Below are 57,671 nucleotides of genomic sequence, written 5' to 3' on the forward strand. Positions count from 1 at the left end.
CGGCGACAAGAGCGCACGCTTTGATGGCCGAATTGGGACTCGATCTCGATCCGAACAGCCCGGTCGGGAAGTTGAGTGCCGGTCAGATGCAAATGGTCGAAATCGCGAAGGCGATCTCGCAAAACGCGCGGGTGCTCATCATGGACGAGCCTACCTCTGCGCTCAGCGCGTTCGAGGTGGAGCATCTGTTCGGCGTGCTGAAGCGCCTCACGGGGGACGGCGTCGCCATCATCTACGTTTCGCACCGCATGGACGAAATCTATCGCGTCGCCGAGCATGTGACGATTCTTCGCGATGGACGCAACGTCGCGACCGCCTCTCTGAAGCAGATGCAGATTCAGGATCTTGTCGAGCACATGATCGGCAAGCGCGTCGGGGCATTCGACTGGCGTCCACGGACCGTCGATCGTTCCCGACCGCCGGTCCTCGAGCTGCGCAACGTTTCCGGGGCGGAAAAGCCGATAGACGTCTCGTTCAAGCTGCACGCGGGAGAGGTGCTCGGTATCGCTGGCTTGCTCGGATCCGGACGGAGCGAACTTGCGCGCGTCATGTTCGGTATCGACCGGAAAGTCTCCGGCGACATCAGGGTCAAGGGGAGGCAGATCGAGATCGATCGGCCGCGCGCCGCAATGGACGCAGGGATCGCGTTGATACCGGAAAGCCGATCGCGCGAGGGGTTGATCGTTGCCCATAGCGTGCGAGCCAACCTCGCTCTCCCGAGGATCGACGATCTCGCTCGGGGGCCTTTGATCGACAATGCCGTGGAAACGGCATCGACTGAAAGTATCGTTCAGAAACTGAGAATCAAGGCTGAAACGGACGCTATCCCGGTGCGGACTCTCTCCGGCGGGAACCAGCAGAAAGTCGTGCTGGGCAAATGGATGGCCACTGACCCCGATATCTTCATTCTGGACGAGCCTACAGCAGGCATAGATGTTGGCAGCAAGTCGGAAATCGTCGAACTCATTCGCGGGTTAGCCGACGAAGGGCGCGCCGTCGTCATGATCTCCTCCGAGATTGCCGAACTGCTTGCAGTAAGCGACCGGGTCCTCATCATGAGTGACGGCCGTCTCGTCAGAGAAGTAACCAGGGACGAGATATCCAGTTGGACGGAGGACCAGGATCCGTCCGGTTCGGATGGTGGAACGCGCATCGCAAAGGCCGAGCACGGCTTGCAAGTGTTGATTCAAGAAGTCCGGCTCAATGCTCCAGCGCGCTGAAGAGAATGGCACGACGATGACAACAGCGTCCATAGATCCAGCCCGGAACAGGCGGAGCTTTTCGCTCATTGCTAACTGGAGGCAGTATGTCGTCTACATCGGCTTCGCCGTAATCTTCGCAGTCTTTGCGATTGTCTTGAGCGATCGCGGATTTCTGTCGACGAACAATCTGCTGAACATCACGCGCCAGACGGCAATCATCTCCATCATGGCGATGGCCATGACGTTCGTGTTGTGCGCCGGCGAGATCGACCTGTCGGTGGGCGCAATCGCCGGCCTGGCATCCGTCATCTCCAGTATGGCACTTAGTCGCTACGGCTTGATCCCCAGCGTCCTGGCCGGTCTCGCCACGGGTTTGCTCGTGGGGGCGGTAAACGGCGGACTCACCGCCTGGATCGGTATTCCTTCCTTCCTCGTAACCCTGGGGATGATGGGATTCGCGCGCGGGCTGGGTATGTGGACGAGCGGAACCTCGCCCGTGCCGGTCATCAACGATACGTTCATCGCGATTTTCGGCTCGGGCAACATTGGTCCCGTGCCGGTATTGGTGTTTTGGGTCGCTGTACTTGGGACCGTTGCTCACATCACGCTGCGTAGGACGCCTTTCGGTAGAAAAATCCTAGCTACTGGCGGCGGCGAAACCGCAGCGCGCTACAGTGGCGTCAAGACGCGCACCGTGAAATTCCAGGCGCTTATGATTACAGCAACTGCGGCATCGATCGCCGGAATGCTCTATGCGGGGCGACTCCAATCAGGGCGTTTTCAGCTCGGGGAAGGAGACGAATTGTCCGTCATTGCAGCCGTCGTTCTGGGCGGTACCAGCCTGTTTGGCGGAGCCGGGACCGTGGTGGGATCGATCGTCGGGGCTCTGCTGATTGGTGTGATCAACAACGGCCTGATTCTGTTGGGTCTCGATTTCAGCCAACAACTTATGGCGCGGGGCGTACTGATCGTCTTAGCCGTGGCGCTGGGTCGCAACCAGCGCTCTTGATCGGTCGAGAGCTTACTAGTCGAGAAGGAAAGTGCAGATGACCTTGGTGATCGTGACCGGCGGCAGCGGAAAACTGGGCAGGGCCTGCGCCCGTGATCTACTGGACCGCGGTTACAGCGTGATCAACGCCGACGTTTCGCCCCCTGAGCAGCGCATCTGCCCCTTCGTCGAGGTTGACCTCACCAGCCTGGACCGCACGGTCGAGCTACTGTCAGGTATGGATTGGAACCACAATCGTCGCGTCGACGCGATCGTGCATCTGGCAGCTATTCCGATGCCGGGCGTCAAGCCCAGCGGCGAGGTTTTCAGAATAAACACCTTGACCACGTACAACGTTTTCGAGGCCGCGCGGCGTCTTCAGATACGGAACATCGTCTGGGCCTCGAGCGAGACTCTGCTCGGCCTCCCGTACGAGAATCCGCCCCCTTACTTGCCGGTCGATGAGGACTATCCTGCGCGACCGGAGACCGCCTACTCGCTCTCCAAGGCGGTTGGAGAAGAGTTGGCGCGCCAATTTTGCCGGTGGGATGGCGAAACCAAGATTATCTGCCTCCGCTTCTCGAACGTAATGGATCCCTCTGAATACGCCGACTTCCCCTCGTTCGATCCGGAAGTCCGCAAGTTCAATCTATTCGGTTACATCGACGCACGGGACGGGGCGCAGGCCGTTCGGCTGTCGCTCGAGTCCGACTTGAAGGGAGCGGAGGTCTTTGTGATAGCAAATCAGGATACAGTCTTTGCTACGCCGAGCGCCGAACTCGCCGCAAAGTACTTTCCCGGGGTGCCATTAAAGAGGGCGGTCAAGGGCAGCGAAACGCTCCTCTCGATCGACAAGGCGCGCCGGATGCTCGGCTATGCTCCGGCCCATAGCTGGCGTGAATCCAAATGAGTGGCACTTTTCCCGCCGGACAGCGGCTAGATCGAGGGCCGGACCATGCGCATCTGCAGGCGTTGCGCGGACCGGACTCTGAGCGGTTCACGTGTCTGTTTCCTTGAGGGCACGCACCAGCCACGACCGGAATGTCGCGATCTTCGGAACGTTCGCGCGGGATCGTCGGTAGACGAGGCTATGACACTTTATCCGCCTGCCGGATGCGCCGAACGGCATCACAAGCCGCCCATCCTCCAGTTCACGCTGCACCAGAAGTCGGCTTTCCAAACAGACACCGAGGCCGTCCACGGCGGTGCTGATTGCCATGAACGATCGATCGAAGCGGGGACCTCGTTCGAGATCCAATTCGACCTTCTTTTCTTCGGCCCAGTGTCGCCACCTATAGAGATTGACCTCAGAGTGGATGAGGACGTGCTTCTTGAGGTCGGCTGCTGTGCGAATACGCGAGGCCCCTTTCATCAATTTGGGCGAGCATAGGACGACGATCGTTTCGAGAGGGAAAGGATCGACCCCGAGATACGCGGCAGGAACGAACGTCCCATAGCGAATGTCGATGTCGACCGCATCGCCTCCAAGATCGGCTGCATCGCCCGACGCGTTGAGTCTGAGATCGATTGCGGGATTGAGAGCGCCAAACCTGGACAATCGTGGCATGAGCCATTGGCTCGCAAAGCTCGGAACGGAGTGTATCGTGAGGATATCACTTTTACCCCGACGTGTGATCGTATGTGTCGCGGCTTCAATTCGTCCCAATGCCTCGGAGATCTCGTCGGCGTATTTGCTGCCGATGTCCGTGAGCATAACGGCTCGGTTGATGCGGTGGAAAAGCTGCACGCCGAGCGCGTCCTCCAGCGACCTTATCTGGTGGCTCACCGCCGAGGGCGTGAGCGTCAACTCGTCCGCGGCACGAAGAAACGATCCGAGGCGTGCCGCAGCCTCGAAAATTTGGATGGCACGAAGTTGCGGAAGTTCAGACACGTCGAATGAGCCCCATTCATCTAACTGATGGTTTAATTCTTTTGTTGCGAATGGACAAGGGGGCTACGGTCTCGAACGAAACAGCGGATGGATAACCGCCGAACGGAGAAACGCCCAACCTGCTCGCAGTCGAGCGGATCTCCGATCATGCGTAACGGGTTCGCAGCGCGAAGGACCTTTCGGCCTTCGCTGCCTTACAACGCAACACGGGAGCGGCGATATGACAGGCCAGGGCCACAACATTTCATTGAGCGAAAGAGCCCGTCGCATCAGGTGCCACGCGCTGCGCATGGGCGAAGTGCAAGGACAGGGTTACATCGCGCAAGCGCTCGACATCGCCGACGTCCTGGCGACGGCCTATTTCCACGCCATGCGCTACAAGCCGGAAGACCCGGAATGGGACGGCCGCGATCGCTTCCTGCTCTCGAACGGCCACTATGCCATCGCCCTGTATGCGGCGCTGATCGAGGCCGGGATCGTACCTGAGAGCGAACTCGAGACGTATGGATTCGATGACAGCCGACTGCCCATGTCTGGAATGGCGAGCTACACGCCGGGAATGGAGATGTCCGGCGGTTCGTTGGGGCTCGGTCTAACCATCGCGGTTGGCAAGTGTCTGGGTCTCAAGAGACGCGGAGCCGACAGTCGCGTGTACACGCTCTTCTCCGACGGCGAGCTCGACGAGGGCTCAAAGTGGGAGGCTATGATGTCGGCAGCCCACTACAAGCTCGACAATCTCATCGCCATCGTGGACGTCAACAATCAGCAGGCCGATGGACCGTCCAAGCAGATGATGGGCTTCGAGCCGCTCGCCGACAAGGTACGGGCATTCGGTTGGTTCGTGCAACGGGTCGACGGCAACAATCTCGACGCGGTTGTCGCGGCTTTCGATGCGGCGAAGACGCACGAAGGACCGCGGCCTCGAATGATCATCGCCGACACGCTGATGGGAAAAGGGGTTCCGTTTCTGGAGGCTCGTGAACGAAACCATTTCATGCGGGTCGACGCGAACGAGTGGAAACTGGCGCTAGAGGCGCTCGGCGAAGGGAGTTCGGCATGAAGCCGAAAAAGACAAACGGCGTGACGGCACCGAGCAAGCCGCGGCTCACCACCTCCGCGATGATCGCTTCGATCGCAGCCGAGGGCCAGGCGACGAAGCCGGCTCCTTTCGGTCACGCGCTTATCGAGGTCGCCCGCCGACGTCCGGAGATCGTTGGAATGACGGCAGATCTCGGCAAGTACACCGATCTCCACGTCTTTGCCAACGAGTTTCCCGATCGCTACTATCAGATGGGCATGGCCGAGCAGCTGCTTTTCGGCAGCGCATCGGGGCTCGCGTCAGAGGGGTTCATTCCGTTTGTCACGACCTACGCCGTCTTTGCGTCGCGTCGCGCCTACGACTTCATCCATCAGACGATTGCGGAGGAGAACCGCAACGTCAAGATCGCCTGCGCGTTGCCCGGCCTGACCTCCGGCTACGGGCCCAGCCATCAGGCGACGGAAGATCTCGCGCTGCTCCGCGCGATGCCCAATATGACCGTCATCGATCCCTGCGACGCCTTGGAGATTGAGCAGGTCGTGCCGGCGATTGCCGAGCACCAGGGTCCCGTCTACATGCGGCTTCTGCGGGGGCAGGTGCCGCTCGTGCTCGACGAGTACGGGTACCAGTTTGAGCTCGGTAAAGCGAAGCAATTGCGGGACGGCGAAGACGTCCTCATCATAGCGTCGGGCCTGCTGACGATGCGCGCCCTGGAGGCCGCGAAGCTGCTCGCGACCGATCGCATCAAGGCGGCCGTGCTGCACGTTCCGACCATCAAGCCGCTCGACGCGGAAGCCATCGTCGCGGCATGCCGAAAACCGGGTCGGCCCGTGGTTATTGCCGAGAACCATTCGGTCATCGGCGGATTGGGCGAAGCCGTCGCTGCGCTTCTGATGCGCGAGCGCGTATATCCGGCGTTTCATCACATAGGACTTCCGGACGAATTCCTGGCCGCCGGCGCACTTCCGACACTTCACGATCGCTACGGCATTTCCGCCAGCGCGATCACGAACAGCATCAAGTCATGGCTTTGATTGAGGACGACATGCAACAGCAGAGCTCACCCGCTTCCGGGGCGAAGCACATCGGCTTCATCGGGCTGGGATCAATGGGCTCCCAGATGGCGCGCAATTTGTGCGCTCGCGGCTTTCGCGTGAAGGGCTTCGACGTTCGAGCAAACGCGCGCGGGGCGTTTGAAGAGAACGGAGGGACGTGGGCCGAGTCCGTGCGGGATGTGGCGGCCGGCTGCGAGTTCCTTCTGCTGATGGTGGTCAACGTCGGTCAGGCCGAACAGATTCTCTTCGAGTCCGGAGCCGTCGATGCATTGCCGGCGAGCGCGACGGTCGTCCTGATGGCCACGTGTCCCGCGGCGGAGGTTGAGCGGATCGCGGCTCAGGTTGAGGCGAAGGGACGACGCTTCGTCGACGCTCCGGTATCAGGCGGGGTCGCGGGCGCGGCATCCGCCGGACTCACGATCATGGCCGCATGCAACCCCGATACGTTCGAGCTCGCGAAGCCTGTACTGGATGCGATGGGCGACAAAGTACACCACGTCGGCGAACGCGCCGGGCAAGGCGCATTGGTCAAGACGATCAACCAGCTCCTGTGCGGAGTGCACCTTGCCGCAGCGGGCGAGGCCGTGGCGCTTGGAGCGAAGGCGGGCATAGATCCGCGCATATTGATAGATATCTTCTCGCAGTCTTCCGCCTCGAGCTGGATGCTGCGTGATCGTGGGGCGCGGATGGTGGCGAGCGAACCGAAGGTTACGAGCGCGATCGACATCTTCGTGAAGGATCTCGGAATTGTGCTGGATGCGGGTCTCCGGCTCAAGGCGCCGACTCCCCTCGCATCGGTCGCTCAGCAAATGTTCCTGGCGGTATCCGGACAGGGGGCGGGACAGATCGACGACAGCCAGGTTGTCCGCGCCTATCGTGCCATGACAGCCGATGCGGGAGCTAGCGAACCATGAGCGTTGTCACCGGACGGTTCGCCGATTTGAAGGAAGTCACCCTTCACTATCTGACGGCAGGACAGGGCGAAGCAGTGGTGCTTCTCCATGGAATTCCGCAGACTTCGTTCGAATGGCGCTTCATTCTCCCGAAGTTGGCCGAGAAATACCTCGTCATTGCTCCGGATCTAAGGGGGCTTGGTGACTCGACTCGTCCTGTCTTCGGATACGACAAGAAGACGATCGCTGAAGACGTATGGCAGCTGGTCCATGACCATCTCGGCATAAACCGCCTCCACCTCGTCGGGCACGACTGGGGTGGGCCAGTTGCGTTCTCTCTTGCCGCTCATCATCCGGAAGCCGTTTCACGCCTTGCTGTTCTGGACGTCACGATTCCCGGTGACGGAGCTGAGATGTCTCAGGGTGGCAGACGCTGGCACCATCCTTTCTACCGCACGCCGGATCTACCTGAAGCACTTTGTGCCGGGCGGGAAGAACTGATGATGGACTGGTTCTTCGAGAACTACGGTCATAGGGCGAACTGCATCACGGAGGAACACAAGCAGGAATACTACCGCACGTACAAGAAGCTCGGGGCCTTCCGAGCGATGTTCGGCTACTACCGCGAGTTCGCGAAGGACGCCTCCGATAATCGCGAAGTCCTGGAACGCAATGGCAAGCTCAAGATGCCTGTTCTCGCTCTTGGGGGAGACAAGGCATTCGGGCGTGGACTGGAGACCTTAGAATCTCTGAAGCGCGTTGCCGCGAAGGTACGAGGCGGCATCATTCCCGATTGCGGCCACTGGGTCGCGGAGGAGCAGCCTGAATTCGTCGTGCAGGCTTTGCTGAAGTTCTTTGCCGAGAAGGATTGAGTAATTCGCTGCGATGCAGCCCGCGGCGCAGGTCGGTCAACAAAGCTGCTACCAAGGAGGAGACCATGAGGAAGCTTTCGCGCCGCGGACTTATGTTGGGCGGGACGGGCCTGGCGGTGGGCTTCGCAAGTCCATCTATCTTGAGGGCCGAGCCCCAGTTCAAGATGAAGTTCGCCAACATCATGCCGACGGACCATCCACTCAACGCCCGAATGAGGGAAGCGAGCGAGAAGATACTCAAAGGTACCGATGGGCGGGTCGACATTCAGGTCTTTCCAAACAGTCAGCTTGGCACCGATGCCGACATGCTAAGCCAGCTAAGGTCCGGCGCCCTCGAGTTTTTCGGGTCGTCGGGTCTGATCGTCGCCACCTTGGTTCCGGTAGCAGCCATTACAGGCATAGGCTTCGCGTTTTCCGACTACACGCAAGTCTGGAACGCCGCGGACGGATCTCTTGGCAAGCACATCGTGGCGAGCTTTGCCAAAGCCAACATCGTTGCGTTCGACAAGATGTGGGACAACGGCTTCAGGCAGACGACATCTGCGCGCAGTCCGATCAAGACCGCGGACGACCTCAAAGGGTTCAAGATTCGCGTCCCGCCGAGTCCACTTTGGACGTCCCTTTTCAAGTCGCTGGGCGCATCACCCACCTCCATCCCATGGGGCGAAACGTATTCGGCATTGCAGACGAAGGTCGCGGACGGATTGGAGAATCCGCTGGCCGGAATCTACTTCGCGAAGATGTATGAAGTCCAAAAGTACCTATCCGAAACAAACCACATGTGGGATGGCTTTTGGTTCCTGGCCAATAGGCGAGCATTCGATGGGCTCTCCGCGGCCGACCGCGACCTAGTCGTTGGCACCGTCAATGACGCGGCCGTCAAGCAGCGGGCCGACGTCGCCGCTCTCAATAGTTCATTGCAGGGTGAACTAACGGCGAAAGGTCTCGAGTTCGTAAAGGTGGATTCCTCCTCCTTCCGCGCCAGGCTACAACAGTCCGGATTCTATGGAGAATGGAAGAGCAAGTATGGAGAGGAGGCCTGGTCTTTGTTGGAGGCCGCAAGTGGCAAGCTGAGCTGAGGAGCGCACGATGTCGACAACCGGCGAGCGGCATGCGGTGATGGACGTAGGAGTTCAATCGGCGCCAGTATCGCGCCTGGTCATGCCATTAGTAACCGTCACCGAATTTCTCGCCGGCCTCGTTGTGGCCGTCGAAGTCGGCATACTTTCGGTAGGTGTCGTGGCGCGGTATGTCTTTCACAATCCGATCGTTTGGACGGACGAGCTGGCCCAGATCCTGTTTGTCTGGCTTTCTATGTTGGGTACGGCGATCGCCCTGCACCGAGGCCAGCACATGCGGATGACTGCGCTGGTCGATCGCTTTCCAAGAGCGGCTCGCGCGAATTGCGAACTACTGGCATTGCTTGTCTGCGTAGCGATGATGCTGCTCGTTTTCATTCCATCGTTCGACTACGCACACGAAGAATCGTTTGTCATCACTCCCGCGCTAGAAATCTCGGGCTCGGCTAGGGCCGCTGCGCTGCCCGTCGGCTTTGCCTTGATGATCATCTTCGCTCTGGCTCGGCTCAGTTCGATCTCCGGCTTCCGACGCGTGGCGACGACGGCCTGTCTGCTTGCCTTCGTGGTGGCCAGCGCTTGGTATCTACGCGGCGTTTTCCACACATTAGGAAATCTCAACCTCGTCATATTCTTCGTCGGACTTGTCGGCGTGGCGGTCTTCCTTGGTGTGCCGATTGCATTCGCCTTCGCGATCGCCGCGCTCGGCTATATAGGTCTATCGACCAATGCACCATTGCTCACCGTTGCTGGTCGGCTCGACGAAGGCATGTCGCATCTGATCCTCCTTGCCGTGCCCTTGTTCGTGTTCCTTGGAATGCTCATGGAACTGACCGGTATGGCGAAGGCCATGGTCGACTTCCTCGCTGCGCTGCTGGGGCACGTCAAGGGCGGATTGAGCTACGTCCTGATCGGCGCGATGTATCTGGTGTCCGGCATCTCCGGATCCAAGACCGCCGACATGGCAGCGGTGGCGCCGTCGCTGTTTCCAGAAATGAGGAAACGCGGGCAACGCGGCGGCGAACTCGTGGCCCTATTGGCTGCGACGGGAGCCCAGACCGAAACGATTCCTCCCAGCCTCGTATTGATCACGATCGGATCGGTGACGACCGTGTCGATCGCAGCACTCTTCACAGGCGGTCTGGTTCCGGCCGTCGCTGTGGGGGCATGCCTTGCGGCCTTAGTCTGGTGGCGCAACCGCAAGGCGGACCTTTCCGACGTGACGAGACCGAGCCGCAAGGAGGTTCTCAAGTCCTTCGTCTTCGCGATGCCGGCCCTGGCCCTACCCTTCATAATAAGGCTGGCGGTCGTCGAAGGTGTTGCCACTGCCACGGAAGTCTCCACCATCGGTATCGCCTATTCGATTCTCGCCGGCCTTCTGATCTACCGGCGTTGCGATTGGTCCAAATTCCCGAAGATGCTCGTCGACACGGCCGCCTTGTCGGGTGCGATCCTTTTCATCATAGGAGCGGCGACCACCGTCGCCTGGTGCCTCACCCAGTCCGGCTTCTCGCGTGATCTTGCCAAGATGATGTCGTCGCTTCCAGGGGGCGCGCCGACCTTCATGGCAGTATCCATTGCCATGTTTGTGATCCTCGGAAGCGTGCTTGAAGGCATTCCCGCGCTCGTGCTGTTCGCGCCTCTGATGTTTCCGATCGCGAAGAGCGTCGGCCTTCACGAGGTGCACTATGCCATCGTGGTCATTCTCGCGATGGGAATCGGGCTGTTCTTGCCGCCATTCGGCGTCGGCTATTACGCCGCGTGCGCGATAGGCCGCGTGGATCCAGCGGAAGGCATCCGGCCCCTCTTGGGCTACGTGGCCGCCCTTCTGATCGGCCTCGTGATCGTGGCTTGCATTCCCTGGCTTTCCACCGGTTTCCTCTAAGCCGCGCGGTCCCCGCAATTGCAGACGAGCGACCACACCAGATGAAGCGAGAGTAGACCTATGAACGTCGTTGTTCAAACACAAGTGCCTTCCGACGCAACTCTCAACAAGAAGATGGCGGACGCCATCAGGATACTGTCGCTGGACGCGATCGAACGCGCCGGCGACGGCCATCCGGGGGCTCCGCTCGGCTGCGCGGAAATCGCTACGGTTCTGTTCACCCGGCACCTGAAGCTAAATCCGGCCGATCCAAACTGGTTCGATCGCGACAGGTTCGTCCTCTCGAACGGTCACGGTTCGATGTTGCTCTATTCGCTGCTTCACCTCAGTGGCTACGAGGCGGTCACGATGGAACAGATCAAGTCGTTCCGAAAATTAGGCTCGATCTGCCACGGCCATCCGGAATACGCGACGGAGCACGGCATCGAGGTGACAACCGGGCCACTCGGCCAGGGGTTCGCGAACGGCGTGGGAATGGCCGTCGCGGAAGAACATTTGCGTAGCGTGATCGGACCAGGCGTTGTCGACCATTTCACGTATGTTCTCGCCGGCGACGGTTGTCTAATGGAAGGGGTCGCTCAGGAGGCCCTTTCGCTCGCTGGGCATCTGAGATTGGGAAAGCTGATCGTGCTGTGGGACGACAACTCGATCACGGACGACGGTAGCACTTCGATCTCGATCAGCGAGGATATCCGGACCCGCTTCAGGGCTGCGGGTTGGCAGGTTCTCGATGCGGACGGACACGATATGGAGGCGATCGACAGTGCGATCGCCCACGCCAAATCCGATTCCAGGCCCAGTCTGATCGCGTGCGCCACGATCATCGGCCGCGGGTTCGTTCGGCTGGAAGGGCAGAGGGGCGCCCACGGCAGCCGCGTCTTCAAGGAGGATACCGAGGCTGCGCGCGAGCGCTTGGGCTGGACGTCCCCACCGTTTGTCGTTCCGGAAAGCGTTTTGGCGGGTTGGCGGAGCATGATCGAGGCGCGCAACGGCGGAGAGTATCGCGCCTGGCAGGGGCGGCTCGCCGAGCTGCCAGAGGGCCAACGCGCCCTTGCGGAACGCCTGGCCCGGCGGGAGCTGCCGACGGGCTGGGAGGAATCCCTGCGGCGTTACAAGCGATCGGCGATCGATCTGCCCGCCCAACCGTCTATTCAATCCTCCGGAGAGGCGGTCGCGAGCGTATTTGCCGCGATCCCCGAGTTGGTGAGCGGCGCTCCGGATCTGGAAGGACCGACGGGGCACAAGCGCGAACTGCGCGCCTTCACCGCCAGCGACAGAGGAGGGCGCTTCGTCCACTACGGAATACGCGAGCACGCAATGGGATCGATGATGAACGGCATGGCCGCTCACGGCGGTATCGTCCCGATCGGGGCGACCTATCTGGCCTTCTCCGATTACTTGCGTCCCGCGATCAGAATGGCCGCGCTCATGGGGGTGCCCAGCGTATTCGTCTACAGCCACGATTCGATCGGAATTGGGCAGAATGGACCTACCCATCAGCCCGTCGAAATATTGGCCTCACTCAGGGCGATCCCGAACATGCTGGTCATGAGACCGGCCGATGCGGTCGAGGTCGCCGAATGCTGGGAGATGGCGCTGGCGAGGCGCGATGGTCCCTCGTCCTTGATCCTCTCTCGCCAGGCTTTGCCGCCAGTTCGCCGGGGCCATACAGACGAGAATCTCTGCGCGCGGGGAGCGTACGTGCTCGCGGAGGCGGTCGGCGGTCCCAGACAGGTCAGCCTGATCGCTACCGGTTCCGAGGTCTCGATCGCGCTTGAAGCCAGGGAGCTATTGGAAAAAGAAGGGATATCGACGGCGGTGATCTCGATGCCGAGCTGGGAGGCATTCGAGCGGCAAGACGAAAGCTATCGGCGCAGCACTCTTAGGAGGCGGGGACATACTCAAGGTGGGAATCGAGGCCGCCGTGCGTCAGGGCTGGGAGCGTTATCTCGGAGAGACCGGTATATTCATCGGGATGACAGGCTTCGGAGCGTCGGGGCCCGGAGAGGAACTCTTCCGCCGCTTCGGCATAACGGCCGAAAATGTCGTCGGCGCAGTGACGCGTCGCTTCTAGATCCGCCTTGACGGATGAAGTGCCCCACGCGCATAATGTATGCATTAACGAATTCGTCGGCTGCCGCAAGGCGGGAATTCACCCGCTCTCGCCTTCGCCGCCGCCAAGGTCGCAAGCAAGATGAAAAATTCGATCAAGGACGTCAAAGCCATCGTGTTCGACACCTTCGGAACGGTGGTCGACTGGCGGGGCAGCATCATCCGCGATCTAACCGCCTGGGGAAACAACCAGGGCATCCAGGCCGACTGGACGGCGCTGGCGGATCGCTGGCGGGACGAGTACGAGCCGGAGAAGAACCGGGTGCGAAACGGAGAGATCGGCTGGACCAATCTCGACGAACTTCACGCGCATGCGCTCGAAAAAGTGGCAGCGCAACTCGGCATCAAGGACCTATCTCCGTCTCAGATGCAGCACGTTAACTGCGTCTGGCACAGGCTGGACGCATGGCCCGATGCGGTCGAGGGCCTCACGCGCCTGAAGCGGAAGTTCGTGATTGGCCCGCTCTCGAACGGAAACGTCGCGCTGCTCGTCAACATGGCGAAGCACGCGGGGCTCCCCTGGGACAACGTTTTTTCATGCGAGCTTTTCCGTCACTTCAAGCCGCATCCGGAGACCTATCTTGGAGTTTGCCGGCTGATGTACCTCGAGCCTGGCGAGGTGATGATGTGCGCCGCCCACAACTACGATCTCGCGGCGGCTCGCAGCGTCGGGCTGAAGACCGCATTCATCCCGCGTCCGACCGAGTATGGACCCGGGCAAAAGACGGACTTGGCCCCAGCGGGAGACTGGGACGTCGTCGCAACTGACATCATCGATTTCGCGCGGCAGTTGGGGACCTGAGCCACCGGGGAACGCAGTCGCGGAAATCGTAAAAACCAAACGGTGAGAGCATGCAATCCTACAAGATGTTTATCGGCGGCCGGTGGGTCGATGCAGCCGGTGGCGAGCGGTTCGAAAGTCAGAACCCCTTCACCGGTAAGTCCTGGGCGACGATCCCGCGGGGAAGCCAAGTGGACGTCGATCAAGCCGTCGCAGCCGCCAAATCGGCGTTCGCGGCCGGGCCTTGGCCGAAGCTGACACCAAGCGAAAGGGGCCATCTGTTACGTGGTCTGGGCGATCTCATTGCCGAGAACGCCGAAATGCTCGCGCGTGTCGAGGTGACGGACAACGGAAAGCTCATCAACGAGATGGCGTTCCAACTGCGCTATATTCCACAGTGGTACTACTATTTCGGCGGGCTCGCCGACAAAGTCCAAGGCGCCGTCATTCCTATCGACAAGCCCCAGACGTTCAATTTCACGCGACAGGAGCCCCTGGGCGTGTGCGTGGGCATCACCGCGTGGAATTCGCCTCTGCTTCTTTTGGCATATAAGCTCGCACCAGCACTCGCCGCAGGCAATACCTTCGTCGCCAAGCCGTCCGAGTTCACATCAGCCTCGACGCTCGAATTCGCCAAGCTGGTCGAGAAAGCGGGATTTCCGGCGGGAGTCTTCAACGTCATCACCGGCTTCGGAAGCGAAATCGGAGATGCTCTGACGTCCCATCCGGATGTGGCCAAGATCGCGTTCACAGGCAGCGAAAACACCGGTCGGCATATCGGTCAGGTTGCGGCCCGCACGTTCAAGAAGGTCACGCTCGAGCTCGGTGGAAAGTCTCCTCACATCGTCTTCGACGACGCGGAGATCGACAATGCGGTCAAGGGCGTGATCTCCGGAATCTTTGCTGCGACTGGTCAGACGTGCATCGCGGGTTCGCGCCTGCTGGTCCAGCGAAGCATTCACGATCGTTTTGTCGAGCGGATTGTCGAGTTCGCCAAGCGTGCCAAGAAAGGTGATCCGCTGCTGACGAGCACACAGGTCGGCCCGGTCACCACGCCTCCGCAATACCGCAAGATCCTCGAATACATCGGAGTCGCCAAGGACGAGGGCGCGACGTGCGTGCTCGGAGGCGGTCCGGCAACTGGTCCGGACGTCGGAAACGGGGGCTATTTTGTCGAGCCAACCATCTTCACTGGCGTCCGTAACCAGATGCGGATCGCGCAAGAGGAGGTCTTCGGACCTGTACTGGCTTGCATCCCGTTCGACGACGAGGAAGAGGCGCTCGCGCTCGCGAACGACACGACGTACGGCTTGGCCGCCGGCTTCTGGACCCGCGATATTCGCCGGATCCTGAGGATGTCTGAACGACTGCAGGCGGGAACGGTTTGGGTGAACACCTATCGAGTGATCAGCTATTTGTCGCCACTCGGAGGCTACAAGCACTCGGGCATCGGCCGAGAAAACGGACTCGACGCGATCCAAAACTATCTTCAGACCAAGAGCGTCATGATCAGCACGGCTGAAGACGTAGCAGATCCGTTCGTAATGCGTTGACGGTTTCTGCCAGCTAGAGCTGGCCCGAAGCGCTTCTTCAACTGCAAACGGCCGCGCGAAGGTCCGCGGGATCAACGTGTCCTTTCCGCTGGCAGGCCGGTCGTCTGCTTTCCTCCCCTGGAGAACTTGGCCGCTGCCCTCGGCAGCGGCCATTTTTCTCGAAAGGAGGCCGTCATGCCGCCAAATCCGAGCCGGCGGCGCTTTTGCCGCGGATCAAGTCCGAGGCCTTTTCGGCGATCATTAGCGTCGCAGCGTAAGTGTTGGCCGATGGCATCATCGGCATGACCGATGCGTCGACGATCCGCAGACCCGACAGGCCGTGCACGCGAAGTTCGTTGTCGACTACAGCGCCCGGATCGCTTGCCGGGCCCATGCGGGCGGTGCCCACGAGATGGTAGCACGTGCTCCCGTTCCGGTAGGCGAAGTCCAGCAATTCGTCGTCCGATCGCACGTCAGGCCCCGGAAGCGTCTCGTGGGAAACGAAGTTCGTCATCTCGGGCGTCGACAGCAGTCGTCGGATCAGCCGTAGGCCACCGAGCGTGGCGTGCCGGTCGGCCGGCTCGGCGAGGTAGTTGGGCTGAAGAATGGGATCGTCGAAAACGTCGACCGATCGCGCGCGTACATAGCCAGAACTCTGCGGCCGGTGGGGCCAGGCGCCTGCCGTGAATCCCGGGTAGTCGTCCAAAACGTAGACCTCCCCCTGCTTGTAGGAGCCGGGCGTAAAGACACATTGTAAATCTGGCGTATCTAGACCGTCGAAGGACTTCCAGAATACATGGACCTGCGAAGGTGTGGTCGCAAGGATGGTCGGCCGTCCCATTGCCCATCGGGCGATCTGGCCCCCCAATAGGTAGCCGCGCGACAACTCGTTGAGGGTGATCGTACCCTTCCTGGCTCGTACCACGACCCGCACGGCGTAATGATCGCGAAAGTTCTCGCCGACCCCCTTGAGCTCGTGCCGAACTTCCACACCGATGCTGCGAAGCAGATCCGAAGGGCCGATGCCCGAAATCTGCAATAGGCGCGCGGTGTTCGCAGTACCGCTGGATACAATGACTTCGCGGCGCGCCCGCACCTCAAGGGGCGCATCGCCACGTCCCCTCAAGTAGCGGACCGCTACAGCCCGTCCCGATTCGATGACCACTTCACATGCGCGCGCCCCCGTCCTCAAATCGAGATTTGTTCGACCAAGTGCCGGTTTTAGGAACGCTTTCGCGCTGCTGATACGCAGCCCTCTGTTTATCGTGCGCTGGAAATATCCTACGCCCTCTTGCCGTCCCCCATTGTAGTCAGCGTTGAGCGGAATTCCCAAGCCAGCGCAGCCCCGGATGAACGCCTCGGAAGCCGGGTGAATCCAATCCATGCGGCTTACGGGAATGCCGTCGTCGATCGGTGGATCACCCTCAATTCCGATCCTGCGAACCGAACGGCGGAAGTAAGGCAGAACATCGTTCCATCCCCAGCCCCGGTTGCCGCGTTGGGCCCATCCGTCGAAGTCCGCCGGTTGCCCACGGTTGTAAACCATGCCGTTGATGGACGAGCCGCCTCCGAGCGTACGGCCTTGCGTCGTCGAGATAGCCCTACCGCCAGTTAGCGCCGTTGGCTCGGTCTTGAACTGCCAGGTGCAGGAAGGGTCAAAGAGCGTCTTGATGAAGCCTGCTGGTATGTGGATGAACGGATTGCGATCCGCGGGGCCGGCCTCGAGAACGCAGATGCTCGAACTGCCGTCGGCCGAGAGGCGATTTGCCAGGACACAACCGGCGGCTCCAGCCCCGACGATAATATAGTCGAATTCCTCGGGCATCGTATCCCTTTCTCACATCGTTCTTTACTCGCCAAGGTGCCGCGTAACCTGGCTCGGGAAAACCCTTGCAGCAGCGGCTCGTTTCTGCAATTGTGACAATAATGCATACATTAAAGAATGCTGTAAAGATTGCGAAGGAGGATAGCAGATGAGCTTGGAAATGCCCGCTCAAGATCCCAAGGACGATCCGCTCTACAAGAAGGTGACGCGCCATGTAATGCCGTTGCTGATCACCTGCTACACAGTCTCCTATCTGGACCGGATCAACATCGCGTTCGCCAAGCCGCAAATGATGGGGCAACTCGGTCTCAACGAAGCCATCTACGGGCTTGGTGCCGGCCTTTTCTTCCTTGGTTATGCGGCATCGGAAGTTCCCAGCAATCTACTGCTCCACTACTTCGGTCCGCGACGTTGGCTGGCTCGAATTCTCCTGACCTGGGGTCTGATCTCGATGGGAATGGCCCTCGTCTGGTCGGAATACTCGTTCTACATCCTGCGCATCGCACTCGGAATCGGCGAGGCGGGTCTGTTTCCCGGCGTCATCTTCTACATGATGCGCTGGTACCCCACGGAACGTCGCGCGACCGTCACTTCGCTGTTCTATCTGGCCGCGCCGCTCGCGGGTATCTTCGGTGCACCGCTCTCTGGGTTAATCATCGCGAACATGCACGGCGCAGGTTCACTCGCCGGTTGGCAATGGATGTTCATTCTGGAAGGCCTTCCTGCCGTCGTTTTGGCGTTCGTCGTCTGGTACAAGCTCAGGGACAACATTGAGGATGCGCCTTGGTTGACGCGGGACGAGAAGGTTCGCCTGCGCGCAAACATCGAATCGGAGAACACCAGGAAGCCGGCGCTCGGAATTGCCGGGGTCTTCAAGAACATCGACGTGCTCATGCTGGCCGTCATTCTCTTCGGCATCGTGCTCGCACAGTCGGGGGTGTTCTTCTATTTGCCCTCCCTCATAAAGGGGGCGGGCGTGACCGACACCGTCCAACTTGGAATCTACTCCGCGATCCCGTACGCCGGAGCGGTCGTCGTGATGCTCCTGGTCGGCCGCAGTTCGGACCGCAAGAGGGAGCGAGGTCTGCACTTTGTCGGAAGCTGTCTGTTCGGCATCCTGGGCTTCCTGATCAGCATCTGGTTCAAGGACAGCCTTGTTATGGTTCTCCTGGGACTGAGCATGGCTCTCGGCGGCGTCATGGCCACGCTGCCCGTGTTCTGGAGCCTCCCGACCGCAGCCCTCAAGGGCATCTCCGCAGCCGCTGGAATAGCCTTCATCAACTCCATTGGCCTGACGGCGGGCTTCTTCTCGCCGTTCATAATCGGATACCTCACCCAGTCCACCAAAACCCTCGACCTGGGGATCTACTGCGTCGCGGCGATCTGGGGCGTTTGCGTGGCCGTGTCTGTCGCATATTTCCTACGGCAACGCTCGCGGTCGATGCCGGCGACGGCACAGACGAGTCTGGGAACCGCATCTTGAGGCCGATGCGCGCCCGTTTTGCCGGGCGCGCAGCAACTTCCGAGAGCCGCCACGACCTAGCCGATCTTGGCCAAGAGGTCGGTCAGAAGACGCCCCGCCCGCTCGCGGTGTTCCCGATGGATGCGCACCGCGGCTTCCGCATCGCCCTTGGCGATGGCTTTGACGAGGGCGGCATGTTCGCGGTTCGACTGCGTGGGTTTGGGCCGAAGTCGCAAAGTCAGCAGGCGCGCGCGATGTGCTTGCGACCAAAATTGATCGACGGTCTGAATCAGGCGGCCATTACCGCAGCTATTGATCAGTGTCCGATGGAAGTCCTCGTCCGCCTGCGCCCATCGCTCCAGATCGTCCCGCTCCAGCGCGGCGTCCATGGCCTTGACGGCTTTGTTGAGCGAGGACAGTGCGTCTGCATCGATCCCGCGCTTGGCAACGAGCCCGGCCGCCGTGGACTCCAGGCTTGTAATCACCTCGTATATCTCGCGCATGTCGTCGGCAGAGACTGGGAGAACGCGCATTCCGTGTCTGGCGCGTATCTCGACGATACCCTCCGCGCGCAGTCTGACCATTGCCTCTCTCACGGGAGTACGGCTCATACCCAGCCGAGCCGCCGCCTCGAGTTCGAGAACGAAGCTGCCCGGAGCGATCCCGCCACTCAGGATAAGCTCCCGCAGGCGGGAATAGGCGACGTCTGCCTGGTTCGATCGAGTTCCGCGTGAGGGCGTTGCTCCCGAGCGTCCTCGCGGCGGGAGTTTCCGTTCGATTGCCTTGCGATCGGGCGAATTTCTTTGAGGCTTGGTGGTCATTACGGCCCGCTATGTGTCGTTCTTGTGCGTTCTTCCGGTGCGACAAACGAGTTTCGAGGCACCATGTGCTTTGCGGCCCAGACTAGGCACGCTCCGCGGAAAAAGAGAAGCGCGTGTCTGATCTTCCCTCAAAAAATGCGTGGATGATAGGCGCTCCGATTCGACGAATCTGCGTCTTGGGTATCGAGAATCCCACCGTCGGTGCTTGCGACAAGCGCGCGGTCGGGTTACTGTACATTAATGCATGCGTTATCGCATTCGAAAGTGGTATACTCGCCGTCCGGCCAGCATATTGCCTGTCCACGTCGGCGTAACGCTCGCATGCCGGCGCGATCATTCCGACTTGAACGCAGATATGGAGACGCCCTTTGACCACCTCATCGAACTACCTGGATATTGCGGTACTCCCCGGCGACGGCATAGGACGCGAAGTGATGGCGGCCTGTCTGGAATTGCTGGCGGCCGTCGAAACCAAGGCAGCCGGAGGGCCGGCCCTAAAAACCACGATCTGGAACGCGGGCGCCCAATATTACGCGACGAGCGGCGAAGCCTTGCCGGACATGACGCTCGATGCCTGCCGAAAGGCGGACGCCGTCCTGTTCGGGGCAATGGGGTGGCCGGATATCAGGCATGCGGACGGTACTGAGATTATTCCGCAGCTGGATCTGCGTATGGCGCTGGATCTTTACGCCGGCGTCAGACCCATTCGCTGGTTTCCGGGGCTGCCTAACGTTCTGTCGGACCCCCGGGCGCGCGACATCGACTTCGTGCTTATCCGAGAACAGACGGAAGGACTGTTCTATGCCAGGGGTAAGGGAGAGCTGATCGACGATCGCGATGCCTATGATACGATGCACATCAGCCGGACTGGAACGGCGCGAGTCAGCGATTTCGCCTTCCGTGTTGCCGAGCGACGGCGAGCGCGCGGCAAGAGAGCCAGAGTCACCTGCGTCGACAAGGCCAACGTGTTTGCCTCGATGGCCTTCTTTCGAAAAGTTTTCGGCGAAGTGGCGGCTCAGCACAGCGGTATCGAAGCGGATCACGCCTACGTGGACGCCATGGCTCTCACCATGGTGAAGAAGCCGTGGACGCTCGATGTCATGGTGACGGAGAACATGTTCGGCGACATCCTTTCGGATCTCGCCGCGGGTTTGATCGGAGGCATGGGGATGGCTCCTTCCGCCGACGTCGGCGATAAGCATGCCCTGTTCCAGCCGGCTCACGGCACAGCGCCGGACATCGCAGGCCAAGGAAAGGCAAATCCCTGCGCGATGTTCCTATCGGCAGCGATGATGCTCGACTGGCTCGCCGAAAAACACAATGAACCTCGCCTCGAGACACGAGCGCGCTTGATCGAGAGTGCGGTCGAAATCGCGCTGTCTTCCGGCGCCGTTCCGATGGAGCTTGGCGGCACGGCGGGCTGCGCCACGGTTACCCGTGAAACGATCGCGGCACTTTCGAGCGCCATGAAGGAGGTCGCATGACGGGAGGGTTCGTAGTCACCGTTAGCTTCTCGATCAAGGCCGAATACCGGGCGGATTTCCGCAAAGCAATGTCGAAGAACGCTGCCGATTCTCTCAAGCTCGAGCCGCAATGCCGTCTTTTCGAAGTCTGTGAGGCGAAGGAGGGGGCTGAGGTCTTCCTCTACGAACTTTACGACGTCAAAGACGCCTTCGACGCTCATCTCGCCACCGAACATTTCCGGAGCTTCGACCGGTTGGTTTCCCCATGGGTGGTCGACAAGCGCGTAACGACCTACTCGAAGGTCGACCCTGATTAGTAGGAAGGACGAACTGAAGCTGCCGCTAGGCTGCATCGCAGATGATTCCCCCATGGATCTCGCCGGCGGCGCATGAAAGGCTGAGTGCGCTCCTTTCAGTCGAGGTCGAGCCTCAACGCCGCGGCACGAGCACAAAAGAACATCTGCGAGGCATCGAGACTTTCCAGATCAGTTGACCAGAAATCATCTATCCGGAGGTATTTTTCGTTTTATCTCATCGGAAGCATCGTCCCATATAGTGGGAGAACCGCCGCTGACGTTGGTTGATTTCTCGCCGCGCGCTAGATCGCCGCAGTGACGCGCTATCGGATCCGGAAGTTTGTACTGTTCGGCAGAGGGACGAAAGATGATTCATAACCAATTGGCCAAGATCGTGTTTCTCGATCGCGACACCATGCCGTCTCAAGTCAACCTGCGACCATTCGCTTTCCCGCACGACTTGCGCGAGTTTTCTGCCACGAAGCCAGATGAGATCGGCGATAGAGTGGCAGACGCGCATATCATCATCACCAACAAGGTGCCGCTGAGCGCAGCAACGGTCGCTAGGGCGCGCAATCTCAAGCTCGTCGCTGTCGCGGCAACGGGGACCGATATCGTGGATCTTTCGGCCTGCGCTGCGAGAGACATAACCGTATCGAACATCCGGAACTACGCGACAAATACCGTCCCCGAACACACCTTTGCACTGCTGCTGGCATTACGCAGAAGCCTAGTCGCTTACAGGGATTCCGTGCGTTCTGGTCGCTGGTCGGCATCCGGCCAGTTCTGCTACTTCGATCATCCGATCCGCGACCTGGCCGGATCGGTTCTTGGCATCATTGGCGATGGCGCGTTGGGCAGAGCGGTTGCGGACATCGGTCGCGCATTCGGAATGCGAGTCCTCTTCTCGTCCTACAAGGGTATCTCTGGAATGGGACCGCTGTACACGCCATTCGAAGACGTCCTGCGCATGAGCGATGTGATCACCCTCCACGCACCCCTTACGTCCGCCACGCGAAACATGATCGCTGCTCCCGAGTTCGCGCTGATGGACCGCAGACCCTTGCTAATAAATACCGCAAGAGGCGGCCTTGTGGACGAAGCTGCCTTGGCTGAAGCTCTTCGCTGTGGGCACATTGCCGGCGCTGGATTTGATGTTGCTACCGTCGAGCCTCCGCCCGACGATCACCCGCTCGTGCGTTTGACCGATCTGCCGAACTTCATTCTTACCCCGCATGTGGCATGGGCAAGTCGAGAGGCCGTCCAGTCGCTCGCGGATCAGTTGGTAGACAACATTGAAGCATTTTGGAGCGGCCGTTTGAAGAATGTCGTAGGGCCGCCTGCGGCCTAATCATATTCAGAACCTCCAGGACCAATGAACCGAATGTGACAGCGAAGAATTGTTTTCTGGAGGTGTTATGGATTTCGGCCATCTGAATCGATTGTTTCCTACCGCTGATGATCCTGGCTTGCGCGAAGTTGCGATTGCACCCGTCGAGCAGCGCAGAATCCTGGTTGGTGGCGAGCTCCACGATTGGACGGGGCCGACTAAGAACGTCCTCTCGCCTGTACTCGTGCGGGGGAGCGATGGCGAATTGACGCAGATGCGGTTAGGTAGCCATCCGTCAGGGAAAGTCGAATCGGCTCTCGCCGCACTCGACGCAGCGGTAGCCGCCTACGACAACGGTCGTGGCGTCTGGCCGACGATGCGCGTTGCAGATCGTCTCGCCGCGATGCAGAAATTCGTCGCCCGTATGAGCGAATGTCGAACACTCGTCTCGCGTCTTATCATGTGGGAGATAGGAAAGACGCTTGCTGACTCGGAAAAGGAGTTTGATCGAACGATCGAGTACATCAGGCAAACCATCGAAGCTCTACGCAACCTCGATAATGCCAATTCGCAGTTCCAGATCGTCGATGGGGCGGTCGGCCTAGTGCGCAGGACGCCATTGGGCGTTGTTCTGTGCATGGGGCCCTACAACTATCCGCTCAACGAGACGTTTGCGACGCTGGTTCCTGCCCTGATCATGGGCAATACCGTCGTGTTCAAGCCGCCGCGCAACGGCGTTCTATTATTCGAGCCGCTATTGGAAGCGTTTCGTGATGCATTCCCGGCTGGCGCTATCAACTTTGCTTACGGCGAGGGAGCCGAAATCATTCCTGCCCTCCTTGGTACTGGGCAGGTGAATGTGCTGACGCTTATCGGCTCGAGCCGGGTAGCGGATCATCTCAAGAAAGTCCATCCAAAGACGAACCGTCTGCGCGCAGTTCTTGGACTCGATGCCAAGAACGCCGCAATCGTCATGCCTGATGCCGACATAGCACTTGCTGCGCGCGAATGTCTGATGGGAGCACTCACGTTCAATGGTCAGCGCTGTACGGCTCTGAAGATGCTACTCCTTCATCGCGATATTGAACAAGCGTTTATCTCGGAGTTCGTTCAGCGTCTGGACGAACTTAGAGTTGGAATGCCATGGGAATCTGGGGTGACCTTGACGCCGTTACCGACTCTGGAAAAGGCGAGACAGATGACTGCGCTGCTCGATGATGCCGTCAGCCTCGGCGCACGCGTTTGCAATTCGGGGGGAGGCGCGGGCAGCCGGCACTCTGTTTTATCCGGCGGTTTTGTATCCGGTCACGCCGGCAATGCGATTGTATCGCGAAGAGCAGTTTGGTCCATTAGTCCCAATAATGCGCTTCGACGATCCTGATATTGCACTTGACTACGTTGCGACCTCGGACCACGGTCAACAGGTCAGCCTGTTTGCGCGAGATCCTAGCCTAATAGGTCGGATGGCGGACTCGCTCGTCAATCAGGTCTGTCGCGTGAACATTAACTGTCAGTGCCAGCGCGGACCCGATGTGTTTCCTTTCACCGGAAGGAAGGACTCCGCCGAAGGTACGCTGTCGGTTACTGATGCGCTGCGCTCGTTTTCTATCCGCTCCATGGTGGCAGCGAAATACACGCCGCCCGCGCGCGATATCCTCAATGCGGTTGTCGAAGGCCACCATTCTAGCTTCATCCATACAGATTTCATCCTCTGACCTGATTCGCGCTTTGCGCAGGACGACGTCCCTCGAAGGGCAGGCCTCCGCCTCTGTTCTCGATTCCGTGCGGCAAATCGCTTGGGCCCGGATCGGCGGTGAGCAATATTCCGTTCGAAACTCCTAGGATTGCGCCTGCTTTGACCTGTGTCCCACGGTCGCACGCTGGTGGATCGGCCCAAGGCAGGCGCAGCGGAAGCGTTTATCAACCCAGCAACGCTACTCGTGGCGGTCATAAATCACCAATGACATTTAAGGGCCCTTCTGTCGAGTTGGCAGATGGGTCGTCATCCTCGGCTTTCACCCAAGCGGATGAAAAGCCTGGCTCCGGTGTGTCAATCACCCAGAGTTGCTCCTTGCCTTGAGCGTACTCGCATGAATGCGGTTCACCTAACTGGGCAAGTAATTCGTTTGATGCGAAATTTATAGTTCTTATCATCATAGTCTGAAGCGAGCGCATCTAAGCGGCGCCGGAAGATGGGAGGAAGATGATGTCTGCGCACCAGACCTTGACCGATAGTGTGAACGGACGACGGACCGAGAACCGAGCCGTTGGTGGTCAGACGAACGACGTCCTTTCCGGCCTTAAACCCGAAATCTTCTTTCGCTATTTTGAAGAGATCAGCCGCATCCCGCGAGGCTCGTACAACGAGAAGCAGGTGAGCGACTATATAGCCAGGTTCGCGCGAGATCGTGGGCTCGAATACTTTCAAGACGACATTCACAATATCCTCGTGAAGAAGCCTGGTACGCGTGGGTACGAGAGCGCAGCTCCCGTAATCTTCCACGGTCATACCGATATTGTGTGCGAAAGCGATGAAGGCGTGGACCACGATTTCGAGAAGGAGGGCATTAAACTCCGCATCGATGGTGACTTCATTCATGGCACGGGCACGACCCTCGGCGCGGACAACACGGTGGGCGTCGCCCTCGCCTTATCGGTGCTGGACTCGACGGATATTCCACATCCTCCCTTGGAGGTCGTACTCACTGTGCAGGAGGAAGTGGGAAAGGGGGGTGCGCAGCATTTCGACGCCTCTCGCCTCACTGCGAAGCGGTTGATCGATTTTAACTGGCACGATCCCAAGAGCCTATTCGCGGGTTGCGCGGGCGATATCTCGGCCCGCTTCCGGATTCCCATCGAATGGCAGAAACCGCCGGCTGGCCTCACGACCCTGCGCGCGTTCGTGAAAGGGCTCAGCAGCGGTCACTCGGAGTTCGACATTCATCTCGAACGTGCGAATGCGATCGTCCTTCTCGCCCGACTCCTTGGCGCGCTCATCGATGAGCTGCCGACAAGGCTTGCCTTAGTTAAAGGAGGCGTCAATCGGTACGTCATCCCCGGCGATGCCGAAGCGATCCTGCTCCTGCATCAAGCTGATTTGGACCGCGCGAACGAAATCGTCAGGAGTGTTTCGGCGGATCTCAAAAAAGAGTTCCTCGTCAGCGACCCCAAGCTCGAGGTCGGGTTGGAGCGCCACACTGAAGCTGTGGAGCGTGTCTTCTCGGACGTCACCGCCAACTCGGCCGTGCAGGCCATCACGCTCACGCCGAATGGCGTCCAGAGCATGAGCCTCACCATTGCCAACCTGGTAGAGAGCTCGAATACGATCGCCTTGCTGTCGACAAGCGACGAGGAGGTGGAGATTGTTTCGACCATTCCGAGTGCGATCAGTTCGCGACGGTACGCGATCCTGAAACGCATCGAGCGACTGGCTGCACTGATGGGACGCGGAACAAAGGTTACGACGTTCGCCGATTGCCCCGAGTGGCCTTACAATAAGGACTCGAAGCTCTTGGCTGTGGCGACCCGCGCCTATGAGGAGACCTTCAAGGTCAAGCCGCATGTAGAGGTGTCCCACTCGAGTCTCGAACTCGGCCTCTTCAACAAGAAAATTCCCGGTATCGACATGATCTCGATCGGGCCCGAGGCGTTCGACGTCCATACGACCCGAGAGCGCCTCAATCACACGACTGTCGAACCAATTTGGCGGCTCTTGAGGGAAATCCTCCGCAATCTGAAAGAGTAGCGGCAGGACAACGCATCGAGCGAAACGGATCGTTTGCGACGCTCCGCGTGGGCGGAGCGTTCGGCGAGGGCTGCCCGCGCTTTGCGCGTGCAGCAAGTGCAGTACGGAAAAAACATCGGAGGGGAAACATGAGACGTTCTATTAGCGTGCCGTTTGCTGCTGCCTTTATGGCGGCGATGATCGTTCCGGGGGTGACGCGTGCCGCTGACTACGGCGCCGTATTTCCCGGAATTCTCATGGACAAAGTGATTCCGGCGACCGGTAAGGAGGCGAAGCCGCAAGCCAAGAGCAATCGGCCACTCAAGGTCGGCTTCCTGCCGACGGCCATGGACACCTACTATCAACGGGTCTTGGCTGGCGTTAAGGAGGAGATCGACAAGTTAGGCGGACCTGGCACGATCCAGTTGCTCGTTCAGGCGCCAAAGAGCCAGTCCGCGACGGACGATCAAGTCCGCACGATGGAGGCTTGGATCAACGAGCACGTCGACGCGATCGCTGTCGCTCTCTACAACGAGGGCGCGTTGGAACCCCTGATCCGGCGGGCGACTGAGGCCGGCATTCCCGTGTTCCTGTTCAATTCGCCCGTCGCCGACGATCCATACTATGTGAGTGATATCGGATACGACCAAAGCGACGGTGGACGTGCTCAAGCCCAGTGGATCGTAGACCACTACAAGGACAAGGGCGACGTCAAAATCGCCATCTTGGAAGGGCTGCCCGGACCGCATACGGCTCAGCGCATGAAGGGCTTCAATGAGATCATCTCGAAATACCCGAACCTCAAGATTGTTGCGAAGCAGCCTGCCGGCTGGGTGCGAGCGCAAGGTCTCAGCGTGACGGAGAACATGCTCACCGCGCATCCGGACATCGACATTCTCGTCGCGCTCTACGACGAGATGGCGTTGGGCGGCCTCCAGGCGCTGAAGGCAAGGAAGCTGAACGGCAAGATCGCGATCGTTGGGTACGAGAACATGAAGGAAGCCAATGACGCGATCAAGGTCGGCGACTTTGCCGCGACGGTGGATACCGGCGCCAAGGAAGAAGGGCGCAATATAGTCCGTGCCGTCGAACAGTTCGTCATGAAGGGCGAGGGCGTTCCGAAGAAGATCTTCGTCGCTCCGAAGACATACGATGCCAACAACATCGGCACGTTCAATCCGTCCGACTACATCTACGTCGCGAAGTCTACGAAGTAGTGGCTGAGGAGAGAGCCGCGCGTTGCGCGGCTCTCTACGTTGGAAGGATCTCTCTAATGAGTCAATCGGAACAAGCTCTGAAAATCACGGGCGTCGGAAAGAGATTCGGCGCGACCAACGCGTTGTTCAATGTTTCGATGACCCTCGCCAAAGGCGAAGTGCTCGGCCTGGTCGGGGAAAACGGTGCCGGCAAATCCACGCTGATGAAAATTCTAGCCGGCGCTCACGTCCCTGACCAAGGAGAAGTCGAGGTCAACGGCGTACGCGTCGATATTCGCGAGCCGGCGGATGCCCAGCGAGTTGGAATAAGTATCATCTACCAGGAGTTGAGTCTATTTCCCGATCTGAATGCCGTCGAAAACATCTTCATCGGCCGTGAAATCTCAATTGGCGCGACGCCAAAGCTCACTTCGCCACTTCGAAAAAAGACTATGCGCGACCGCGCGCAGCAGATCTTGAGCCAGGTGCTGAATGTCGAACTGGACCTCGCTTGCCCGGTCGGCTCACTCACGCTTGCCCAGCGCCAGATCGTAGAGATCGCTCGGGCGTTGAATTCGAACGCGAACATCCTAATCATGGACGAGCCAACCGAAGCACTCGAAAGAGCGGAGAGAGAGCGGCTTGTAAGGATCATCAACGACCTCAAGCGGGCAGGTAAATCCGTCATATACGTATCCCATAAGCTGGACGAGGTCCTGACGATCTGTGATCGCGTGATCGTCTTGCGCGATGGAGCGTGCGTCGCGGACCTGCCGGCATCGGCGCTTGACGTTAGCAAAGTGATCAGCCTGATGATCGGCGGCTCGCTTGGAAAGCAATTCCCGGCCAAGACGAGTCCAGGCGTGGATCCAATCCTCAGGGTAGAAGGGCTCTCTCGAAAAGGAGCCTTCCAAGACATTTGCTTCAACCTACGTGAAGGAGAGATTTTAGGCATCGCGGGATTGGAGGGATCAGGCAAGAGCTCCCTCGTAAGGGCATTGTTTGGAGATGGGGCAGCAGATGCTGGCAATATTTCCCTGAAAGGGAAGCCAGTCGCGATCGATTCGATATCATCCGCGATGCGCAGCGGCATTGCGTTTCTTCCCGCCGAACGAAAGACGCAAGGCATTTTTGCCGAACACAGCGTCGGGTGGAATTTGACTGCTCCTAGTCTGCCCAAGCTCGGCGGCATCCGCCTAAATCGACGCGCGGAGCGAAGCTGGTGCATCAAATATATCAAAGAGATGGGAATTAAATCCGAAGGTCCTCACCAGCCGATCGGGCGCTTGAGCGGCGGCAACCAGCAAAAAGTGCTGCTTGCAAGATGGCTATTGACCGAGCCCGAAGTGATGCTGCTCGAGGAGCCGACCCGCGGAATCGACATCAAGGCCAAGGCAGACGTCTACCAGTTGATCGTAGCCAGTTCTCGGATGGGCAAAGGGATCATCGTCGTGTCATCCGATAGCACGGAGCTGATCGGACTGTGCCACCGGATTCTCGTGATGTTCGAGGGAGAAGCTGCCGGAATTCTGGATGCGTCTTCCACGAGCGAAGAGACTATCGCCTCGCTTTCAATTCAACGGACATATGAGGGGAATCGTGGAGGATAGGTTGTCGGCTCAAACTCTGGACGTGAAATCGCTCGGCTCAAGGTTCAAGCTCTCCGGGGGCGGTAGTGGCATCTTGATCGCATTGATCGTGTTGATCGCCGCGCTCGGCTTGGCGTCGCCGCGTTTCCTGAGTCTGGGAAATCTCACGGATATCACGCGCCAGGCCGTTTTCGTCGCAATCATAGCATTCGGCGCGACGCTCGTGATCGCCATGCGCGGCATAGATCTTTCGGTCGGCTCGACCCTTGCCTTCACGGGTCTAATCGCTGCGGATCTCATGAACCGCGGATTCAATCCATTCGCCAGCGTCGCGGCAAGTCTCGCCGCTGGAACGCTGATCGGAATTGTAAACGGTGTGTTGGTCGCGAAAGTCAGGATTGCCGACTTCATTGTAACCATGGCGATGATGGTCATGACGCGCGGTTTGATCATGGTCTACACTGAAGGCATTCCGCTCACGGGTTTGTCTACCCCGACCTTTCAGGTGTTCGGACAAGGCTTCGTCTGGCTTGTACCAATGCCGGTGATAATCACCATCGCGACGTTTTTGGCGATCTATTTTCTGCTCTATCAGACGCGGTTTGGGCGCTACACCCTGTCGATTGGCAGCAACCCCGAAGCCGCGCGTCTGGTCGGTATAAGGATCGATCGCATCAAGATCACCGTGTACGCCCTGACGGGATTTCTGGCGGCTCTTTCGGGTGTTCTTCTCACATCTCGCCTTGAAGCGGCGATGCCGGAGGCTGGCGAGGGATATGAACTGGACGTGATCGCAGCCGTGGTCATGGGAGGAACGAGTCTAGCCGGAGGAAAGGCGTCTCTGTTGGGTACCGCAGCCGGTGCGATCCTCATGGCCGTGGTACGCAACGGCCTCAATATTCTGAACGTCAACACCTTCTGGCATCAGGTCGTGATCGGCGCGATCATCCTGATGGCTGTGTGTGCCGACAAGTTTGGCGGGCGGTTGAAAGAAGGCTAGGGCGAGGAGAATCTGCTGTGGGTTTTGCTCTCGGCCCGATTGAAAATAGCTCGCGGTATCCGGTCGCCGGCGTTGAGGTGCTGGATAGGCGATTTACCTACAAAATAGGCAATGCGCCGATTGAGCGCCTTGCAACCGGCTTCGGCTGGGTAGAAGGTCCGGTCTATTTCGGCGACAGCGGCTGTCTTCTATTCAGCGATATCCCGAACAATCGCATCTACCGATGGCTCGAGTCCGATGGACATTTAGGAATATACCGAAGTCCCTCAAACTACGCCAATGGCCATACCCGCGACGGGGCTGGACGCCTCGTGAGCTGCGAGCATCTCAGGCGCGTCACCAGAACGGAGTTGGACGGCAACATAACGGTACTCGCGGATCGTTATGAGGGAAAACGTCTTAGCTCCCCCAACGACGTCATCGTGACGTCGGATGGCGCCGTCTGGTTCACCGACCCGGGATACGGAATTGATAGCGACTATGAAGGCATCAAGCAGGAAGCCGAGCTCCCTCGAGCGGTCTATAGACTCGATCCGAGCGGCTCACTACGGTGGTCGCTGACGACTTCGTCAGGCCGAACGGCCTGGCGATGTCGCCTGACGAGTCTCGGCTCTACGTGGTCGACAGCGGCATCACCGACGGCGGCCCCTCCCATATTCGCCAGTTCGATGTAGTTGATGGACGCTTGAAGAACGGGTCCGTGTTTGCAGACGAGTTTGCTCCTGGTTTCACTGATGGACTTCGCGTCGACGTTCACGGAAACATCTGGTGCAGTATGGGATGGGCCGATCCTGTCGAGGACGGGGTTCGCTGCTATTCTGCGGAAGGCGCGCTGATCGGGAAAGTACATCTTCCTGAGACCTGTGCGAACATCTGCTTCGGCGGCCGCCACAAGAATAGATTGTTCATGGCGGCAAGCACTTCAATCTATGCCGTGTGCCTGAACACGACAGGGATTTGACCGGGCTCGACGTGCAACAGGCGTCCTGAATAGGGGGATACGAATATGCTCGAAGGCAAGATTGCCATAGTTACCGGAGCGGCCAAGGGAATGGGGGAAGTTCACGCTCGCGAATTTGCGAAGCAACATGCGGCAGTCGTGCTAACCGACGTTGACAGGGACAACGGTGCCCGGGTCGCCAGCGAGATATCGTCATCGGGAGGCAAAGCCATCTTCGTCGCCCATGATGTAGTTGATGAAGGGTCATGGATCAATGTCATCAAGGAGGCACAGCGCGCTTTCGGATGCGTCAATGTCCTCGTCAACAATGCCGGGATACTGATTCGGAAGACGATCGAGAGTCTCTCTCTCGTTGACTTCAAGAGACTGTACGACGTGAACGTCGCCGGGACGTTTCTCGGATGCAAGTTGATCGTTCCCAGTATGAGGCAGGCCGGTGGCGGCTCGATTGTCAACGTTTCCTCGGTGTCAGGTATCGTGGCGAATATGCCCGGCATGAGCGGCTACTGCGCCACGAAAGGCGCGATCCGCATGTTGACCAAGGCTGCTGCTGTCGACCTATGGCAGTATCGGATCAGAGTAAACTCAATTCATCCGGGGACAATCAGGACCCCGCTCAATGAAGATTACTTCTCAGATCCGGATCAGACACGGCTCATTCTGGGAAGCACGGTTATGGCAAGACCCGGAGAATGCTCTGAAGTCGCGGCAGCACTCACTTTTTTGGCCTCCGACGGATCCAGCTATATGACCGGGTCTGAACTGGTGGTCGACGGCGGTATGATCGCGGTTTAGTGCGCATAATTTCAAGACGCAAATATCATTCTGTGGGAGCGACAAAATGGAATCGAGGTCTAACCACTCGCGAGTCAGTCGCCGTGATCTGGTCAAGGGAGCTGCGGGCGGGCTCGGCGGAGCGATACTAACAGGACCGGCCGCTACGCCCGGCGAGGCGAAGGTAATCAAGTTTGATAAGCAGGCACCGTCCTACTATCGCTTCGCACTCGGTGAAGCGCAGGTTACCGTCCTGTCCGATGGCCCACTTCCACTTGGCGATCCGCGTGAAAGTTTTCTAGGGGTGCCAAAGGAAGAGGTCGTGCAGATGCTGGAGAAGAGTTTCCTCCCGATCGACGACGTCGTTCTCGAGCAAAATGCCCCGGTCGTCAATCTCGGCAACAAACTTGTGCTTTTCGACACGGGTATGGGGTCGCTCAAGCAGTTCGGTCCTACTACCGGTCGTTTGAGAAGTAGCTTTGCAGCGGCCGGGATCGCCCTCGAGGATATTGATGCCGTCGTGTGCTCTCACGCTCATTGGGATCACGTCGGTGGTATTTGGAGCGATGATGACAAACCAACATTTCCGAACGCTCAGATCTATATCAGCCAGGCTGACTACGAGTTCTGGACCGACAAGAGCAAGCTTGGCACTGACGTCGATGGTTTGGTGAAGGCCGCAATCCGCAATCTGCCGCCGGTGCGCGACCGGATCGTGTTCTTTAAGGATGGAGAGCAGTTCCTGCCAGGGATACACGCAATTGCCGCGCCCGGTCACACTGTGGGGCATCACTGCTTCATGATTGAGTCGGCGGGAAAATCGTTCTGCTATGGCGGAGACCTGACGCACCACCCTGTGCTCTTGTTCGAAAAGCCGAAGATGGAGTTTGCCTTCGACACTGATCCAAAGTTGTCGGCACAATCACGCGTCAGAGTCTTGGATATGTTGGCCGCAAACAAGACGCCGTTTATGTCTTATCATTTCCCCTGGCCTGGGGTTGGTCATGTAGGAAGGGACGGCGATGGTTTCAGGTACTATCCAGAGCCGATGCACATGTCGTCTCTATAGGGCCGGCATTATCCTTGTACCTGCGAGGGCGAACTGCGTCGTTCACGACGATTACCGTGGGCTCGCTTCGAAGAAGAATTGAGCATTTTTTGAGATGACCGACCGGCGTGTGCTTCTGCGTGCCATGTTCGATGCAGCCGTTGCTGCCGCGGATCCCCGTGTTGTGCTCGCTCCCCATCTCCCGCGGGAGCCAAAAGGTCGCGTAATCTGTCTCGCAGCCGGCAAGGGTGCGGCGGCTATGGCGGCAGCCACCGAGCGGCACTATCTCGATGATTTGCACCTTGATCCGAATCGACTGATAGGCATCGCCAGCACACGGCATGGCCATGCAGTGCCTACGCGTCGTATTAGTGTCGTCGAGGTCGGTCACCCAATACCCGACGAAGCAGGTTTGGCGAGCGCCCAGAAAGCGTTTCAGTTGGCAAGCAGCGCGCTGCCAGAAGATCTCTTACTCGTTCTATTGTCAGGTGGTGGTTCGGCGAATTGGGTTGCACCCGCAGATGGCGTCACCTTCGACCAGAAGCAGCAACTAACGAGGGCTCTATTGCGCTCCGGCGCTCCTATCGATGAAATAAATGTCATTCGGAGGCACTTGTCCCGTATCAAAGGTGGGCGCCTCGGTCGGGCAGGGAAGCTGGCCGAGATCGTCACACCAGCAATCTCTGACGTCCCACACGATGATCCTTCTGCCATCGCATCCGGGCCGACTGTGCCGGATCTGACAACCCTCGCGGATGCACGTGCAATCGTCTACAAGTACGATTTGCAGGTAGGCGATAAAATTCTGCGCGCGTTGCGGGATCCGAGAAACGAGAGTTGCAAGCCTGACGATCCATGCTTCGACCGTGCGCGCTTTAAATTGATTGCAAGGCCCAGGGCGTCGCTCGACGCCGCGATCGTCCATGCCAAAAAAGCCGGTTACGAAATCATGGATCTAGGTGCCGATGTCGAAGGCGAAGCGCGCGAAGTGGCCGCCATACACGCGAATCTCGCGCTGGACATGCGCCGAAACGGACGGCGGGTCGCTATACTGTCTGGCGGTGAGCTCACTGTTACAGTGCGCGGAAATGGGCGAGGAGGTCCCAATCAGGAGTATGCGCTCTCGCTAACCGACTCACTCAAGAATGTCACGGGGATTGCGGCGATTGCTGCAGATACGGACGGTGCCGATGGCGGCGGAGGTGCGGCGTCCGACCCAGCCGGGGCTATCGTGGATGAGCGAACGTTCAGCAGGATGAAATCACTTGGGCTCGACATTCAGCACTTTCTCGATGAAAATAACGCCAGCGCATTCTTTGCGGCAACCGGCGACTTACTGGAGACAGGTCCAACGCTGACCAATGTGAACGACATCAGAGTCATTTTGGTCGACTAGCACCTGCTTATCTCCGAGCTTGGCGCACAATTCAGGAAAAATGCGGTTGTGAACCTCGTATTTGTGTTGCCGATGCGTGAGGTCAGCCCCCGCAGTTTATGTGGGCCTTCAGAACGAGGACCATAGATAGTGCATGGCTCGCCTTACACTCACCCGTTCCGACCTTGGGGACTTGAACCTGTTCAGAACGATCGCGCGCGCCGGCGGCTTCCGTCGTGCCGCTCTCGAACTCGATGTCTCAGGATCGGCACTCAGCCATGCGATGCGCGGACTTGAGACGAGGCTTGGTGTTCGTCTGGCCAACCGCACGAATCGAAGCGTCACGCTGACGGAAGCGGGCCAGAAGCTATTGGCGAGCCTGGAGACGGGGCTTCGAGGCTATCGAGAGCGGGATCGAGAGCCTCAACCTTCATCGGGGTACACCGTCAGGTCGTCTGCGGATCAATGTCCTCACCGACGCAGCTCGGCTTGCTTTCGGCCCGAACCTCGCAAGATTCATGTTGGATTACCCGGAGGTGAAGCTTGAGATAGTCGTTCAGGACGAGTTCATCGATATCGTTGGCGGCAGCTTTGATGCCGGCATTCGCGTCGGCGGGTCCGTTCCTGAGGATATGATTGCTGTACCGGTCGGCGCAGATCTTCGCTGGATCATGGTCGCTTCGCCAGATTATCTGGCGCAGGGGCCGCAATTGAAGACTCCGTCGGACCTGTCTTTCCACCGATGTGTTGGTCAGCGCACTGGTACAGGAGCGATCTACCACTGGGAGCTCGAGAAAGGCTCTGACTGCGGACAGGTTTCAGTGGAGTGGGCGATCGTCGTCAACGAGACGGCGCTCGCGATCGAAATCGCAGAGACCGGTACCGGCATAGCCTATTGCATCGAACGGCGCGTCCAGGATCAGCTCAAATCCGGGGTGCTGAAGGAAGTGCTGCCGAAGTGGAGTTCGTTTGGGCCCGCCTTTCATATCTACTACAGTAGCCGCAGGCAGGTGCCGATCGCGCTCCGCGCCCTGATTTCCTTCTTGAAGAACGAGGTGCGGTGACTTCACGCGCGTCACGGTCATTGACTTTTCCGAGGGTACTCCATCTTGTACCGAAGATGCATCACGCCGGTCTGACGCATTTCCGACGAAATCGTCGACAATCGAAGCCGGCCGGCAAATCCGTCTGGCCGCGCCCCGAATATGGTTTGACAACCGGTCCGACCACAAATTGCTGGGAAGAGGAGCAAGCTGATCTCGTCGACGAGGCCTGCCTCAAGGAATTCTGCGTTCCTGTGTGCGCCCCCCTCAAGTATCAGCCGCTCGATCCCGAACTTTGCGTTGAGTATCTCAAGCCCCTGGAAGAGATCGATCTTCTCGCCGTGGGCGATAATATAGGAAATGCTGTCCGAGGCCAGGTCGACCAGATGTGCGTCCGGAACGTTCCGCCCCAGCAGAACAATCGTCGCCGCCCCATAGGTCGTCGGTCCGGTCCAGTGAAGCTTGCCGTGGGGGTCGATCAGCACGACATATTCCTCAGCACCGCTGCGCGCCACACGAACCGGACGCTCGACGGCGGGCGTATCAATCGGCGCGTGCGGCCCGCCGTCAGCGAATTTGGCTCCGACCGCTCGTCCCACGATCCAGGCGTCTGCGCTCAACTGTTCGTGCACACGGTCATATTCCGCGATCAGCGCGTCGTTGGGCTGTCCGGTGGACGGGGCCCACTGCTCGACAAGAAGTTGACCGTCAAGCGGGCCCATCATCTGGCAGATCACATAGGGCTTCATGCGCCCGTCTCCTTTGCTACAAAATCGTCGAAGCGTTCCTTCCAGGCGGGATGCCAGCGCGACAGGGCGGGACGGTTCTCCGTCATGTCCGTGGCGCCCCATAGAATCCGCGCGGCGTCGAGCTCTGGTGTGACGGCACCGTCCGGACAGATGACATAGAAGTCACCTGACTCAACTCGAGGGATCATTAAGTCGATCACCTGGTCGGCCGTCCACGTGCCGGCTGGCTGCTTCCCGTCGGGCGCGTGAGTCATTCCGGTGTAGGTCCATCCAGGAACAAGCAAATGGGCCGTCACGGCGTCGCTCTCTCCCCGCAGTCCGTGAGCCAGTTGCTCGGTCAAGGTCTTCACGCCGGACTTGGCAACATTGTAAGCGGGAAAGCCCGGCGGATTGGTGATGCCCTGTTTGGAGCCCGTGTTGATGATCGCGCCGCGCGATTGCTGAGCCAGCATTGCTTCGGTGCGTGCACGCCATTCACGACGCCCCAGAGGTTGACCTCGATGATCCGACGCCAATCGCTCAACCCGGTCCAGTTACCGTCCTCCCGACCAATGGCGGCATTATTCATCAGCACCGAGACCTCGCCGAAGGCGCCGATGGCTAGGTCGCGCAAGCGCTCCAAATCATCGAAGCGAGTTACGGTCCCAGCTAGGTGCCGGACCTCGGCATGAAGGCCGCTCGCGACGCGCACCAACTCAACCTCGTCCTGATCGAACAGGACAGGACCTGTCGCATACCGAGGGTAGCAAAGCGTTCCGCCGCCGCACGCCCGATGCCGCTGGCTGCGCCGGTAATGACGGCGACATTGCCTGCGGCAAACAATGCGGGTCGTCCATCTCTTTCGTGCATCAGTGGTTCCTCGTTTTGAGTATGAAGAAGTGCTGCTCCTGGGCCGCCCTGCATCCCGGCGATTGGAAACCCAACGCGCCGGGTGAGACTTGAGTGACGATTGGCGCCGCAAAGTGTTTCTGACCACGCCGCAGATCGCCCAGAGCCTCGACGTTGATATCGGGTTCTTCTACCAGAGCGCACCTGGCACAGATACCAGCAGAGGCCAGGCGGCTCGTCGTGCCCGCTGGGAGCCGTGCAAGCAGTGCAGATATGACCATTACAATAAGTCCCGCGCCTGCGAGCGCCGAGCCAACGAGACCGGTCGAGGGCCATCCGCAACCGGCGCTGATGGCCATTCCTCCAATCCAGGCTCCGATAGCGTTGGAGAGATTGAATGCCGAATGATTCATGGCCGCCGCCAGCGATTGAGCATGTCGCGCGACGTCCATCAGACGCGCTTGAAGAGCAGGCACCAGGGCGAACCCGATGCCGATCATGAGGAGCGTGAGGCCAGCGGCAACGGGGCCTTGCTTCACCGCCGCGGCGAAGGCAGCAAGGAAGACCACATTCCATATGATGATCCCGAAAATTGATGGGATCAACGCGCGATCAGCAAGCCATGCTCCGGCGACGTTGCCGGCGATCATACCTAGCCCCCAGAGCGCCAGGAAAACCGGAACATGCGCGGCGGTGACACCCACAACCTGGGTCAGCGTTGGAGTGATGTAGCTGTAGACCGCGAACATCCCGCCGAAGCCGATCGTGGCCACCCCGAGTGTCAGCCAGATCTGCACGTTGGAGAAAGCGGAAAGCTCCCGCCGCAGGCTGGCCTGCTTGTCGGCAGCGACCATGCGGATGAATATGCGGATCAGGCCAATTAGTGCCAGCCCTCCGACGGCCACCAGCGCAAACGCTGAGCGCCAGCCGAAAACTTGGCCTAGCCACGTGGCCACCGGCACGCCGACGACATTTGCGGCGGCGAGACCGAGCATAACGCGGCCGATTGCCTGGGCCCGGTTTGACGGCGGGACCATGGCCGCTGCCACGATGGAAGCCGTACCATAATAAGCGCCATGCGGGAGACCGGCGAGGAATCTAGCCGCAGTGAGCCCGAGGACTCCTGGCGCTAGTGCCGACGCGGCATTGCCGAGCAGGACAATCGAAGCAAGCACCACCAACAGCGGCCGCCGCTCCATTCGAGCGTGAGCACGGCGAGTAATGGAGAGCCGACGACCACGCCAAGCGCATAGGCGCTGATGAGATTACCCGCCTTGGGTATTGAAACGTCGATGGACTCGGCCATGCCGGGCAACAAGCCCATGGCGGCGAATTCGCCGGTGCCTATGAATAATTCTCCCAGGGCAAGGACGACCTGTGCAGCAGCGAGCCCGTGCGGAGCCGTGATTGCGTTATGTTTCATAGCCGAAGCAATTCTCTTGTCTGTGCGATGGCAGTTAGACCGCCCATGAAGCGAAGATGTCCGACCGCATATGCAGCCGCTTAGTTTCGACCGCGATACCAAACGCCCTGAGACGCACGCTTGGCTGTCGACCCACAATGAGGCTTATCCAGCCGTCCAGCATGGCGTTGGCGAGGCGATTGTGTCGACGCGCACGTCGCTCGCGTACAAACTCGCGTGTGAGCTCGAGTGTGTCGTCTGATGCATCTGCGGCAAGCTCGGTGATAACGATAGGCTCAACCAGAAGCCAGAGCTGTTCAAGACGGTAATCGACGCGCAGGCCGCAAGCTTCGCTCCAGACGACGTCAGTCTTGGGTACAATGCCTGATACGACATCGACGGGCTTGGCGGTCGCGGTGTTGAAAATCGACGGCCTTACCTCGCCGAGTACCGGTCGCAGACGCACGCGGTTGCTCCGACGTTCCAGGGTTAAGCTGGGCCGGCCTGCAATTGCGCGGAATAGTGCGTCGCGGACTTATTCTGTTCCGCACAGCTGCAGAGACCTTGCGGACCATCGCTGCCGACCCCAAGCACCTCGGTGCCGAGATCGGGTTCTTTTCCGTCCTTCATACTTGGGGGGCAGAACCTCCCTTCACCATCCCCACCTCCATCGCGTCGTTCCTGGAGGAGGACTGTCTCCAGATGGCAGCCGCTGGATCGCGTGCCGGCCGGGCTTCTTTCTTCCCGTGGCCGTGCTTTCTCGCCTGTTCCGGCGGCTATTTCTCAACGCCCTGCAAAAATCGTTTGATACTGGCGAGCTACAATTCTTCTCGTCGCTGGAAGCGTTGCGTGATCCGGCTGCGCTTCGGCGTTATCTGAACGAGGTCCGCAGAATCAATTGGGTTGTCTACGCCAAGCCGCCATTTGGTAGCGCCGAACAGGTTGTGCACTATGTCGGCCGCTACACGCATCGGGTGGCGATCAGCAACAGCCGTATCGTCGATATCGAAGTCGGCAAAGTGCGCTTTCGATACAAGGATTACCGCCGCGGAAGCCAGCAGAAAGTAATGACGCTGGACGCCGGGGAGTTCATCCGGCGTTTCCTCATCCATATCCTGCCCGAAGGCTTCAAACGCATTCGCTACTATGGTTTTCTGGGTAACCGCTACCGCAAGCAAAAGCTCGCTCGCTGCCGTGAACTGCTCGGAATGATATCCGCCGATGCTCATTCGAACCCGGAAGAGCCATCCGATTGCCCCGCGAAGGCTGAGCACTGCAATGCCGCTTCCTTGCGTCAATGTCCATCCTGTCATCAAGGCCATATGGTGTGCGTCGAGGTCTTGCAGCCAGGTTCGTTCAGCGCCACTCGTTCACCGGACATTTGTTGATGCGAGACCTCAATCAACCAAGAACCGCCACCTTATTGCGCAATTCTTCCGGCCGCCGTGGCAGCCGATAGATGCCCTGTTGTCGTTCTTCCGACGTCAACCCTCCGGCGTTTCGCATTTTTCGGCTACTTCGCTTCCCAGATGTCCCTTCCACCCAGTACTTTCGGGTAATGTCCCTTTGGACTTGTCTCCAGTCCAGGTCACGACGTCCACAAATAACGGCGCAGTGATTCAACACCCATAGCTGCAGCGGCGTGCCCGCGGCTTCGTCCAACACGTTTTTAGATTACCGGCGCCGCTCGCGAGTGCTCGTGTTGGGTACCGAACCGCGCGCCGCCAATCTAAAAACGCTCTCTACTATGTCGAGATTTACATAAGCTCGACGACCGGCCGCTGAACGGGTTCCCGCCGCGGCCAGCTGTGATTACGCCTCAAGCGACCGGCGAAGCGAGCGTCCCCAAATCCATCTGGTGGTCTTCGCCGGCATCCTGCAAGCCGATTCCGACAAAGCCGCTGTTCGACCCACCCAAGAACACACTGCCCATTACGTCGGCGTGTTGCGCTATGCCATGCCCGGAGAGGCTTTTTCGACTCGAGCGCGACATTAACGGCTGTGAGGCTAAGCATCGGCGCGCCCTCCGCCAGGAACAGAGCAGCCGCTTCTCGACGACATGCACGCCTGACCGCTGCTCGAGCGGAAACCCTCTCGCGCTCGTCCGAGGTGCTCAAGCCTATCAATTATATGCTCAGGCGCCGGGACGGCTTCGCTCGCTTCCTCCATGAGATCGCCCAGCCGATTCCTGATGGCGCGTTCATCGTGGGAACGGAGCTTCGCTCACGCTGATCTCAAGTTCGGCCGAGTTATGAAGACGCTCCGGCGAGCGCGGCGCCGAACTGCGCGCTCTCGCGGCTCGCTCTACCGTTTCGGAGAATTTTGCTTCCGTTTATTTGTCGGGGTCAGCTTACGGACAGCTAAGCTGCTTATCGGCGGAGCCAGGTCTAATGACCTGAACACAATGCAACAGCCATAGGAGTGTGGTCGTCATGGACGGTCGAATTAACAGTTGGTCCGATGTTCCATCCGCTGATGAGTATCATTATGCGAGCTCCCCGGAGCACGGGAATGCTGACTATTTCGCGGACGCGTTCGGTAGAATGGGATTGCAGGATTCGGGTGCCAGCTCATCCTCGCAGCCGAGTTATCACCTGACTTCAAGATCTCCCGTTGTCGAGATCGACCAAGCCGAATTCCGGGAACGGGTGAGGAGCTTTCATGGTGACGAGATCAATCATATCGCCAACAATCCGCAGGAATACTCGGAATTTATATCCGAAAGAGCTAGGCGGACCGCGCACGTTGCTAGCAATTACGGGATCCGAAAGGATTCTGATGCCGCGCGATATTACAGCTACCAATTAGGAAATAGGAGCGTCGGTCTCCAAAGAACGGAAGCCGGGTTTCCTATGGCGACTGAGTTCACCACCGACCGGTGGCAACATCAGTTCCCCGGACGAACTCACGTCACATCAATCGTGGATTTTCAGGTTGCTCATCCGCTCGTTGGAAACGCTGGCGATATTCTGCTCGAGCACCAACTACAGCAAGACGGCGAGCGGCCGCTTGTGAACTGGCGTCCTGCCAGTGACGAAGCGAGAGCCCGTGCAGAACAAATGGGCTTCGTTGATGTAGATCACAATGATATGGTACTTGATCCCACCCAGTCCAGACAGTGGAGATATAGGGATGGTGAATGGCAGCGTGCAACCAATTCGCCGATGTATCTCTCCAAAGTCAAAACGGCGAGCGACGATGAACCTTCACCAGAGTCCGACTCGGATGGAGACTTTATGTGAGGTGAAATCTCCACCAATTCATTGAAGTGGAGCAGGAGCGGAGACCAGCCAATACCTGCGGCTTACGATAGAGCCTTGCAGCTCAATCCGTGAGGTGCACTGTACTGACCGTACCACGGCAGTTTACGAGAGTTGGTGCCTATAATAGCACAAGAGAAAACCCCGGCTTCCAACCGGGGTTTTCGACTGTGGCCCGGGCGGGAGGAGCGGATTGCCTATGGCAGGCGCGAGCGTCATTGTGTCCTCGGCGTCAGAATTGCTTTGGTCTTTCCGGGTTCGCTGGGTGAGCAAGGCTTTGTTAGCCCTTTTTCGCAGTGTTCGAGCTAAATCTTCGAGCAACGAGACCATCCACCCGGTTCGCCGACAGCGGACGCATGGCAAGATCCAGTTATAGCCGAGATTGAGGTTGAAATCGGTGGTGGCGAGCCGGGAATTTAAAAAGCATCCCCGCATCCGAGAAGCCAACCCTGAACAGCTCAAGGTTTCGGCATATTGGCGGCTCCGATGCTAAATTCTCGCGCCGTCACGCGTTGATTGATCTCCTGACTTTTCCAGGTGGGTCGAATGCGAGATCCACTCAGCTAACGACCAGCGCATCCAGTCAAGTGCCGATCGAGCCAGCCCCTCCGGCAGAAGACGATCCGCCTTTATTCGATCCATCCGTGGGGCGTCGAAGTCGCAAGACGAAATGGCGGAGTCTTCGAAATATTTTTGGATGGCGCCTCGCAGCACGGTTCTCTCCGCGCAAGTTTTATCGCCATTCTGCGCGTGAATCCTGCGGGCATGAGTGGCAGACCGCAGAATTTGTGCGTCGGATTATTACTGCTATGTTGCCAAATGCGTGCCATCCCTGGCCATTCGCGCATGTATGATTCATATGACAATCGAGTTCAATCTTATGTAACCAATCAAAAGTAGGGGTTTGGCGGAACGTTATTGCATTTATTGGACATCTGATGCCCGCTCTTAGAACCGTCAAACGGCTCCCATCAATAATTCTTCGTCAGCTTCGACCGAGTCTGCGCACCCAGATTGGGTTTTTGGGAATCGTGAGCGTGCTTGTGACTGGCGCGACTTGCGTTACCGGAATCAGTTATCTCGCGAAGGCGCAGAGTGATGTAAGCCAGAGCACCAATCTCCGCGCTCACCTAACGTCCCTTTCCGAGGCCTTTCTTGAGTCCCAGCAGCTAGCGTTGGAGTTTTTGCGCAAGCACGACGAAGCCGTGATCGTTCGACAAGCCGAGAGCGTCAATAACGCACTGGCGGACCTTGGCCAAATCGAGGAGCGGGCCGATTCCTTGCCCGAGGGCGATCCCTTGAGAGACGTGAAGTTCCTTCGCGCTGGAATCAACCTTTATGCGACTCGTTTTAATAACATCGTGTCCGCGCAGCGGGTGCTCGGGCTTACGGAAAATGACGGCCTCCAGGGTAAGCTCCGCGAAGCGGTACATCAGGCTGAAGCGCGGCTCGCACATTTCAATAAGCCGCACCTGACCGTATTAATGTTGATGATGCGACGGCACGAGAAGGATTTCATGCTGCGTCATGAAGAGAAGTATGGTGATGAACTGGAAAGGCGCGTCGTCGAATTCGAGGCCGCGCTTGCTGCTTCAGATCTTGCCCCGGAATCCAAGACTGAGTTGAGGACTCTGATTGCTTCTTATCGATCGAGCTTTCTTTCGTTTCTTGTATCGCAGCAAGCGCTGGACGACCAAGTTGACGATCTCCTCCAAATCTACAGCCGGAATCGTCCCCTTCTTTTGAAGGCAATAGCAGCCGCGGAGGCGCGCGCTGTCTCTGCTGAAGAGCGTGCCGTTCGCCTCAGAGAGACTTTTGGGTTGGGCAATCGGGCTTGCAACGCTCGGGATTGGCTTCATTGCGGTGCTTGTTGGCCAGAAACTGGCGAGACTTATAAGCCACATGAGCGCGGCAATGCGTCAAATTGCGGCCGGGCAGTTCGATGTCACGCTGCCGGGGCTTGGCCGTTCAGACGAGATCGGGGACATGGCTCAGGCCATGGAAGCGTTTAAGCTGCGATCGAGGGAAAAACTGCAAGAGGAACTTGCAGCGAGTCAAGAACAGGATCGCGCGCTCGCGGAGCGCCGCAAAGCAGAGCTTGGGGAACTGGCAGTCAGATTTGAAAGTGCCGTCAGCAGCGTCATTAATACGATGTCGTCCGCATCGACCGAATTGGAAGCTTCCGCTCGGGAGCTGACGGAGACGGCACAGCTTACTCGGGAGATCTCTGATAACGTTGCGTCCGTATCGGAGGAGGCATCAGCCAATGTTCGGCTGGTTGCTGCGGCAACGGAAGAGATGATGGCGTCCGCTTCCGAGATCGGCCGCCAGGTCGCGCGATCGACAGAGATCGCCCATGGAGCCGTGCGAGAGGCTGAGGAAACAGACCGGCGGATGAGCCAGCTATCGGCAGCTGCAACAAAAGCCGGTGGGGTGGTTGACCTAATTGCAGCGATCGCCAGGCAAACCAACCTCTTAGCGCTCAATGCAGCGATCGAGGCCGCTCGTGCCGGCGGCGCCGGCCGCGGCTTTGCCGTTGTGGCGCTTGAGGTGAAGTCGTTAGCAACTCAGACGGCGAACGCGACAGCTGAAATTGGACAGCAGATTTCTGATATTCAGGCGGCGACGCTGGAATCGGTCGGCGCCATCACCAGCATTGGAAACAGCATTGGCAGAATCTCACAAATTGCATCAGCGGTTGCCTTGGCGATGGACCAGCAGGGCGCAGTCACGAAAGATATTGCTCGGAATATTCAGCATGCCGCCGCGATGTCGACGACTGTCGCAGGCAACATCAGGCAGGTCGCGCAGAAAGCGTTCATGACAGGTGCATCATCGTCGCAGGTGCTGACATCTGCAAATGTGCTTGCCCGAACCAGCCATCATCTAAAAATCGAGGCCGATGACTTTCTCACCGGGATCCGATCATGATCCTTAGGCAGAGATGTTATGCAAGGCGCGGCGAAGGCGCTCTAACGGCACGTGGCGCTTGCCGGCTCCTGTAACAGGCATTCTCCAGACAGGGCGATACTTGCATGCCCTGACCGGGTAAAGTCGGCTTACCGCTAACGAATGTTGCAGCTCTGCGCCAAGCGAAACACGCGACCGCGCCATCCGAGCAAGGTTCTTGAATTGTCTCCTTATCCTCTCCGTTGCATCCACACAGCTGCGCCGAAGTAAATCGCGCGATAGTCGCGGAGCGTCCAGCCATGATTGCGCCGCCAATGGAGGCTGGCCTTGGCATACCGCCCGACACTGCCGACAAGGCCCTGGCGGCCGAAGGCACCCCAGCGCGCAGGAAAGAAGGCAAGCGCAGGCAGGCCGGAAGTGCAGCGAGTTCCGTAGCCGGGCAGTCCGCTATGCCCGACGCCGACACGGCGCGAGCCGCTAAGGTTACTGTGCTGTCGGATCTGGACACGAAGAAACTCGCGAGGCTCGGAGGAGGCGCATGCCAGGACGATATCGTCGGCAATTGAAGGAGACACTGACGCGCCAACCTCTTGGAATTCGATCCGGGCAGTGAGAGCCATTTCGCAACGCGCCATACGAAGCCCGAAGATGCCGACCACGTCGTGGACACCGTGGTCGCGCGGCTGCAGAACGAATCTACGGCGATTGAGGCCTGTGTAGCCTGTCTCAACGAACCTCGCCGACCCCGCCTACTCATGGCTATGCAAGTGCCCGAAGTGCACGACAAAAATCTCCGCCTCAAGGCGGTGTTCTCGGACGTTCAGGGCAGGCACATGCGTTGAAGGCACGAAAGGCTCGATCGCGGTCGATTGCATGAAGACCTACGCGTTCCGCTCACAGAAGTACCTCGAAGGGTTGTAGGAGGCGAGGAGTTCGCTCCCTTGGAGCCACCGCGCACGTTGAAGGGTGAGCCAGGAAAGCTGCTCGAGATCAAGCTTCAGCCGGCACCGCTGGGCAATTGGTGCGTACCAAATCCGATGTGGATGGCTTGAATGATTATCTCGAGCTTAAGTACTTGTGTCTCCGCATCTAAAGAGGCTCGGCGCTTTGTACTGCTGCCGATCTGGTGAAATTCTGGAAGGCGCTCAGGCCGTACGCCGTACAGATAAACAGATCAGTCATAGCGGGCCGAGCGAAGATGCTGCCCAAAACGCTGAAGTGGCTGATTAGCAAATCCGTTCGCTGCGCGCTCGGCCATCACAACCGAGCGATCCGCTTTGCGGATCGTCACTGATGACTCGGCAGTGTGCCCGGTGCGCGGTGGAGCTGCCCACAGATCACCACGTTCGCCGGCGTGGCCGGATAGGTAAGCGCGCAAGATCTGAGCCCACGACGTCCTGTCCGATGAACCACGCTGTGTGCGGATGCTGACAAGTTGGTTTGAGCGACCACGCTATAACGAAATGATTATCTGCTTTGGCATGGCTAATGCAACGGGCGGCTACACACTGGACCGACGTTATTGCGATGGATCAATCGCGGTCTGGAGAATCGCAAAAGATGGAGCGTCCGATGCACACGTCGACACCGACCTTATTTTTCATTGTGAATAAATTGCAACGGCGCTTGAAAAATGCTCTGACACTCCAGCTGAAATCCCGTCTTTGTCGACCCTTCTTTTCGCAAGTTCTAGCTGGAGTGCTTTTAGGGGCGCGGCATCCTCATCTCAATCGGTCATTCGCCCGCTAGCATGACGTTGATGTGCGCCCTCCTGTTGAACGGCGTCTCATCGGCATCTTTTGCAGGGACGCGGCCAACCAGCTTCACGCTTCCCAACGGCCTCCAGGTCGTGGTGATCCCGGATCACCGCACCCCCGTGGTCACAGAGATGATCTGGTACAGGGTCGGATCGGCCGACGAAACGCCGGGCAAATCCGGTCTTGCCCACTTCCTCGAACATCTCATGTTCAAGGGTACCGAGAAGCATCCCCTCGGCGAATTCACTCAGACCGTGCTCCGCGTCGGCGGCAACGAGAACGCTTCGACCTCCGTCGATTACACCAACTATTACCAGCGCGTGCCGAAAGAGCAGCTCCCGACCATGATGGAGTTCGAGGCCGATCGCATGAGCGGGCTGGTGCTCAAGGACGAGAACGTGCTGCCCGAACGCGATGTCGTGCTCGAAGAGTACAACATGGGCCTTGCCTAACAATCCAGACGGGCGGCTCCACGAACAGCTCATGGCCGCGCTCTATCTCAATCATCCTTACGGCCGGTCGGTGATCGGCTGGCGTCAGGAGATCGAAAAGCTCAATCGCGAGGACGCGCTCGTCTTCTACCGTCGCTTCTACGCCCCGAACAACGCAATCCTGGTGATCGCCGGCGATGTCGAGGTCGCCGATGTGCGTCCGCTGGTCGAACGCAATTTCGGCGCCATCCTACCCCGGCCGGCCATCCCGGCGCGGCGCATCCGTCCACAGGAGCCGGAACCTGCAGCGCCGCGCACCGTCACACTGTCCGACCCGCGCGTCGAGCAGCCCAGCCTGCGCCGCTACTATCTGGTGCCCTCGGCGACCACCGCCGCGGCCGGAGAGAGTGCCGCGCTCGACGTCCTGGCGCAGTTGGTGGGGAGCGGCAGCAACTCGTATCTGTACCGCGCGCTCGTCGTCGACAAGCCGCTCGCGGTCTCCGCCAGCGCTAGCTATTCCAGCATCTCGCCCGACCCGACCCGGTTCGCGATCTCGGCCTCGCCGAAACCAGGCGTCGGCTTTGCCGAGGTCGAGGGCGCGATAGACGGCGTGATCGCCGACGTCGCCCGGAACCCGGTCCGCGCCGAAGATCTTGAGAGGGTCAAGACCCACAGCCGGTACGCGTGCCGAGCGCGCCGGCGATACGACAAAGGCGATCGAGGAGGAGGTCCGCCGTATCGCCGAGGATGGACCGACTCAGAAAGAACTCGACGACGTAAAGTCCTATCTCAAAGGCTCGCAGATGCTGGCGATCGACACGTCCTCCAGTTTGGCGCTGAAGCTGCTGCAGCATCAGGAGCACAAGCTGCCGATCGATTACATCGAGAAGCGCAACGCCATCGTCGATGCCGTGACTCTGGATGATGCCAAGGCGGCAGCCAAGCGGCTGTGGGGCCACGGGCTTTTGACCGTCATTGTCGGCCGCCCTCTCTAAGCCCGGTCTAACACCAAAATGTCCAGCTGGTCTAAACCGAGGGAGCTGAGGCTGCGAGGCTTCAGCTTCCTAAAGGGGGCGTATAAGGATGCGCCCTTAGAGGGCGATTCCAAACAACTTGCCGCAATTTTTCTAGCCCGAAAATCGCCTGATTAAGGCGCAGGTGGCACTGGCACCAAGCGTCCAGCCCTTCACCGCCCCATCGTGGTACCTGCCAACCAGCTCAATGCCCGCGCTTGGCGAATCGCTCGATGGCCTGAAGCTGCCTGCGTCCACTGTTCTTATCCTCACCGATGTTGGCCGTTGATGACGAGGACCGGTTGGAGACTTTCCGCCGCGCGGCGGTCGCTTGGTACTCTGCCGTGGTTGATGTGAACGGAGCATTGCAGCGCGATCAGCGCGGCAAGACGTTTGCTGCATCACCGTCGGTTTGGTGCGCTCTGGGCGTCGTCGATCACGAGGTTCTCCGCGAGCTGATGGGCGGACGACTTAAACAAGCCCCTCACTGCTGGCGCAATCAACCACGCCTTCAATGCGGCGGAAGATGCCAGGCTTGCGGGTGTCGATTGGTCGCGAGGGCCTCATTGGCTGAAGTTCGGCGCGAAGCAGGGCCATTCTGGTGCAATCGCTCTGGGTGGCCCGAAGGACCGGCTTCGCTGGTGTACAAGGCGCTTCAGATTGAAGGGGCGAAAGAAGTACCGCGGACCGCTCAACCCGGAAGCCGTGGCGATGATCAAGAAGCTCGCTCGCGATGAACAGTTGCATCAGCACCAGATCGCCGCGCAGCTTGAAATCAAGGCCGTATCAACGAGGTCCTCAACGGGCAGCGCTTCCCGGAGGTTAACCCGGCGGCTTGAAAACCGATGACGTAACTTGGAGAGGACTTCGGCCCCCATCTTCATGATTGAGAGCGCCAAAGAGGGCATAGCTATTCCGCATCAGAGTCATCTTCTACTGAGAAAGCGCGCGGTTCAACCAGCAGTCTCTAAGGTAGAGCTCAGTCGCGAAGGCGATACGCCGGTTGTCAAAGGAGAAGTCAAAAGGGCAAGCAAGCGACGCAGGCTTTTAGCTCATTGAGGTTGAATTTTCCGATCTCACCCCGCTGATGGATGCACAAGGAAATTGGCCATCTTGGCCTACTCGATGGAGAAACAGTGCAGGAGTGGCCTGCCGCGATGCTTGATTTTTAAAACTAAGGTACGCCCACCAAAACTGAATCATAGGTTAGCTACGACTAGCTTGCTCTCACATTCCTGTCTTCACGAGAGAACTGCCGGCTCACGGACAGAATGGAGCTTCGGCTTAAATCCAACTCGCGCATTTTTGTAATCTATCAAAATCGAGTAGAAAAGAGCCGTTAGCCCACCGATGTTCATTCCGTCCTGAGCGCGCATAAACTCACATTTATCACACATGATCAGAGACAAGCCTTGAACTGCAGGTGTCAATGCCTTGCTGCGTATGGTTAGTAATACCGTTTCTTTGCCGTCAGTTAGCGAAAAGGCAAGGTCAGCGCTCATCCCCTTGCAAGAAGACACCCAAAAATCTGGTATCGTTTCCGGCAATGTTTCGGGCCAATCGCGTTTCCGTAAGTAATTTTCGGGATCGCTTAGAAATACTGGACCCCCTGCGGTGTCGATCATAGCTACGGATGTGTTTTCTCCCTTTCCCGGCCAATCTGTTCTCTGCGCACCTATGACCAAGGATTGCGGTTTGAGCGCCATCCAAGCCAAATTTTGAAGGATCTTTAGCGTCGTCGAGAAGCCGTCCGGTTTTGCCCTGCATAGGGTAAGGTACGATCCAGGTGCAACCCGCAGCTTACCGCCTGAGGCAAGAACTTGATCGACGGGAGCATAGTCGATCTGAACGTAGTCTGCCCCGTATGAAAGCGGGGATCGCAGTTCATGCGAATCTCCGGCTGACCAAGGGTCTACACAGCCAATCCCAAAATTTGCTGTGTACTCCCCACAGTCATTCACGTCAGTGCAGGCGTAAAATGTGCAAGAGGATATCGTATGCGTGCCTCCCGCGCGCGGTAGCACAATTGGGCCTGTGACAATATTTGCTGGCGCGCCCCATGGTTCTCTGACATCTTCAGCTTCGATTTTGTAACTCTTTTTGAAATTGGGTAGTCGCTGGATCTCGTCAAATCGAGGCAAAATGAGAGTCGAGTTTCCAGAATCTACAAGCAGCTTGATATTGGGATGCCCGCCGCCCGCCAATCCCACGTGTACGTACGCGTCGAAGTTTCCATCCTTAGAGACGCTGTCAATCGGAATGCGAATATCTGCATCCGTGGCTATCGCTATCTCAGATGTCGCTTGACGCTTCTCAACTAGCAGCGTCAAAAAGCTCGAGACGGACTCAATCTCAGATCGATCTATCATAAGTGGCGGATGGAGCCTTGGGCCCGAACGGCTCATGCGTGTCTCCTCCCTATTTTAATGCGTCCGATACTCGCCCGCACCATGCACAAACGTACCACTTCGTGGGATGCGAAACTATCACAAGCCAGTAGGGATGCTGTGGGGCGGACATGGCCCCACGACCTTGAGTGACCACGCAGCCGCACTCTCCGCTGGCCCAGTGCGACCAAACGCTTGAGATACACGATACAGGCCAATCCGCAGCAAAAAAGCTGAGCAGAAGTCGCCGGCAATCAAAGTTTCCGAGTACTAGAAACGGGCAAGCCGCTCTGCCGCAAAGAATGTTTGAGCGCTATCAAAATGAGGAAACTCGCGTCATTGGCTGCCGCAGGGTGCGATGTAGAACTGGGCGCAGTTGCTGTTGGCGTCGCAATAGCAGACGGCGAGCGTATTGTGAGCGGGGCTCTGACGCGCCGCCCCCTATTCGCTTGATTTCCCAGGCCACCGCCGAAGCTCGAGCCTTCGGCACACGGGAAAGCGATCTTCGCCAGCACCTCTCAAGCAGCACCTCACCACGGAGTTGGGATACCACGCGATTGCGCTGCTTGAGCCTGAAATGGAAGTACAACTCGGACGTGGTTTACAGCGCGACGAGACAGATTGCGTGCGACTACCTCCCAGACCCCGTGCTTCGTCCATTTCGTCGAGCACGAACCAGAACGGACGGACCACGTTGAGTCACTCTTAAAGTGAAAACTTATATACTATTCTCGCTGAAGAAGCAGGGCTACGCTTCAATCGCATTTGTAGCTGTGACTTTTCCACCGAACCGCCTTTCTCTGTGTTGCAGAAGCTGGCGAAAGAGAGTTTTCGTATACGAGCCCCCTTATCCGGCTGCGCTGCAGGGCAGCGCCTGCGAGGGTCTGCTACTGTTTCCGCTCGCGCGGCTGGTCGGGGTGCACGACGTCCACTACGCGAATGTGGTCGTCCTTGGGCATCGGCCTGTTCGCGCCGCCGTTCGGACTTGTACGCGGTCTGTGCCATCAGCCGCATCAACCGGGATATGGGCATGAGGCCGATCGTGGGCTACATCATCGCGCTTCTGATCGGCACCCTGATCGTAGCAGCCGTGCCGTGGCTCTCGATCGGCTTCCTTTGACAAGCTCGGCGGGAGCCTCACGGAAGGCGAGCTTCCTGCTCAGGCGAATTTCGGCATATACAGCGGCAGACAGTCCCGGGCATGTTAGCCGACCGGATAAACCAATCTCGACAGCTTATCGACAGCTGAGCTTCCTAGTATGCGAACGTCTCGATCTAGCCGATAGAGCCGCCTTCTTGGCTGAGGCAAACATGTCATGAAGTTCAATGAACACAGAACGGGCCCAGCCTCGCGCTGGCATAGCTTCCGAATCCGAAAGCACCGAGCCAACGTCGGGGTCCGCTGGACGGTCCCCCTCATGCCTGCCGCAGTGGGCGTCAGTCCTGGCCCGATGGGCCACAGGAGCGGCGGCCGCCGACCTCGTCTCGTCCCAGGACCGCGTCCTAGCGAGCTGGGCAGTGGAAGATGGGCAGGGCGAAGACGAGAATCGGCAACAGGCGGTCATCCGGACGAGGGCATGGCGGGACGAGGGCAATGTCAGAGACGAGCTGAATTTGTCGTCATTGTCCCTGACCGCTTTGCCAGCCTCACTCCTGCCCACGCTCCGCACCCTCAACGTCATCGGTAACCAATTGAGCAGCCTGCCGAGCCAGCTTCCGGGCGGACTCCGGGACCTATACGCCTCTGACAACCGTCTGACTGGTCTGCCCGCCCTCCCGAGCAGGCTGAGGCACCTCCAGCTGATGGCTAACGAGTTGGCCAGCCTGCCGGCAGAGCTCCCATCCAGGCTCCGCAGCTTGACCGTCGATGGTAACCAGCTGACCGATCTGCCCGCCCTTCCGGCAACGATTGAGGAGTTTTCCGCCAGCAATAATCAGCTGATCAGTCTGCCCGACCTTCCAGCTAGGCTCCGCCGCCTCGACGTCAGCGAAAATCAGCTGACGAGCCTGCCCGATCTTCCAGCCAGATTGCGCTACTTGGACGCAAGCGACAACCAATTGACAAGCCTGCCCGAAATCCCGGCCAGACTTGGATATCTGGATGTCAGCGAAAACCGGCTGACGAATTTGCCCGAGACGCTCCCGGGCGGGCTTGAAATGCTCGGCGCCAGGAACAACCAGCTGACGAGCCTGCCCCTCGACCTTAATGACGCAGCTCGGCAGCGCGTACAGCATCGACCTACGGTCGAATCCGATACCGGCCCCGGTGCTGGCCGATTTGGCGTCAGCCACGCGTGGCGCGCATTATACCGGCCCGCAGGTTTTACTTTCTATGCCGCTACAACCGCTGGAACATCAGCCGCGGCTTCTGCACGAGGTTGTCGCGGATTGGCTCGCGGACGAGCCCGGCGCAGTGGATGCATGGCAGGGCTTCGCCGAAGAGCCAGGTGCGCAGGACTTCGCTCTCTTTCTTGAAAGGCTCGCGGGCACGGTGAACTATGGTCATCAGGCGTTCCGCGACCGGGTGGCCGAGAATCTGCTGCAGGCCGCATTGAGGCCACAGCTGCGCGAGCAGTATTTCGAGCTGGCCAATGGAGCGACTGCGTCCTGCGAGGACCGCATCACTTTGACCTGGAATGGCATGCAGACCGCACGCGTGAACGCTGATGTCAAGGACGGGCTTTATGACAATCGGCTCGACAAGCTGATCCAACATGGCCGTGTCATGTTTCGCTTGGAGGCGCTTGACGACATCGCGCGCGAGACGGTCAACTCGCTCCGTCGTACCGACCCGGAGGCCAATATCGACGAGATCGAGGTCTATCTTGCCTATCAGACCCAGCTACGGGATCGACTGGAACTGCGCCACATCGCCCCGGATATGCGCTTCTTGAATCTCGCTGACGTCACGGCGGACGACGTTGCTAGGGCTGAGACGTCGGTGCGGGAACTGGAAGCGACGGGTTTCGAGGATTTTCTAGCAACGCGCTGGGAGCCCTGGGATACGGTGGTGAGGCGGATCGCCCCCGATGATCATGTCGCGATGCGGGACCGGCTTGCCGATGCGATGGAAGATGAGTTTCCGACGCGCTTGAACGAGCGGCTCGCGGAGCATGGCCTGACAAATGATGTCGATGCCCGGAGGGTGGTCGGAGCTCAGATCCTCAGCGAAATCGCACGTGAGATCAAAGGCGAGCTGATGCACAAAGTTCTGCGGCAGCACGGCCTCGAGCCCTGATCGTGCGATACCCGCCCCAATCATGCACACGCGGCGTCGCCTTCTTAGAACTGATGGACGGCGGCATCGGCGTCGTAGACGGGCACGCCGGTCTCCGCGGACAATTTCGCGTTGCGGCGGCGACTAGAGCCGCCGGAAAGGGCGTCGGGCGTGAGCCAGATTTTAAGAGCCCTCGGCCTCTGACGCGGGCGCCTCTAGGTGCCAGGCCTGCTCGCGGAAACGGGAAAGTACAGTCCTCCAGCAGACTCTACTTGCGGTGAACCGATCCAGCCAGACTAACGGTCTCCCGCGCGCCAGTCCGCGCCATGAAGCCGCGTCATCTCGCGATGAGCGCGTCTGATGAGGGCACGTTCGAAGCAACGGCCGGCAGCGAACGACGCGCCGAGCGCGAGGATGCAGCCGAAATAGCTGTTCACCAGATCCCAGGTAGCGTTACCGGCAGCAACCGCGAGGAAAGTACCTGCAATGACTATATTGCGAATGCGTCCGACCATCTTGGTCCCGGGCAAAATACGAATTTCAAGCTTAGCACGGCAGCTATGGCGATAATCAGCGCAAAGCAGCTATCGCCTGCCGTCCTTTCTGCTTAATGGGTCTTATGATGAGCCAAGGTCCACTTGCGAACAGCTCGCCCAGCGGCAGGGTCGTGGCCGACAGGCAGCGACGAAGCTCATTGAGCACGAGCCGTGCCGAGCGCGCTCGGAATAGGCATTCCGTCAAATTTCGAGACGACAAGACTTATCCTGACTGGAATGGAGGTCTGATCTTTGCGCTGAAGCCACCATTCGATCGCGACGTGACCTGACCTCATCACAACCTCGTTGGTCTCTTCGAACATCCGCTATGGAAGGCGACCGGTGCTGCGATGCGGATTGCCGAGAAGAAGGCATGACCGCATTGGTCGTAGCAGCGCCGATGCGTCGCCGATCCTTTAGTTTGGGTAACAAGTTTCGCCGATCCCTTGCTTCCTTGCCGCGAATCCTGACACGCGCCCCGCTCGGGAGCCACATCAGCAACAAGTATGCTGCAAAGCTCACCTGCCCCTATTCCGGTTGCGATCGTCAGGCGGACGGCGATTGAAGCGGACTGGGACGAGATGGGTGTCGCTCTTCCGGAGCTTGCCAGGCTTGACAAAGCGTTGCGAGCCTCAGAATGCGAGAGGCAACGAGATACTTCTGCAACTCGCGCGTCTCGGTCGCAGACGGGGCGGCGGCAGGTTGGAGTGCGCGCCGCCGGATGACAGCAGGCAATTGCGGGGAAAACAGGATCTTCGTGCGAGCTCTGATGTAGATAACACGTCTACTATTCTTTCGGTCATAGACAGACACATCAGCAAGCTGCTCAAGGCCGCCAGCGAAAGGGATAGCATCTCGATGTACGAGCCTGCCCCCGTTTCCAGAAGGCTAGGTTTAAGTCCTGGAAGGTATCCGTCCTCGTAGAGACCACGGATCCACCCCGCTGAACGACAATCGAGGGCTCGCTATCGAATACGAAGGAGACCTTCAGGTCGTCTGCCGGTAGCATGCTTTCCAGAGGCTCTATAGAGGTGTCCATTGCGGCAAGCTCGGCATGCTCCGCATCCTTCAATGTGTGAGCCAATAATCTCAAAGCATCATGCGTGTGATGCTGCCTACCTTCTGTTATGCTACAGATCTTCTCGAGCCCCTCTCGCGATCGATATGAATGGCCAGGCGTGACTGGCCCGACAACAGCTCGAGGATCGACTGAGGACTCTCAGTTCGTCGGCACCAACAGCGCGCCACCCGTTCGATTCATGAGCGATGCTCGAAAAAACGTAGTCAATGAGTGAACTGGCGAAGCGAAATTTAAGCTCAACATCGCGGCTAGGAATGGCCAGCTGTCGTAGGTCGTAAGATAATCGACCACCGGGGTGCTCAAAAGTGGTGCCGCGCCAAACGAGCTTCAATCGTTGAGGTTGTCCAGTGACAAGCCGAAATTTAGACTTACAGACTCGGCGTTGAAAGACGCCGACGAGCGACGGTGTTCGTCCGATCGTCGTGTGTGTTTGGCAGGACATAACGGACCTGGTTCGCATGCGCGAAGAGCGGCTGATTCTTGCGAAAAGATTTGACAGCGATGTATCGCGAGTGGTCGACGTTGTGGCGAGCTCGATGCAGGACATGCAAGCGGTCGCGTCGGAAATGACGGCTTCGACGGGAGATGTCTGTCTTCGCACTGAAGCGTGACAGCAATAGTGAAAAAGACCGAAGAACACTCGACCGCAGTCTCTTCGGCCGCTCAGGACTTCTCGGCCTCGATTTCAGAGATCAGCCGACAAGTGTCCAGCGCCGCGAATATCTCGCAAACTGCGCGCGGCAAGACCGCACATGCTGAAACAACATTAGGTGAGCTCGTTGCGTCGGTGACAAAGATCAGCAGCGTCGTCCAGATGATCGAAGGTATAGCCTCGCAAACCAATTTGCTGGCGCTCAACGCAACCATCGACAGCACGGGCTGGCGAAGCGGGGCGAGGCTTTGCAGTGGTGGCGGGAGAAGTGAAGAATCTTGCTGCGCAGGCAGCCAAAGCGACCAGCGAGGTTGATGCTCAGATTGTTGCCATTCAACAGAGGACGGCACAGGCGACCGCTGCGATGGGTGATATCGCCGACATCATCGAAAAAGTACAAGAGATATCGAGCGGCATCTCGGCGGCAATTGAAGAGCAATCGATTGTGAAGAACGACATCTCAAGAAGCATCACCAGCATCAGTGTTGATATGCGCGAAGCGTCCAGAGATATTGACCAGTTAAATGACGCCTCGCGCACCTCTGGCTCGTCGGCGGACCAAGCCATTGGAAAGGCGAGACATTTGAGCAAAAGTATCTCTTCATTACAGGGGCAGGTCAGCGACTTCTTGGCTCACATGCAGGCGTAGTGCGGCGCTTCCGGTCCAAGCGCAAGTCAGGAAACAATGCGCCATGAACGTCTGCACTCAAACTTTCTCGGGTCGGGCGCGTGGAGCGATGAGCCTCGGAAGTCAAAGTGTGCCGGTTCGTAGGCGAGGTCAGCAGCTGGCTGAAAGGGGGACCAACCAATGCTGTTACGAGGAGTCTATCGACGCGAATAAGAGGCCGCCACCCCAAAAACTAAGTACCCGTAGTTGCCGGAACGTTCCCATAGACGAACAGCGCAAGCAGCGACCGACCAACGCCGTTACACATGAAGGGGCGCCTGCTCAACGGGCTCTGAGGCTAGAATTCGAGCACGCTATTCGCCTTGAAGATGACTGCCTCGAAGAGCACACGTCGGCTATCCAAAGTCACCGGGCAGGTATCCTGCGGAGCACGGTGCCATTTGTACTATCCTAGTCATCAGCGATCTGCTACGCCCTCGGCATGATCGGGACGGTTCCATGAAAGACATCCTTGTCCACCTTGAGAGGCTCCGGGCGAACATCGCCAACTGCGAGGAGCTTAGACGATCGGCTAAGAGCGACATCAAGCGAAATGTCTTTCGCCGCGCGGCGGCGCACTACAAGGTTTTAGCCGGCGAGCTGGAGTGTGCATTAGCCGAAATGCAGACCAAAGAGGCTGGCGAGTAACGCCGCCTCAGTTGGCTGGCATGAATTGCACACCGGCTCCACCCTAACTTAGATTTCGAGCATGGGCAAAGAGCTAGCTCGGGGGCGAGAATCTTCCACAGTCGGCGTCGCCGCGATGCTCCTGTTCGGCCTTTGGTCCATCTCAAGTAGCGCGCGTCGGACGAGTGCTGCTTGTCTCGGGCAGGAACACCGAGTGGCGTGATGAGGCAGCCCTGGATAGTGTACGCATTGGCACGGGGCTGACCACCGTCGGCCTCGCAACCCTGCCGATGGCCCTTGGGTGAAGCCGCCCTAAGCCGAAAAAAGCCCCAGCATCACCAAGGGGAAGTGAGCTGGGGCAAGGCACCTTCTAGCCCAGCATCACGAACTGGGCTACCGGGAAAACTACGTAAGTCCTGCACTGTTCCCTGAGCCCTGTTGCTAGTCCTTCGGCATCCGCAGCCACAGCTCGACTTTTAACCAAACGATTGACGTCCAGATTAGCTCAGCGCGCGGCGGCGCGGCTATCGACAAGTACAACCCCCCGTTTATGACCTGTCATTTTTGACAGGTACGGCGCATCCTTAGATAGCGCACGATGACCTCATAGACGAGGGCCGTGGCCATGCAGCGTTACTACTTCCCGATACTCCACAATGGCGAGGCACAGCCGGGCGAGATGGGAGAGCTATTTGGCTCGGCTGATCTCGCGCTGAAATACGGCGCTCGTGTCGCTCAGGATATTGGGAGCGATCCGGAGTTCGACCCCGTTAGCGGCACGGTCGTGTTGGTTTTGGACGAGAGGGGTGCTGAGATCGGGCGGCAGGTGGTGATGCAATCTATCACACTGAAACAGTGGACCCGCCGAAGAGTCTCAAGAAGCCATAACTAAAATTATAGATCTGCGGAGCGGGAATGGCT

Annotated in this window: 43 protein-coding genes and 9 pseudogenes (1 of these 52 running past the window's edge); 42 read left to right on the top strand and 10 right to left on the bottom strand. The window is 58.7% G+C overall.

Translation table 11 applies throughout. From position 1 onward, the window contains the following. The 3 genes in view from ACVW16_RS25690 to ACVW16_RS25700 are tightly spaced (at most 37 nt apart) and all read left to right on the top strand, a layout consistent with a single transcriptional unit that may run on beyond the window. Positions 1–1,220, top strand: the 3' portion of a protein-coding gene (locus ACVW16_RS25690) for a sugar ABC transporter ATP-binding protein (RefSeq protein WP_456701819.1). 361 nt of this gene lie to the left of the window's left edge; only the last 1,220 of its 1,581 coding nucleotides appear in the window; its start codon lies off the left edge, out of view; the stop codon is at positions 1,218–1,220. A gap of 16 nt (positions 1,221–1,236) precedes the next feature. Continuing rightward, on the top strand, positions 1,237–2,211 hold the full coding sequence (locus ACVW16_RS25695; protein WP_456705182.1) for an ABC transporter permease: 975 nt from the start codon (positions 1,237–1,239) through the stop codon (positions 2,209–2,211). A 37-nt stretch (positions 2,212–2,248) separates the two neighbouring features. Beyond that, positions 2,249–3,100, top strand: coding sequence for an NAD-dependent epimerase/dehydratase family protein (locus ACVW16_RS25700; RefSeq protein ID WP_456701820.1), 852 nt, complete (start codon positions 2,249–2,251; stop codon positions 3,098–3,100). A gap of 87 nt (positions 3,101–3,187) precedes the next feature. Here ACVW16_RS25700 and gcvA read toward each other — a convergent pair whose 3' ends face one another. Further along, positions 3,188–4,081 carry a transcriptional regulator GcvA gene (gene gcvA, locus ACVW16_RS25705; protein ID WP_456701821.1) on the bottom strand — a complete coding sequence of 298 codons (894 nt, stop codon included), beginning with the start codon at positions 4,079–4,081 and terminating at the stop codon, positions 3,188–3,190. Positions 4,082–4,301: 220 nt separating this feature from the next. Between gcvA and ACVW16_RS25710 the strand changes: the two genes are divergently transcribed. From ACVW16_RS25710 to ACVW16_RS25750, 9 genes are all read left to right on the top strand, one after another. Continuing rightward, positions 4,302–5,141, top strand: coding sequence for a transketolase (locus ACVW16_RS25710; protein WP_456701822.1), 840 nt, complete (start codon positions 4,302–4,304; stop codon positions 5,139–5,141). Next, positions 5,138–6,154 (top strand): transketolase family protein, encoded by a 1,017-nt coding sequence (locus ACVW16_RS25715; protein WP_456701823.1) that lies wholly within the window; start codon positions 5,138–5,140, stop codon positions 6,152–6,154. Before ACVW16_RS25710 ends, ACVW16_RS25715 begins: the two co-directional genes overlap by 4 nt. After that, a complete protein-coding gene (locus tag ACVW16_RS25720; protein ID WP_456701824.1) occupies positions 6,145–7,089 on the top strand; it encodes an NAD(P)-dependent oxidoreductase in 945 nt (314 codons plus the stop codon). The genes ACVW16_RS25715 and ACVW16_RS25720 overlap by 10 nt, the downstream gene beginning before the upstream one ends. After that, on the top strand, positions 7,086–7,940 hold the full coding sequence (locus tag ACVW16_RS25725) for an alpha/beta fold hydrolase (RefSeq protein ID WP_456701825.1): 855 nt from the start codon (positions 7,086–7,088) through the stop codon (positions 7,938–7,940). Before ACVW16_RS25720 ends, ACVW16_RS25725 begins: the two co-directional genes overlap by 4 nt. 65 nt (positions 7,941–8,005) lie before the next feature. Then, positions 8,006–9,019 carry a TRAP transporter substrate-binding protein gene (locus tag ACVW16_RS25730; protein ID WP_456701826.1) on the top strand — a complete coding sequence of 338 codons (1,014 nt, stop codon included), beginning with the start codon at positions 8,006–8,008 and terminating at the stop codon, positions 9,017–9,019. A 40-nt stretch (positions 9,020–9,059) separates the two neighbouring features. Next, positions 9,060–10,901: a TRAP transporter large permease gene (locus tag ACVW16_RS25735; RefSeq protein WP_456705183.1), complete on the top strand. Its 1,842-nt coding sequence runs from the start codon at positions 9,060–9,062 to the stop codon at positions 10,899–10,901. 60 nt (positions 10,902–10,961) lie between these two features. After that, positions 10,962–12,986: a transketolase gene (gene tkt / locus ACVW16_RS25740; RefSeq protein WP_456802443.1), complete on the top strand. Its 2,025-nt coding sequence runs from the start codon at positions 10,962–10,964 to the stop codon at positions 12,984–12,986. 109 nt (positions 12,987–13,095) lie between these two features. Beyond that, positions 13,096–13,815: a haloacid dehalogenase type II gene (locus ACVW16_RS25745; protein ID WP_456701828.1), complete on the top strand. Its 720-nt coding sequence runs from the start codon at positions 13,096–13,098 to the stop codon at positions 13,813–13,815. Between the two features lie 50 nt (positions 13,816–13,865). After that, the gene (locus ACVW16_RS25750) at positions 13,866–15,347 is read left to right on the top strand and encodes an aldehyde dehydrogenase (RefSeq protein ID WP_456701829.1); all 1,482 of its coding nucleotides are present in this window, start codon (positions 13,866–13,868) and stop codon (positions 15,345–15,347) included. A gap of 172 nt (positions 15,348–15,519) precedes the next feature. Here ACVW16_RS25750 and ACVW16_RS25755 read toward each other — a convergent pair whose 3' ends face one another. Continuing rightward, positions 15,520–17,151 (bottom strand): GMC family oxidoreductase, encoded by a 1,632-nt coding sequence (locus tag ACVW16_RS25755; protein ID WP_456701830.1) that lies wholly within the window; start codon positions 17,149–17,151, stop codon positions 15,520–15,522. Between the two features lie 148 nt (positions 17,152–17,299). Here ACVW16_RS25755 and ACVW16_RS25760 point away from each other — a divergent pair, with 148 nt between their 5' ends. Next, the gene (locus tag ACVW16_RS25760; RefSeq protein ID WP_456737675.1) at positions 17,300–18,634 is read left to right on the top strand and encodes an MFS transporter; all 1,335 of its coding nucleotides are present in this window, start codon (positions 17,300–17,302) and stop codon (positions 18,632–18,634) included. Positions 18,635–18,690: 56 nt separating this feature from the next. Here the strand turns inward: ACVW16_RS25760 and ACVW16_RS25765 are convergent, their stop codons facing one another. Further along, the gene (locus ACVW16_RS25765) at positions 18,691–19,434 is read right to left on the bottom strand and encodes a GntR family transcriptional regulator (protein WP_456705184.1); all 744 of its coding nucleotides are present in this window, start codon (positions 19,432–19,434) and stop codon (positions 18,691–18,693) included. A 368-nt stretch (positions 19,435–19,802) separates the two neighbouring features. On the opposite strand from ACVW16_RS25765, the gene ACVW16_RS25770 reads away from it, so the two are divergent. The 14 genes and pseudogenes from ACVW16_RS25770 to ACVW16_RS25835 all read left to right on the top strand — a co-directional run bounded on the left by ACVW16_RS25770 (position 19,803) and on the right by ACVW16_RS25835 (position 35,254). After that, positions 19,803–20,918 carry an isocitrate/isopropylmalate dehydrogenase family protein gene (locus ACVW16_RS25770; protein WP_456701831.1) on the top strand — a complete coding sequence of 372 codons (1,116 nt, stop codon included), beginning with the start codon at positions 19,803–19,805 and terminating at the stop codon, positions 20,916–20,918. Further along, positions 20,915–21,214 (top strand): putative quinol monooxygenase, encoded by a 300-nt coding sequence (locus tag ACVW16_RS25775; protein ID WP_456701832.1) that lies wholly within the window; start codon positions 20,915–20,917, stop codon positions 21,212–21,214. The genes ACVW16_RS25770 and ACVW16_RS25775 overlap by 4 nt, the downstream gene beginning before the upstream one ends. 346 nt (positions 21,215–21,560) lie before the next feature. Next, positions 21,561–22,544: a D-2-hydroxyacid dehydrogenase gene (locus ACVW16_RS25780; protein ID WP_456701833.1), complete on the top strand. Its 984-nt coding sequence runs from the start codon at positions 21,561–21,563 to the stop codon at positions 22,542–22,544. Positions 22,545–22,797: 253 nt separating this feature from the next. After that, a pseudogene (locus ACVW16_RS25785) lies at positions 22,798–24,238 on the top strand (NADP-dependent glyceraldehyde-3-phosphate dehydrogenase). A gap of 491 nt (positions 24,239–24,729) precedes the next feature. After that, positions 24,730–26,268, top strand: coding sequence for an aminoacyl-histidine dipeptidase (locus ACVW16_RS25790; protein WP_456701835.1), 1,539 nt, complete (start codon positions 24,730–24,732; stop codon positions 26,266–26,268). Between the two features lie 47 nt (positions 26,269–26,315). Then, positions 26,316–27,464 carry a sugar ABC transporter substrate-binding protein gene (locus ACVW16_RS25795; RefSeq protein WP_456701836.1) on the top strand — a complete coding sequence of 383 codons (1,149 nt, stop codon included), beginning with the start codon at positions 26,316–26,318 and terminating at the stop codon, positions 27,462–27,464. 56 nt (positions 27,465–27,520) lie between these two features. Continuing rightward, positions 27,521–29,053, top strand: a complete 1,533-nt coding sequence (locus ACVW16_RS25800) for a sugar ABC transporter ATP-binding protein (RefSeq protein WP_456701837.1) — start codon at positions 27,521–27,523, stop codon at positions 29,051–29,053. A 1-nt stretch (position 29,054) separates the two neighbouring features. Then, on the top strand, positions 29,055–30,032 hold the full coding sequence (locus ACVW16_RS25805) for an ABC transporter permease (protein WP_456737678.1): 978 nt from the start codon (positions 29,055–29,057) through the stop codon (positions 30,030–30,032). A 38-nt stretch (positions 30,033–30,070) separates the two neighbouring features. After that, a pseudogene (locus ACVW16_RS25810) lies at positions 30,071–30,993 on the top strand (SMP-30/gluconolactonase/LRE family protein). A gap of 45 nt (positions 30,994–31,038) precedes the next feature. After that, complete coding sequence (locus tag ACVW16_RS25815; protein ID WP_456701839.1) at positions 31,039–31,788, top strand: SDR family NAD(P)-dependent oxidoreductase; 750 nt, start codon at positions 31,039–31,041, stop codon at positions 31,786–31,788. Between the two features lie 46 nt (positions 31,789–31,834). Further along, positions 31,835–32,836 (top strand): MBL fold metallo-hydrolase, encoded by a 1,002-nt coding sequence (locus tag ACVW16_RS25820; RefSeq protein ID WP_456701840.1) that lies wholly within the window; start codon positions 31,835–31,837, stop codon positions 32,834–32,836. 94 nt (positions 32,837–32,930) lie between these two features. Continuing rightward, entirely contained in the window at positions 32,931–34,211 is a 1,281-nt protein-coding gene (locus tag ACVW16_RS25825; RefSeq protein WP_456701841.1) for a glycerate kinase type-2 family protein, read from the top strand. Positions 34,212–34,344: 133 nt separating this feature from the next. Continuing rightward, positions 34,345–34,737 carry a LysR family transcriptional regulator gene (locus ACVW16_RS25830; protein ID WP_456701842.1) on the top strand — a complete coding sequence of 131 codons (393 nt, stop codon included), beginning with the start codon at positions 34,345–34,347 and terminating at the stop codon, positions 34,735–34,737. Beyond that, positions 34,652–35,254, top strand: a complete 603-nt coding sequence (locus ACVW16_RS25835; RefSeq protein WP_456705185.1) for a LysR substrate-binding domain-containing protein — start codon at positions 34,652–34,654, stop codon at positions 35,252–35,254. The genes ACVW16_RS25830 and ACVW16_RS25835 overlap by 86 nt, the downstream gene beginning before the upstream one ends. Before the next feature lie 17 nt (positions 35,255–35,271). Here ACVW16_RS25835 and ACVW16_RS25840 read toward each other — a convergent pair whose 3' ends face one another. From ACVW16_RS25840 to ACVW16_RS25860, 5 genes and pseudogenes are all read right to left on the bottom strand, one after another. Next, the gene (locus tag ACVW16_RS25840) at positions 35,272–35,982 is read right to left on the bottom strand and encodes a dihydrofolate reductase family protein (RefSeq protein ID WP_456701843.1); all 711 of its coding nucleotides are present in this window, start codon (positions 35,980–35,982) and stop codon (positions 35,272–35,274) included. Further along, a pseudogene (locus ACVW16_RS25845) lies at positions 35,979–36,673 on the bottom strand (SDR family NAD(P)-dependent oxidoreductase). Before ACVW16_RS25845 ends, ACVW16_RS25840 begins: the two are co-directional and overlap by 4 nt. A 157-nt stretch (positions 36,674–36,830) precedes the next feature. Continuing rightward, positions 36,831–38,009, bottom strand: coding sequence for an MFS transporter (locus tag ACVW16_RS25850; RefSeq protein ID WP_456701844.1), 1,179 nt, complete (start codon positions 38,007–38,009; stop codon positions 36,831–36,833). Further along, positions 37,940–38,233 carry a hypothetical protein gene (locus ACVW16_RS25855; protein WP_456705364.1) on the bottom strand — a complete coding sequence of 98 codons (294 nt, stop codon included), beginning with the start codon at positions 38,231–38,233 and terminating at the stop codon, positions 37,940–37,942. The genes ACVW16_RS25850 and ACVW16_RS25855 overlap by 70 nt, the downstream gene beginning before the upstream one ends. A 34-nt stretch (positions 38,234–38,267) precedes the next feature. Beyond that, the gene (locus ACVW16_RS25860; protein WP_456701845.1) at positions 38,268–38,678 is read right to left on the bottom strand and encodes a hypothetical protein; all 411 of its coding nucleotides are present in this window, start codon (positions 38,676–38,678) and stop codon (positions 38,268–38,270) included. 71 nt (positions 38,679–38,749) lie between these two features. Here ACVW16_RS25860 and ACVW16_RS25865 point away from each other — a divergent pair. The 9 genes and pseudogenes from ACVW16_RS25865 to ACVW16_RS25905 form a co-directional block, all read left to right on the top strand. Next, positions 38,750–39,600 (top strand): annotated as a pseudogene (locus ACVW16_RS25865) (IS91 family transposase); the annotation flags it as partial. Positions 39,601–39,981: 381 nt separating this feature from the next. Next, positions 39,982–40,378, top strand: a pseudogene (locus ACVW16_RS25870) (IS66 family transposase); the annotation flags it as partial. A gap of 266 nt (positions 40,379–40,644) precedes the next feature. Continuing rightward, positions 40,645–41,454, top strand: a complete 810-nt coding sequence (locus tag ACVW16_RS25875; RefSeq protein ID WP_456701846.1) for an effector protein NopP — start codon at positions 40,645–40,647, stop codon at positions 41,452–41,454. Positions 41,455–42,509: 1,055 nt separating this feature from the next. Continuing rightward, positions 42,510–43,484, top strand: coding sequence for a hypothetical protein (locus ACVW16_RS25880; protein WP_456802444.1), 975 nt, complete (start codon positions 42,510–42,512; stop codon positions 43,482–43,484). After that, complete coding sequence (locus ACVW16_RS25885) at positions 43,387–44,403, top strand: methyl-accepting chemotaxis protein (RefSeq protein ID WP_456802445.1); 1,017 nt, start codon at positions 43,387–43,389, stop codon at positions 44,401–44,403. The genes ACVW16_RS25880 and ACVW16_RS25885 overlap by 98 nt, the downstream gene beginning before the upstream one ends. 278 nt (positions 44,404–44,681) lie before the next feature. Beyond that, positions 44,682–44,948 (top strand): hypothetical protein, encoded by a 267-nt coding sequence (locus ACVW16_RS25890; RefSeq protein ID WP_456701848.1) that lies wholly within the window; start codon positions 44,682–44,684, stop codon positions 44,946–44,948. A 1,193-nt stretch (positions 44,949–46,141) separates the two neighbouring features. Continuing rightward, positions 46,142–47,240 (top strand): annotated as a pseudogene (locus ACVW16_RS25895) (M16 family metallopeptidase); the annotation flags it as partial. Between the two features lie 7 nt (positions 47,241–47,247). Next, positions 47,248–47,565: pseudogene (locus ACVW16_RS25900) on the top strand (M16 family metallopeptidase); the annotation flags it as partial. A 678-nt stretch (positions 47,566–48,243) separates the two neighbouring features. After that, a complete protein-coding gene (locus tag ACVW16_RS25905; RefSeq protein WP_456701849.1) occupies positions 48,244–48,432 on the top strand; it encodes a hypothetical protein in 189 nt (62 codons plus the stop codon). A gap of 392 nt (positions 48,433–48,824) precedes the next feature. Here the strand turns inward: ACVW16_RS25905 and ACVW16_RS25910 are convergent, their stop codons facing one another. After that, positions 48,825–49,988, bottom strand: coding sequence for a hypothetical protein (locus ACVW16_RS25910; protein ID WP_456701850.1), 1,164 nt, complete (start codon positions 49,986–49,988; stop codon positions 48,825–48,827). 863 nt (positions 49,989–50,851) lie between these two features. Here ACVW16_RS25910 and ACVW16_RS25915 point away from each other — a divergent pair. Further along, positions 50,852–51,090 (top strand): annotated as a pseudogene (locus ACVW16_RS25915) (TRAP transporter large permease subunit); the annotation flags it as partial. A gap of 614 nt (positions 51,091–51,704) precedes the next feature. On the opposite strand, the gene ACVW16_RS25920 reads toward ACVW16_RS25915, so the two are convergent. Then, on the bottom strand, positions 51,705–52,205 hold the full coding sequence (locus tag ACVW16_RS25920; RefSeq protein WP_456701851.1) for a hypothetical protein: 501 nt from the start codon (positions 52,203–52,205) through the stop codon (positions 51,705–51,707). Between ACVW16_RS25920 and ACVW16_RS25925 the strand changes: the two genes are divergently transcribed. The 5 genes and pseudogenes from ACVW16_RS25925 (at position 52,177) to ACVW16_RS25945 (ending at position 57,642) form a co-directional block, all read left to right on the top strand. Beyond that, on the top strand, positions 52,177–53,208 hold the full coding sequence (locus ACVW16_RS25925; protein WP_456701852.1) for an NEL-type E3 ubiquitin ligase domain-containing protein: 1,032 nt from the start codon (positions 52,177–52,179) through the stop codon (positions 53,206–53,208). The genes ACVW16_RS25920 and ACVW16_RS25925 overlap by 29 nt on opposite strands. A gap of 305 nt (positions 53,209–53,513) precedes the next feature. Then, a complete protein-coding gene (locus ACVW16_RS25930; RefSeq protein ID WP_456802446.1) occupies positions 53,514–53,798 on the top strand; it encodes a hypothetical protein in 285 nt (94 codons plus the stop codon). A gap of 1,709 nt (positions 53,799–55,507) precedes the next feature. Further along, positions 55,508–56,105: pseudogene (locus ACVW16_RS25935) on the top strand (methyl-accepting chemotaxis protein). A gap of 477 nt (positions 56,106–56,582) precedes the next feature. Then, positions 56,583–56,771, top strand: a complete 189-nt coding sequence (locus ACVW16_RS25940) for a hypothetical protein (protein ID WP_456701854.1) — start codon at positions 56,583–56,585, stop codon at positions 56,769–56,771. Positions 56,772–57,375: 604 nt separating this feature from the next. Continuing rightward, a complete protein-coding gene (locus ACVW16_RS25945; protein WP_456701855.1) occupies positions 57,376–57,642 on the top strand; it encodes a DUF6894 family protein in 267 nt (88 codons plus the stop codon). Positions 57,643–57,671 lie beyond the last annotated feature (29 nt).

It is taken from the genome of Bradyrhizobium sp. USDA 4474 (genome assembly GCF_054057515.1).

Bases quoted from the DNA above. Each gene is read 5' to 3' on its own strand.
- ACVW16_RS25695 (WP_456705182.1), top strand. From the start codon at position 1,237: ATGACAACAGCGTCCATAGATCCAGCCCGGAACAGGCGGAGCTTTTCG.
- ACVW16_RS25700 (WP_456701820.1), top strand. From the start codon at position 2,249: ATGACCTTGGTGATCGTGACCGGCGGCAGCGGAAAACTGGGCAGGGCC.
- ACVW16_RS25710 (WP_456701822.1), top strand. From the start codon at position 4,302: ATGACAGGCCAGGGCCACAACATTTCATTGAGCGAAAGAGCCCGTCGC.
- ACVW16_RS25715 (WP_456701823.1), top strand. From the start codon at position 5,138: ATGAAGCCGAAAAAGACAAACGGCGTGACGGCACCGAGCAAGCCGCGG.
- ACVW16_RS25720 (WP_456701824.1), top strand. From the start codon at position 6,145: ATGGCTTTGATTGAGGACGACATGCAACAGCAGAGCTCACCCGCTTCC.
- ACVW16_RS25725 (WP_456701825.1), top strand. From the start codon at position 7,086: ATGAGCGTTGTCACCGGACGGTTCGCCGATTTGAAGGAAGTCACCCTT.
- ACVW16_RS25730 (WP_456701826.1), top strand. From the start codon at position 8,006: ATGAGGAAGCTTTCGCGCCGCGGACTTATGTTGGGCGGGACGGGCCTG.
- ACVW16_RS25735 (WP_456705183.1), top strand. From the start codon at position 9,060: ATGGACGTAGGAGTTCAATCGGCGCCAGTATCGCGCCTGGTCATGCCA.
- tkt (WP_456802443.1), top strand. From the start codon at position 10,962: ATGAACGTCGTTGTTCAAACACAAGTGCCTTCCGACGCAACTCTCAAC.
- ACVW16_RS25745 (WP_456701828.1), top strand. From the start codon at position 13,096: ATGAAAAATTCGATCAAGGACGTCAAAGCCATCGTGTTCGACACCTTC.
- ACVW16_RS25750 (WP_456701829.1), top strand. From the start codon at position 13,866: ATGCAATCCTACAAGATGTTTATCGGCGGCCGGTGGGTCGATGCAGCC.
- ACVW16_RS25755 (WP_456701830.1), bottom strand. From the start codon at position 17,151: ATGCCCGAGGAATTCGACTATATTATCGTCGGGGCTGGAGCCGCCGGT.
- ACVW16_RS25760 (WP_456737675.1), top strand. From the start codon at position 17,300: ATGAGCTTGGAAATGCCCGCTCAAGATCCCAAGGACGATCCGCTCTAC.
- ACVW16_RS25765 (WP_456705184.1), bottom strand. From the start codon at position 19,434: ATGACCACCAAGCCTCAAAGAAATTCGCCCGATCGCAAGGCAATCGAA.
- ACVW16_RS25775 (WP_456701832.1), top strand. From the start codon at position 20,915: ATGACGGGAGGGTTCGTAGTCACCGTTAGCTTCTCGATCAAGGCCGAA.
- ACVW16_RS25780 (WP_456701833.1), top strand. From the start codon at position 21,561: ATGATTCATAACCAATTGGCCAAGATCGTGTTTCTCGATCGCGACACC.
- ACVW16_RS25790 (WP_456701835.1), top strand. From the start codon at position 24,730: ATGTCTGCGCACCAGACCTTGACCGATAGTGTGAACGGACGACGGACC.
- ACVW16_RS25800 (WP_456701837.1), top strand. From the start codon at position 27,521: ATGAGTCAATCGGAACAAGCTCTGAAAATCACGGGCGTCGGAAAGAGA.
- ACVW16_RS25815 (WP_456701839.1), top strand. From the start codon at position 31,039: ATGCTCGAAGGCAAGATTGCCATAGTTACCGGAGCGGCCAAGGGAATG.
- ACVW16_RS25820 (WP_456701840.1), top strand. From the start codon at position 31,835: ATGGAATCGAGGTCTAACCACTCGCGAGTCAGTCGCCGTGATCTGGTC.
- ACVW16_RS25825 (WP_456701841.1), top strand. From the start codon at position 32,931: ATGACCGACCGGCGTGTGCTTCTGCGTGCCATGTTCGATGCAGCCGTT.
- ACVW16_RS25830 (WP_456701842.1), top strand. From the start codon at position 34,345: ATGGCTCGCCTTACACTCACCCGTTCCGACCTTGGGGACTTGAACCTG.
- ACVW16_RS25840 (WP_456701843.1), bottom strand. From the start codon at position 35,982: ATGAAGCCCTATGTGATCTGCCAGATGATGGGCCCGCTTGACGGTCAA.
- ACVW16_RS25850 (WP_456701844.1), bottom strand. From the start codon at position 38,009: ATGGAGCGGCGGCCGCTGTTGGTGGTGCTTGCTTCGATTGTCCTGCTC.
- ACVW16_RS25855 (WP_456705364.1), bottom strand. From the start codon at position 38,233: ATGAAACATAACGCAATCACGGCTCCGCACGGGCTCGCTGCTGCACAG.
- ACVW16_RS25875 (WP_456701846.1), top strand. From the start codon at position 40,645: ATGGACGGTCGAATTAACAGTTGGTCCGATGTTCCATCCGCTGATGAG.
- ACVW16_RS25885 (WP_456802445.1), top strand. From the start codon at position 43,387: ATGCGTCAAATTGCGGCCGGGCAGTTCGATGTCACGCTGCCGGGGCTT.
- ACVW16_RS25890 (WP_456701848.1), top strand. From the start codon at position 44,682: ATGATTGCGCCGCCAATGGAGGCTGGCCTTGGCATACCGCCCGACACT.
- ACVW16_RS25910 (WP_456701850.1), bottom strand. From the start codon at position 49,988: ATGAGCCGTTCGGGCCCAAGGCTCCATCCGCCACTTATGATAGATCGA.
- ACVW16_RS25925 (WP_456701852.1), top strand. From the start codon at position 52,177: ATGACGCAGCTCGGCAGCGCGTACAGCATCGACCTACGGTCGAATCCG.
- ACVW16_RS25920 (WP_456701851.1), bottom strand. From the start codon at position 52,205: ATGCTGTACGCGCTGCCGAGCTGCGTCATTAAGGTCGAGGGGCAGGCT.
- ACVW16_RS25930 (WP_456802446.1), top strand. From the start codon at position 53,514: ATGAAGCCGCGTCATCTCGCGATGAGCGCGTCTGATGAGGGCACGTTC.
- ACVW16_RS25940 (WP_456701854.1), top strand. From the start codon at position 56,583: ATGAAAGACATCCTTGTCCACCTTGAGAGGCTCCGGGCGAACATCGCC.
- ACVW16_RS25945 (WP_456701855.1), top strand. From the start codon at position 57,376: ATGCAGCGTTACTACTTCCCGATACTCCACAATGGCGAGGCACAGCCG.